The sequence below is a fragment of the Bradyrhizobium frederickii genome, assembly GCF_004570865.1.
In the GTDB taxonomy this organism is placed as follows: Bacteria; Pseudomonadota; Alphaproteobacteria; order Rhizobiales; family Xanthobacteraceae; genus Bradyrhizobium; species Bradyrhizobium frederickii.
This window is the reverse complement of record NZ_SPQS01000022.1, coordinates 1-57,671: the sequence shown is the minus strand read 5'-3', so window position 1 is coordinate 57,671 and position 57,671 is coordinate 1. Positions and strand designations below refer to the sequence as shown.

Annotated in this window: 47 protein-coding genes (1 of these 47 running past the window's edge); 30 read left to right on the top strand and 17 right to left on the bottom strand. The window is 58.1% G+C overall.

All coding sequences use genetic code 11. From position 1 onward, the window contains the following. On the top strand, positions 1 to 2,495 hold the 3' portion of the coding sequence (locus E4K64_RS30595; protein WP_126261727.1) for a TrlF family AAA-like ATPase. Its footprint begins 571 nt before the window's first position; 2,495 of the gene's 3,066 nt are visible here — the last part of the coding sequence; its start codon lies off the left edge, out of view; the stop codon is at positions 2,493 to 2,495. Positions 2,496 to 2,965: 470 nt separating this feature from the next. Further along, positions 2,966 to 3,535: a hypothetical protein gene (locus tag E4K64_RS30590; protein WP_126261786.1), complete on the top strand. Its 570-nt coding sequence runs from the start codon at positions 2,966 to 2,968 to the stop codon at positions 3,533 to 3,535. Between the two features lie 485 nt (positions 3,536 to 4,020). Here the strand turns inward: E4K64_RS30590 and E4K64_RS30585 are convergent, their stop codons facing one another. Next, positions 4,021 to 4,608 (bottom strand): hypothetical protein, encoded by a 588-nt coding sequence (locus E4K64_RS30585; RefSeq protein WP_164719094.1) that lies wholly within the window; start codon positions 4,606 to 4,608, stop codon positions 4,021 to 4,023. Positions 4,609 to 4,648: 40 nt separating this feature from the next. On the opposite strand from E4K64_RS30585, the gene E4K64_RS30580 reads away from it, so the two are divergent. After that, positions 4,649 to 4,930, top strand: coding sequence for a hypothetical protein (locus tag E4K64_RS30580; protein WP_126261784.1), 282 nt, complete (start codon positions 4,649 to 4,651; stop codon positions 4,928 to 4,930). 131 nt (positions 4,931 to 5,061) lie between these two features. On the opposite strand, the gene E4K64_RS30575 is transcribed toward E4K64_RS30580, so the two are convergent. Both E4K64_RS30575 and E4K64_RS41945 read right to left on the bottom strand, forming a co-directional pair. Then, the gene (locus E4K64_RS30575; protein ID WP_347338638.1) at positions 5,062 to 5,763 is read right to left on the bottom strand and encodes an acyltransferase domain-containing protein; all 702 of its coding nucleotides are present in this window, start codon (positions 5,761 to 5,763) and stop codon (positions 5,062 to 5,064) included. Positions 5,764 to 6,069: 306 nt separating this feature from the next. Beyond that, on the bottom strand, positions 6,070 to 6,273 hold the full coding sequence (locus E4K64_RS41945) for a DUF6894 family protein (protein ID WP_430642541.1): 204 nt from the start codon (positions 6,271 to 6,273) through the stop codon (positions 6,070 to 6,072). Positions 6,274 to 6,630: 357 nt separating this feature from the next. On the opposite strand from E4K64_RS41945, the gene E4K64_RS30570 reads away from it, so the two are divergent. Then, positions 6,631 to 6,828: a hypothetical protein gene (locus tag E4K64_RS30570; protein ID WP_126261783.1), complete on the top strand. Its 198-nt coding sequence runs from the start codon at positions 6,631 to 6,633 to the stop codon at positions 6,826 to 6,828. A gap of 494 nt (positions 6,829 to 7,322) precedes the next feature. On the opposite strand, the gene E4K64_RS30565 is transcribed toward E4K64_RS30570, so the two are convergent. Further along, entirely contained in the window at positions 7,323 to 7,733 is a 411-nt protein-coding gene (locus E4K64_RS30565) for a hypothetical protein (protein ID WP_126261782.1), read from the bottom strand. Between the two features lie 51 nt (positions 7,734 to 7,784). Here E4K64_RS30565 and E4K64_RS30560 point away from each other — a divergent pair, with 51 nt between their 5' ends. The 10 genes from E4K64_RS30560 (at position 7,785) to E4K64_RS30515 (ending at position 19,810) form a co-directional block, all read left to right on the top strand. Further along, positions 7,785 to 9,035: a Tm-1-like ATP-binding domain-containing protein gene (locus E4K64_RS30560; protein ID WP_235884828.1), complete on the top strand. Its 1,251-nt coding sequence runs from the start codon at positions 7,785 to 7,787 to the stop codon at positions 9,033 to 9,035. Then, positions 9,028 to 9,891, top strand: coding sequence for a phosphoenolpyruvate hydrolase family protein (locus E4K64_RS30555; protein WP_126261781.1), 864 nt, complete (start codon positions 9,028 to 9,030; stop codon positions 9,889 to 9,891). Before E4K64_RS30560 ends, E4K64_RS30555 begins: the two co-directional genes overlap by 8 nt. Continuing rightward, the gene (locus E4K64_RS30550; protein WP_126261780.1) at positions 9,884 to 11,659 is read left to right on the top strand and encodes an FAD-dependent oxidoreductase; all 1,776 of its coding nucleotides are present in this window, start codon (positions 9,884 to 9,886) and stop codon (positions 11,657 to 11,659) included. Before E4K64_RS30555 ends, E4K64_RS30550 begins: the two co-directional genes overlap by 8 nt. An 892-nt stretch (positions 11,660 to 12,551) precedes the next feature. Further along, positions 12,552 to 13,415: a branched-chain amino acid ABC transporter permease gene (locus tag E4K64_RS30545; protein ID WP_126261779.1), complete on the top strand. Its 864-nt coding sequence runs from the start codon at positions 12,552 to 12,554 to the stop codon at positions 13,413 to 13,415. After that, a complete protein-coding gene (locus E4K64_RS30540; RefSeq protein ID WP_126261778.1) occupies positions 13,412 to 14,632 on the top strand; it encodes a substrate-binding protein in 1,221 nt (406 codons plus the stop codon). The genes E4K64_RS30545 and E4K64_RS30540 overlap by 4 nt, the downstream gene beginning before the upstream one ends. Positions 14,633 to 14,697: 65 nt before the next feature. Continuing rightward, complete coding sequence (locus tag E4K64_RS30535) at positions 14,698 to 15,708, top strand: branched-chain amino acid ABC transporter permease (RefSeq protein WP_126261792.1); 1,011 nt, start codon at positions 14,698 to 14,700, stop codon at positions 15,706 to 15,708. Then, positions 15,695 to 16,429, top strand: a complete 735-nt coding sequence (locus E4K64_RS30530; protein ID WP_126261777.1) for an ABC transporter ATP-binding protein — start codon at positions 15,695 to 15,697, stop codon at positions 16,427 to 16,429. The genes E4K64_RS30535 and E4K64_RS30530 overlap by 14 nt, the downstream gene beginning before the upstream one ends. Continuing rightward, complete coding sequence (locus tag E4K64_RS30525) at positions 16,422 to 17,117, top strand: ABC transporter ATP-binding protein (protein WP_135166771.1); 696 nt, start codon at positions 16,422 to 16,424, stop codon at positions 17,115 to 17,117. Before E4K64_RS30530 ends, E4K64_RS30525 begins: the two co-directional genes overlap by 8 nt. 77 nt (positions 17,118 to 17,194) lie before the next feature. Then, positions 17,195 to 18,451: an amidohydrolase family protein gene (locus E4K64_RS30520; RefSeq protein WP_164719093.1), complete on the top strand. Its 1,257-nt coding sequence runs from the start codon at positions 17,195 to 17,197 to the stop codon at positions 18,449 to 18,451. Between the two features lie 141 nt (positions 18,452 to 18,592). Continuing rightward, a complete protein-coding gene (locus tag E4K64_RS30515; protein WP_126261791.1) occupies positions 18,593 to 19,810 on the top strand; it encodes a substrate-binding protein in 1,218 nt (405 codons plus the stop codon). A 58-nt stretch (positions 19,811 to 19,868) separates the two neighbouring features. Here E4K64_RS30515 and E4K64_RS30510 read toward each other — a convergent pair whose 3' ends face one another. Then, positions 19,869 to 20,651 (bottom strand): enoyl-CoA hydratase-related protein, encoded by a 783-nt coding sequence (locus E4K64_RS30510; RefSeq protein WP_126261774.1) that lies wholly within the window; start codon positions 20,649 to 20,651, stop codon positions 19,869 to 19,871. A gap of 710 nt (positions 20,652 to 21,361) precedes the next feature. On the opposite strand from E4K64_RS30510, the gene E4K64_RS30505 reads away from it, so the two are divergent. Together E4K64_RS30505 and E4K64_RS30500 are read left to right on the top strand one after the other, a co-directional pair. Next, positions 21,362 to 22,687 (top strand): MFS transporter, encoded by a 1,326-nt coding sequence (locus E4K64_RS30505; RefSeq protein ID WP_126261773.1) that lies wholly within the window; start codon positions 21,362 to 21,364, stop codon positions 22,685 to 22,687. Positions 22,688 to 22,885: 198 nt separating this feature from the next. Then, on the top strand, positions 22,886 to 25,522 hold the full coding sequence (locus tag E4K64_RS30500; protein WP_126261772.1) for a CehA/McbA family metallohydrolase: 2,637 nt from the start codon (positions 22,886 to 22,888) through the stop codon (positions 25,520 to 25,522). 162 nt (positions 25,523 to 25,684) lie between these two features. Here E4K64_RS30500 and E4K64_RS30495 read toward each other — a convergent pair whose 3' ends face one another. Further along, a complete protein-coding gene (locus E4K64_RS30495) occupies positions 25,685 to 26,776 on the bottom strand; it encodes a LacI family DNA-binding transcriptional regulator (RefSeq protein ID WP_126261771.1) in 1,092 nt (363 codons plus the stop codon). Positions 26,777 to 27,040: 264 nt separating this feature from the next. Here E4K64_RS30495 and E4K64_RS30490 point away from each other — a divergent pair, with 264 nt between their 5' ends. The 4 genes from E4K64_RS30490 (at position 27,041) to E4K64_RS30475 (ending at position 32,219) form a co-directional block, all read left to right on the top strand. Further along, positions 27,041 to 28,243: a CaiB/BaiF CoA transferase family protein gene (locus E4K64_RS30490; RefSeq protein WP_126261770.1), complete on the top strand. Its 1,203-nt coding sequence runs from the start codon at positions 27,041 to 27,043 to the stop codon at positions 28,241 to 28,243. Between the two features lie 249 nt (positions 28,244 to 28,492). Next, positions 28,493 to 29,644 carry a glycoside hydrolase family 88 protein gene (locus tag E4K64_RS30485; RefSeq protein ID WP_126261769.1) on the top strand — a complete coding sequence of 384 codons (1,152 nt, stop codon included), beginning with the start codon at positions 28,493 to 28,495 and terminating at the stop codon, positions 29,642 to 29,644. A 175-nt stretch (positions 29,645 to 29,819) separates the two neighbouring features. After that, positions 29,820 to 30,749 (top strand): dihydrodipicolinate synthase family protein, encoded by a 930-nt coding sequence (locus E4K64_RS30480; RefSeq protein WP_126261768.1) that lies wholly within the window; start codon positions 29,820 to 29,822, stop codon positions 30,747 to 30,749. A 3-nt stretch (positions 30,750 to 30,752) separates the two neighbouring features. Then, positions 30,753 to 32,219, top strand: coding sequence for an NAD-dependent succinate-semialdehyde dehydrogenase (locus E4K64_RS30475; protein ID WP_126261767.1), 1,467 nt, complete (start codon positions 30,753 to 30,755; stop codon positions 32,217 to 32,219). Between the two features lie 186 nt (positions 32,220 to 32,405). On the opposite strand, the gene E4K64_RS30470 is transcribed toward E4K64_RS30475, so the two are convergent. From E4K64_RS30470 to E4K64_RS30455, 4 genes are all read right to left on the bottom strand, one after another. Next, entirely contained in the window at positions 32,406 to 32,732 is a 327-nt protein-coding gene (locus E4K64_RS30470) for a nucleotidyl transferase AbiEii/AbiGii toxin family protein (RefSeq protein WP_126261766.1), read from the bottom strand. A gap of 192 nt (positions 32,733 to 32,924) precedes the next feature. Continuing rightward, the gene (locus E4K64_RS30465) at positions 32,925 to 33,827 is read right to left on the bottom strand and encodes an NAD(P)-dependent oxidoreductase (RefSeq protein ID WP_126261765.1); all 903 of its coding nucleotides are present in this window, start codon (positions 33,825 to 33,827) and stop codon (positions 32,925 to 32,927) included. A gap of 3 nt (positions 33,828 to 33,830) precedes the next feature. Further along, positions 33,831 to 34,511 (bottom strand): HAD family hydrolase, encoded by a 681-nt coding sequence (locus tag E4K64_RS30460; protein WP_126261764.1) that lies wholly within the window; start codon positions 34,509 to 34,511, stop codon positions 33,831 to 33,833. Further along, positions 34,508 to 36,085, bottom strand: coding sequence for an amidophosphoribosyltransferase (locus E4K64_RS30455; RefSeq protein ID WP_235884827.1), 1,578 nt, complete (start codon positions 36,083 to 36,085; stop codon positions 34,508 to 34,510). The genes E4K64_RS30460 and E4K64_RS30455 overlap by 4 nt, the downstream gene beginning before the upstream one ends. Positions 36,086 to 37,431: 1,346 nt before the next feature. Here E4K64_RS30455 and nodU point away from each other — a divergent pair. The 5 genes from nodU (at position 37,432) to E4K64_RS30435 (ending at position 41,195) form a co-directional block, all read left to right on the top strand. After that, positions 37,432 to 39,093, top strand: a complete 1,662-nt coding sequence (gene nodU / locus E4K64_RS30450) for a nodulation protein NodU (protein ID WP_126261763.1) — start codon at positions 37,432 to 37,434, stop codon at positions 39,091 to 39,093. A gap of 294 nt (positions 39,094 to 39,387) precedes the next feature. After that, complete coding sequence (locus tag E4K64_RS30445; protein WP_126261762.1) at positions 39,388 to 39,675, top strand: helix-turn-helix domain-containing protein; 288 nt, start codon at positions 39,388 to 39,390, stop codon at positions 39,673 to 39,675. Continuing rightward, a complete protein-coding gene (locus E4K64_RS41290; protein WP_235884826.1) occupies positions 39,675 to 40,004 on the top strand; it encodes a HipA N-terminal domain-containing protein in 330 nt (109 codons plus the stop codon). The genes E4K64_RS30445 and E4K64_RS41290 overlap by 1 nt, the downstream gene beginning before the upstream one ends. After that, complete coding sequence (locus E4K64_RS30440) at positions 39,890 to 40,948, top strand: HipA domain-containing protein (protein WP_347338637.1); 1,059 nt, start codon at positions 39,890 to 39,892, stop codon at positions 40,946 to 40,948. The genes E4K64_RS41290 and E4K64_RS30440 overlap by 115 nt, the downstream gene beginning before the upstream one ends. 46 nt (positions 40,949 to 40,994) lie before the next feature. Continuing rightward, positions 40,995 to 41,195, top strand: a complete 201-nt coding sequence (locus tag E4K64_RS30435; protein WP_126261761.1) for a hypothetical protein — start codon at positions 40,995 to 40,997, stop codon at positions 41,193 to 41,195. A gap of 869 nt (positions 41,196 to 42,064) precedes the next feature. Here E4K64_RS30435 and E4K64_RS30430 read toward each other — a convergent pair. From E4K64_RS30430 to E4K64_RS30410, 5 genes are all read right to left on the bottom strand, one after another. Continuing rightward, positions 42,065 to 43,015 (bottom strand): nucleotidyl transferase AbiEii/AbiGii toxin family protein, encoded by a 951-nt coding sequence (locus E4K64_RS30430; RefSeq protein ID WP_126261760.1) that lies wholly within the window; start codon positions 43,013 to 43,015, stop codon positions 42,065 to 42,067. Continuing rightward, entirely contained in the window at positions 43,005 to 43,643 is a 639-nt protein-coding gene (locus tag E4K64_RS30425; RefSeq protein WP_235884824.1) for a hypothetical protein, read from the bottom strand. The genes E4K64_RS30430 and E4K64_RS30425 overlap by 11 nt, the downstream gene beginning before the upstream one ends. 933 nt (positions 43,644 to 44,576) lie before the next feature. Then, positions 44,577 to 46,859, bottom strand: coding sequence for a di-heme-cytochrome C peroxidase (locus E4K64_RS40645; protein ID WP_283810189.1), 2,283 nt, complete (start codon positions 46,857 to 46,859; stop codon positions 44,577 to 44,579). 46 nt (positions 46,860 to 46,905) lie between these two features. Next, a complete protein-coding gene (locus tag E4K64_RS30415; RefSeq protein ID WP_235884823.1) occupies positions 46,906 to 48,279 on the bottom strand; it encodes a hypothetical protein in 1,374 nt (457 codons plus the stop codon). Positions 48,280 to 48,386: 107 nt separating this feature from the next. Further along, positions 48,387 to 51,608: a hypothetical protein gene (locus E4K64_RS30410; RefSeq protein WP_235884822.1), complete on the bottom strand. Its 3,222-nt coding sequence runs from the start codon at positions 51,606 to 51,608 to the stop codon at positions 48,387 to 48,389. A gap of 772 nt (positions 51,609 to 52,380) precedes the next feature. Between E4K64_RS30410 and E4K64_RS30405 the strand changes: the two genes are divergently transcribed. The 3 genes from E4K64_RS30405 (at position 52,381) to E4K64_RS30395 (ending at position 55,008) form a co-directional block, all read left to right on the top strand. Beyond that, entirely contained in the window at positions 52,381 to 53,016 is a 636-nt protein-coding gene (locus tag E4K64_RS30405; RefSeq protein ID WP_135166770.1) for a hypothetical protein, read from the top strand. Between the two features lie 638 nt (positions 53,017 to 53,654). After that, a complete protein-coding gene (locus E4K64_RS30400; protein ID WP_135166769.1) occupies positions 53,655 to 54,158 on the top strand; it encodes an SLOG cluster 4 domain-containing protein in 504 nt (167 codons plus the stop codon). Positions 54,159 to 54,291: 133 nt separating this feature from the next. Next, complete coding sequence (locus E4K64_RS30395) at positions 54,292 to 55,008, top strand: T6SS effector amidase Tae4 family protein (RefSeq protein WP_135166768.1); 717 nt, start codon at positions 54,292 to 54,294, stop codon at positions 55,006 to 55,008. A 167-nt stretch (positions 55,009 to 55,175) separates the two neighbouring features. Here the strand turns inward: E4K64_RS30395 and E4K64_RS30390 are convergent, their stop codons facing one another. Then, entirely contained in the window at positions 55,176 to 55,352 is a 177-nt protein-coding gene (locus E4K64_RS30390; RefSeq protein WP_235884821.1) for a DUF2158 domain-containing protein, read from the bottom strand. 280 nt (positions 55,353 to 55,632) lie between these two features. On the opposite strand from E4K64_RS30390, the gene E4K64_RS30385 reads away from it, so the two are divergent. Further along, positions 55,633 to 56,487: a type IV toxin-antitoxin system AbiEi family antitoxin domain-containing protein gene (locus tag E4K64_RS30385; protein WP_135166767.1), complete on the top strand. Its 855-nt coding sequence runs from the start codon at positions 55,633 to 55,635 to the stop codon at positions 56,485 to 56,487. Further along, positions 56,474 to 57,466 (top strand): nucleotidyl transferase AbiEii/AbiGii toxin family protein, encoded by a 993-nt coding sequence (locus E4K64_RS30380; protein WP_135166766.1) that lies wholly within the window; start codon positions 56,474 to 56,476, stop codon positions 57,464 to 57,466. Before E4K64_RS30385 ends, E4K64_RS30380 begins: the two co-directional genes overlap by 14 nt. On the opposite strand, the gene E4K64_RS30375 is transcribed toward E4K64_RS30380, so the two are convergent. Then, on the bottom strand, positions 57,451 to 57,671 hold a 221-nt coding region (locus tag E4K64_RS30375), incomplete at its 5' end, for a transposase domain-containing protein (RefSeq protein ID WP_135166765.1). The two genes, E4K64_RS30380 and E4K64_RS30375, sit on opposite strands and share 16 nt — an antisense overlap.

The following is a 57,671-nucleotide window of genomic DNA, read 5'->3' as shown; positions in this document are numbered from 1 at the left end:
GCGCAGTTGGCTTCATGCCGTTCTCGACCTACGACGGACTTGATTCAATAAATTGGACGGATCACTACGCGTATGCGCTGGGTCTGTTCGAATCTTCTCCCATTTTTGAAACGAGAAGCACGGATTATTGGGCCGCCTTTTGCGGTGTTGAAACAGAAGGAAACAAAAAATGGCTCGATAATTTCCAGGCGGCATTGAAGGGCGTTGCTCGACTCGCGGTCTCCGGCAGCGATGCCCACAGCTTCCGAGGTAGCGGGACCAACGACAAGCGCGGATACGGTCAATTTCCCTCCGGCAAGCGTACGTGGATCAAGGCCGATCCCACCTGGAAGGGGCTGTTACAGGTGCTGAAAGAACCTGCGAAACGCTCGTTCTTAGGCGAGCTGCCGCCGAAGCTAGAGCGGATCAATGGCCACAAAACATTCTACATAGACCGGATTAGCGTCTACAAAAAACCTGACAGTGCGCTTCCCGACACTTGGTTGCACGGAACCGAAATCCTTCTGAACCCAGAACTCATCGCGATCATTGGTAACAAAGGAAGCGGCAAGAGCGCCCTTGCGGACATCGTGGCGTTGCTAGGAAACTCGCAGCAGAATGCTCACTTCTCGTTTCTCAAACGCGACCGATTTCGCGGGAAGGCGGGTGAACCGGCGCGTCAGTTCATCGGCAAGCTATACTGGCTAGCTGGCGATCCATGTGTGATGAGCCTTGCCGATGATCCATCGCCCGAACGGGTTGAACTTGTTCGGTACATACCTCAGGGACGATTCGAAGCCCTTTGCAATGATCACGTGTCAGGCAAGACAAACGAGTTCGAGAAGGAACTGCGCGAGGTGATTTTTTCACACGTTCCGAACAGCGTCCGTCTGGAGGCTCTCAGTTTCGATCAGCTTATTGAGAAACAGGAGAATGTCTTCCGAGCTCAAACGAGCGAGCTTCGCAAAACGTTGAGGGCGCTCAACGAGCAGATCGTTGAAACTGAGGATCAACTCCATCCCAACGTCCAGAAAAATATCGAGGAGCAGGTCAGGCTCAAGGCGAAGCAGATCGAGGAACACGTGACAGTTAGACCTGCACAGGTCGAACAACCTACGGCGGCTCTTACTGCCGATCAGCAAGCGGCAAGTGCAAGGCTCGCGGAGATCGGCGCGGCGCTGGAGCAGCTCAAGACTGAGGCCAAGAAGGTTGCCGATGCTAAGCGACTGATCGGCAAAAAGCAGAGATCGCTCCGCAACATCGGCGAGCGTATTAGTCTGTTTGAGAAGCAATTCGCGTCCTTCGTATCAGAGATCGCGGATGACCTCGCCGCAGTCGACCTGACAGCGGAGAAGATGATTAGCTTGACAGTCAACCGCCACGTACTGATTCAGCTTGAGCAAACGATCCTTGCGAGCGACGCAGAGATGGCAGAAAGGATCGACAGCGCCGCTAAGAGGGAAGCGGCTCTGGTCGCTGAGCAGAAGCAGCTCTCGCAGACATTGAACGACCCGCAGCAAAAGTACCAAGCGTACACGGAAGCCTTGAAGAGTTGGCAGGTCGCCCTGGAGGCAATTGAAGGATCCGAAACGGAGCCGGAAAGCCTTAAGGGATTGCAACGACGGCTCGCTCAGTTAAATGAACTTCCGACGGTACTGGCACAAAGGCGGGCGGCGCGCCGGGAGATTACCAGCCAGATTTTTGCAGTACTCGAAGAACAGCGCGCAGCGCGGGAGGCATTGTTCGCCCCATTGCAGCAGTTGATTCAGAATAATTCGCTGATCCGAGACGACTACAAGCTTCAGTTTCAAGCCAAGCTGCTCGGCTCGCCTGACGCCATAGCGACGAATCTTTTTGGAGCCATCAAGCAAAACATTGGAGAGCTGCGGGGCGAAGACGAGAGCTTCGTCGCGATCCGTAGCAGATTTGAGAAGTATGCCTTTGAAGATGCGGCCGATGCGGTTGGCTTTGCCGAAGAGGTCACTTCCCTGCTGACCGAGAGCGCCGATAAGGCGGCGCCCAATGTCCCGGGGATCAGGGCACTGATGAGGAAGGACAAGGCCCCGTCGGAGGTCTACAACTATGTATTCGGACTTCAGTATTTGGAACCGAAGTATACGCTGCTGTTCCAAGACACACACATCGAACGGCTGTCGCCCGGGCAGCGCGGTGCTCTTCTATTGATCTTTTATCTCTTGGTCGACAAGGGACGAAATCCGATCGTCCTCGATCAGCCGGAGGAGAATCTGGACAACGAGACGGTTGTGAGCTTGCTCGTTCCGGTTCTCAACGAAGCAAAGAAATCGCGACAGATTATCATGGTAACGCATAATCCAAACTTGGCCGTCGTGTGCGATGCCGAGCAGATCATACACGCAACATTCGACAGAAAGAATGGCGCCCGCATCTCGTATCAATCAGGTTCTATCGAGGATGGAATAATCAACAGGGCTGTCGTTGATGTGCTGGAAGGCACGAAGATCGCCTTTGACAATAGAGGTCAGAAGTACCACTGAGCTCTAGCGTGAGGTCGCCGATAGCGACTTATGATGACGCTGCCTAGCAGCAGTGCATACGGCTATCACACATTCCTCCGTATCGTCATTTCCGCTTAATCCGAAGTCCTAACCGCGTGTCGCCTTCAAGGGCGATCGGTCGCCTGGGCCGTTGCGTTTGGCTGTTTGGTTTGATGGAGATTCAGGCGTCCTCGCATGCTCTTCGCGATGCGCGGTTTTGGGGCGCTGCTTGGAACGGTGTTCCTGCCGGGACTCTGGCGACAGGTAAGGCCATTCGTCTTGCCTGTAGAACTCCGACCAGACTTGAACGGCGCGGAAGCATTCAACGCCATTGCGCGAAACAGCAGGCACGCAAAACGGTTACTACGAAGCGGGCGCTAACGACCCCTCTTAGGTATGCATCTCATCTGACTCCGTCCGGCATTATCGAGGGTAGGCTGTGAAAGCGGATCGAAGATGAACTACATGATTTGCTGCGGCTGGGAGAAATAACCGCCTTCGGCACGCCGGATGGAAAAAAGCCATACGAGAAAATTGCACCGGAAAGCTGGTCACTTTTGGAGTTAGATCTTTCGGACATAGACAGGAAGCCAAGCCCGGCCCTGCACGCTGTCAAAATAGGTCGGCAGACAACGGGCACCGCATACGGATATGTCTGGATCAAGTTCTGTCGGAGAGAGCTGTATCGGGAGTACCCATTGTCGTGGCGCTCCCGCAAGATGAGCAAGGAGCCGCTTCACAAGTCGGATGAACCGCCTCCCAAAGAAGAGGTGGCCGATGAGTCAGTCGGTGAAATCGCTCCAAGTGGAATTGCTCGTTCAATTCGAACCAGGGGGAGATTCACTCTAGTTGAGTCAGCCTGTTTGCTGGCGGAGACTGAGATTAGGCAAGACAACCTCACCGGCGCTGCCGCGATTCACCTTCATGATTTGAAGAGGAAGCTGCTAGAGGGGGAAATTCAGCCGCTGAAAGATAAAGGGGCAGCGCTCGCACTTGCTCGGTTGTCGAGCCAGATGGGGATATCTCTAAGGGCACCTTGAAACAACTCGCAGAAAGTATCTCTGTAAATATCCCTGGGCTTGATTGAGGGCGTACTATGGTCCAATGACGCGAAATCCAAAAAGCGCTCCGACCCGCTTCCGCAAGCGATGGTTAATCGATCGCCCTAAAGTGAGGACGCCCCAGTTGGCGGCGTCTTTCATTTGGATTTGTCGGCGAGCCTTTGGTCTGCATGAGTATTGCCCTATGGCTTCAAGAATGGTTCGCCTTGACCCGTGATATTGTTCCAACCGGTGAGCAGCTCACGCGTCGACGAAAGCATTTCGAGCACAGTCGTCACTTCGCGCGGTTTGCCGTCGGGGGCATTCGGACAATCGTCGCGGAAATGGTAGTAGGCTCGCTCAAGGATCGCTAGGAAGCGCTCTTCGAACTGAGGATCTGATTGCTCTTGCGCTCTCACCAAACATCGCTATGAGCGCCGCTGAAGCCGTTTTGACCTGCCATATCTCTTCGTCGCGCGTTGCCATCAGACGGATCCTTTCGTGAATGGAAACTCAACGAGCGACAACCATTTGCCGTCCCTCACAAGACCTGCGCTCCAGCGGGCATAATGGAAAATCGGACCCAGAGACGGAGGATCATCTAGAAGGCCGCTAGCGAGGTTGATTGAGACCGTCTCCATCTTCCGCAGAGCTGCTCTCATATAGAAATTACCGGCAGCGCTCGTGATTTCGCCAATTTGAGATGCCGCACTTATCGCGGCGCTTGTCCAATCAGCCCTGATCTGCACCTTGTCGACGACAAGCACGTTTTGCGGCAGTCCTCCGGTGATGACCCAAGGTGCACGGCCATCATCCGATTTTGCAAATACGAGAAAGCCTTTCTGATTGCCGTCCTTGGTGAGCATTCCGAATCGCATTCCGTTGCTGGAATCGAAAAAGATACATTCACCCGGCTGCACGTTACTCAGTTGCTCGGGTCTTCCAATTGTGTCCACTTGCATTGGTGAAATCTCGGCTGATTCGTCCTCAGCAACATCATGACACGCAAAGCGAGCGGCGCCTTCAAAGTTCGTGCCTGTCGCGCGCCATGGAAAACTGCCCCTCAGCGTCACGAGGAATTGCCCCCTCCTCGGATAGCTGGGGAGAGAGTGAATGAAGCAGGAACGAATCACTGAAGGCTCGTCATGGATTGATCCATGGGGGCAGGTGATGAAGACGCCGGATGACGTGGCGGAGATGTTGCGCCTGAGGGCGTGTGGGTGCCCGACGATTCCAACACGACTTATTGGATGTATCCCTATTAAGACATGGCTACATGCGTGGCTGGCGGAAGGTGTGTCCCTGTACGACCTGTTCGGGTTCGAATGGACGGGATCTCCTAGCTCATTCCGCGGCAGCGCCGATGTGCGCGTTGCCGATTACCTGGCAGGCTAGATCGGATCGAGGACGTCTGGACGATCGAGCCTGAGTTGCGAGTAGTGGAAGTTTTGTACTCGAGACGTACGAAGCCCTTTCTGTTTGCGGGTCTGGACCCCCAATAACCGTTCGAAGCTCGGGACGTCGCGTTATTGGAGGGCGATCCAGTTGCGCAAGCCGTCGATGCTGCGGAACCCGTCGGCGGCATAGCAGCGGATCGATGGAAAGACGCCTTTCATCATTTCGGCCAGTGCGTGTCCTGGGCCGAGGTCCAGCACACGATCGGCTCCTTGCTCGGCAAGAGCCTCCAGCGTTGCGGCGAGGTCGATAGGGCGCGCGACCTGGCTGGCGAGCTTTGCCATGGCATTCGATGCGGAGAACAGGCGCGGGCCCCCATCACCGGCAAGGAGGATCTTTCGCTCGGCGATGGGCGCGCGCGTGCTTGCCGCGAGCGCCTGTTGTAGGGGATCGCAGGCCGCCTCAAGTCGCGAAGTGTGCGAGCCGATCCTGACGGCGATCAGGCCGGCGCGCGTGGCGCCCAGCGATGGCGCCTCCTCGCAGAGCTTGAAAACGTCCTGCTCAGCGCCGCCGACGGCGTAGAGAAGGTCGGGATTTCTGATTGCAATCTCGCAGCGATGCTTCGCAAGTAAGGACTCGAGCGTGGTCTGAGCGAGCCCGCGGACATAGCCGAGCCGTCCGCCAGGTCCTGCCGCGCCATCCATCAATCGTGCACGGATGTCTGTCAGCCGCAAAGCCTCGTTCGCCGTCCAAACTCCTGCTACGCCCCAGGCCGCCTTCTCGCCGACGCTATAGCCGGCGATGGCGGTCGGCTCGGTTGGCAAATCGGCAATGCAGGCGTGGATCGCGAGCGCCGATGTGACGGTCAGGATTTGGCTGACTTGGTTGGCCGACAGCGCATCGGCGCTGCGCGTCCTGGTGAACTCCCGCGAGTCTTCGCCGAGACAAGCGGTTGCTGCGGCGAAAACCGGCTCTGCGGCAGGCTGGTCCGCGACAAGATGGCCAGCTGATTAGTCTCGATCCGAATTCGTTGAGGAGAGTCGCCAAGGACGCGGTGTCCTCCATCTACTGGCTTGGAATGCCAGGAAAGCGCAGCAATCGAAGCGCAGTATGGCCGAAAGCTTTGATTGGCAAGCTCGTCAAACGCTCACGTAATAGGACTCACCCCGATCGTTACGTGTAACAACCACGCAAGTTGTACCCCGTAGTGGAGGCTGAGCACTCGCTAGGTCATTTGCTAGACGCTGTGCCGCACGAAAGGCTTGGAGCTCGCTCTCGAATGCCAGCCCGCCGGGATCAGCGACATTGTGCTTGCATTCCAGGTTGAAGTAAAAACGAGCCATTTGTTCGCTCGGTTCGTTGCTTCGGACGCAATGACATTACTATGCAAGTAAAGCGGAATTCCCTGATCTCGGACCTTATGCTGCCGAAATCCGGCGCCTTATTGGAAAGATACGAAGCGGTTCACGTGCGAGCTTCCGAACTGCCAGCTCCCGCCGAACTCAACCGGCGCCGATAACACCTCATTTAAGCGTTCAGCCGCGTCCGGCGGGCACTCGCCATACAGCCTCGCTTGAGGTGGATTTCACCGCGAAATGCTCGGGCGATGCAGGAAAGTATCCAAGTGCAGGGGGAGTACGCCGCAAATAGGTTTGCAACAAGGATATGCTGAAGTTTCAACGCGCGCAGGAGCCAAATCTATGGCGGCCACCGTGCTTTCAGACCCGCTGGAAATACTTGCTGAGGACTTCAAGGAAGCCCTCCTGAGACACTACTCGTTCGGGCAGCGCAAGGCTGCGGTTTCCATCGGCAAGACCAATGGCGACTGCCCCGTGTTATCTGTTCTCCTGGAGAACGGGCAGAGGCTTCACCTCACCGTGACGAGGGCGCAGTCGTGATCATGTCGTCTCCAGTCCCGCGATCATGCGCTGAGGAAGTCAGATCGTTGTTGGGCGTCTGAACTGCGGCGTTTCAGGGACCGGAGCTTTGCCTCGCGGTTGAGGCCTGTGTGCACGCGGCGCAATGGATGCTTCTGTAAGCGCGCTGCACCTGCAGTTCCGCCAACGGCAAAAAGGCGCAGCGGCTTGATCGCCGACGTCGGGCGCGAGATTGCGGCTGCGCGCGTGAATGGTAGAGGGGAAGCCTCACAGAGCGGCGTGCCAAGATGCTGGCGACCACCGGGATCGGGACCTCGGGCTCAGGTCCTGCGGCCCGGAGGAGATTTCTCCGTGGGGCGCAATGGCTCTCGTCGCGGCACTTGGATCGGCTTTGCCGATGCAGCGGCGGTGTGCGTATCCCCCGAGGACGACAACGTGAGGTCCAACCTGGCCACAGTGAATGCAACGCCTCGACTTGTGGCCCCTAGAGGATCTCGGTGCCATTGGCCTGGCTCCTAGCGGTTTTGGGGCGGGCTGCGGCGAACGATCTCGCTGCTGGCCGGAAGCCTGATTGTCTGGACGGTCAGCCGGTCGAGATCTTCCGATTGCTCCAGAACTATCTTGCTTGCGCCCCTCGCTTCAAGGTCTAGCCCGTCCTCGGCCAATGTCCGCGATTCTCGCCCAGCTTCAGCGTCCGGGCCCTCAATGGTCCCTTGCTCGATCGCTTGCTGAGCCGGGCGGGAGAGGGTCTTCCCTCGGTGATTTTCAGCCGGCTCCGGGACCGGAGCTATTTCTGCGAGGATCACGGGGCTCGCTGAGTTGATCGCGAGCAGCTCCCGCAGGCGCTCCATGCGGGCAATCTGGAAAGGATAGGCGTGCTTACCCAACTTTACCCAGTTGCGCTCGTATCCGGGCTTATGGGCCATTTTACTTCGATCTAGACCTCCAAATGTCCAGAAACGTCTAGGAGGAAGATCGTGTCTCACCATTGCGCGGGCGACCTGAGGTCGGTCCGGGATGGTCACGCCTCCGATCATGCGGGCAAGGTCGCGATTATTGCAACCTTGGACACAAAGGGCCGCGAAAGCGCTTATCTTGCGCGCGTCATCGAACAGTGGGGCCGCAAGACTCTTACGATTGATGTAGGCACATCAAACAGGAGGTGCAGAAGCGAGGCGGATAGCAGCGATGAACGGATGGCTGCACCCGCTGAGCTCTTACGGGAAATAGCCGCAAGCGCGCGTGAAGAAGTCAAGGAGCTCCTGCGATCAGGTGCGATCGACGCCGCCGTCGGAGTGGCGGGCGGCAAAGGTAGCGCAGTCTTCGGTGAAGTTGTATCGGATTTGCCGTATGGATTCCCAAAGCTGCTGGTGAGCAGCGCGAGGCCAGCCCTCCTGGCCGAACTCGCCCTCCACCATGACATCATCCTCTATCCGACCCTGGTCGATCTGTTCGGAATCAACGCGTTCACCGAACGCGTTCTGGGCAATGCAGGGCGCGCCATTGCGGCGATGCGCTATGTGCCTGCTCGAGAGCGGCGGAAGAGAAAGACTGTTGCGATCACGGCCTTTGGGGTCACGACGCCGGCGGCAAATCGCTGTGTAGCGCGGCTGGCAGAGGCCGGCTTCGACGCGATTGTCTTTCCGGCCAATGGCGCTGGGGGCCGCAAGATGGAGCAGCTCGTGTCCGCCGGTGAGTTCGATGCGGTGATCGATTTGACCACAACCGAGCTCGCTGACGAGCTGGTCGGCGGTACGGCCAGTGCAGGTCCGGATCGGCTCAAAGCAGCTTCTCACCGCATGATTCCTCAGCTTATCGCGCCGGGAGCTGTCGACATGGTGAACTTTGGCCCTCCCTCGAGCGTGCCTGCCGAGTTCAAGGGGCGCCAATTCTATTCGCATACTCCCTTCACGACGCTCATGCGCACGACCGCCTCGGAGAACGAGCGCATAGGCACGCTCACAGCAGAGCGCCTCTCGCAAGCAAAGGCGCCCGCCCTCGTGTTGTGGCCGGCCAAGGGGGTGTCTGACTATGACCGGGACGGTGGAATCTTTCGAAATCCTGAAGCCGATAGAGCCTGGTTCGACGCTGTCAGGCAAAACCTACCGCCCTCGATCATCGCCCGCGAGCTGGATTGTCACATCAACGATCCGGAATTTGCGGACGCGGCCGCATCGTGGATCGTTGAACGACTGACGCCAGGAGGGTCGTCCCGTGCGGATGTTTGATCGGTCCGAAATACTCGCAAAGATCATAGCTCAAGTTGCGGCGGGAAAGGCAGTGCTTGCCGCGGCGAGCAGTTGCGGGCTCGTCGCAAAATGCGCAGCTCTGGGCGGGGCTGACATGCTCGTGGTCTACAGTACTGGGTTATCGCGGTTGATGGGGCTGCCGACGAGCCGGATCGGCGATTCCAATGCGCGGACGCTTGAGCTGGCGGCGGAGATCCGCAATGTCGTGTCCTCCGTTCCTGTTATAGGCGGTGTCGAGGCCTGGGATCCCCTCCGGCTCGACCTCGATGATCTTCTGGACAAGTTCTGGGCTGCCGGCTTCTCCGGCGTGATCAACTATCCGACCATTTCAACGATGGGTGAGAAATGGCGTGAGCGTCGAGGCCGCGTGGGGCTCGGCTTTGAGCGTGAAGTTGAGATGATCGCGGCGGCCCGTAAGAAGAACATCTTCTCGCTCGCGTATGTGGCAAGCCCGCACGACGCCAAAGCGATGGCAAGCGCTGGAGCCGATTGCATCGTCCCACATGTTGGCGCAACGCGCGGCGGGCTTGTGGGACATGAGGAGGGAAAGTCGATTGAAGAGGCCATCAGGCGCATCAACGATATCAATGATGCAGCTCAAGCCGTCCGCCCGGACGTCACGCTTCTTTGCCATGGCGGGGAAATCGCTGAGCCCCAGGATACCTCGGAAGTCTACCGCTCGACCGGTTGTGTTGGCTTCGTTGGCGCCTCCTCCATCGAACGGATCCCGATCGAGCGGGCGGTGAAGGCTGCAGCCGAAGAATTCAAGGCCGTTCCCCTCCCGCGAGAGCGCCAGCATTCACTGCAGAATCTGCACCGAGGCACGAATGAATAGCCCAATCACCGAATTGAAACCCAATGCAGCTTCCTTCTCCAAAGCGAGCAAGCCAACGCACGATTTGGAGACGGACGTGCTCGTGATCGGCAGCGGCGCCGCTGGACTGTCCGCAGCGCTCTATGCGGCAAAGGCCGGACTTCGCGTCACGGTGTGCGAGAAGTCTGACCGGCTCGGTGGCACGACCGCCCTGTCGAACGGCATGATCTGGGTTCCATGCTCAATGCAGGCCCGAGCCGCGAAAATCGATGATTCGATTGCGAATGCGAAGATCTATCTGCAACAAGAACTTGGCAACTACTATCGCCCCGAGTTCGTGGACGCCTATCTTGAAGACGGCCCAACGGCGCTCGCCAGCTTGGAGAATGGGAGTGAAGTGAAGTTCACACTGGCCTCCGCTCCGGATTATCATTCCAGCCAAATCGGCGGGGTCGACAAGGGGCGGGCGCTGAGCCCAGCACCTTACGACGGACGGCTTCTCGGCAAGGATTTCGACCTGATAGGTGATCCGATTCGCGTCGTGCTCGGCGGCATGATGATTTCGTCTGGCGAGGTCAGAAGCTTCCTCAACCCCTTCCAGTCGGTTGCCTCGCTCAAGCACGTCCTGCGCCGGGTCAGCCGCTACGCAGGCGACCGGCTGCGCTACAGGAGGGGCACTGAACTCAGTGGCGGCAATGCGCTGATCGCGCAATTATTGGTAAGCCTGCGCAGATATGGCGTTGAAATCTGGCCACGCTGCCCGGCGGTAGATCTGACGAGGGAGGGAGGGAGAGTTACTGGCGCACTCCTCAAGCGGGATAGCGCCGATCTCCGCATGCGCGCCGCGCACGCAGTGATCCTGGCAACTGGTGGCTTTGCGCGGAACGGAAAATTGCGAGCCCAGCTCAGCGGAGCCCACCAGCACAATGATACGCTGGCCCACAGCGATGTCACTGGTGATGGTATTGCGCTCGCAGGCAAGCTCGGAGCGGCAATTGATAATGACGTGGCATCGAGCGGCTTCTGGACGCCCGTCTCGATCCTCAGGAGCGGGCGCTCCTCGCAAGTGGTCCCCTACGGCTGGCTCGATCGTGGCCGTCCAGGCGTCATCGCGGTGGGGCCAAACGCCAAGCGATTCGTCAACGAATCCAATTCGTATCATGATATCTGCCTTGCCATGTTCAACAACGGTTATCCGGCGGACAAGCGGTTCTATTTCATCTGCGACAAGGAATTCGTCCGCCTCAGGGGCATGGGACATCTGCTCCCCTGGCCATGGACATTGAGTATCAACAAGTATGCCCGGTTGGGCTACATCGAGATCGGCCGGACTATTGCGGAGCTTGCAGCGGAATTGGGCCTCGACCCCGACGAGCTCCAAAAGACCGTTGAAGAACACAATGCCCACGCAGCTGAAGGACGCGATCCGCTCTTCAACCGGGGTGAATCGGCTTTCAACCGTACGCTGGGAGATCCGGCGGTCGCAAAGAAAAACCCGAACCTTGGGGCTATCAAAAGCGGCCCATTCATCGCACTCCCAATTGTCCCGGCAACCCTTGGGACGGCGACCGGCCTCTCAACAGATGCAGAGGGACAGGTCCTGAATGGACATGGGGCGCCGATCGCAGGTCTTTATGCCTGCGGCAATGACATGACCTCGCCAATGCGTGGATTCTATCCTGGCGCAGGCATTACGATCGGGCCGGCGATTGTGTTCGCCTATCGCGCGATCGACCGCATCGTGCGGTCGGCGCGACAGGGGCAGCCCGCGGCGGCATCCAGAGTATAAGCCGAGTGTTCTCTCCTGTTCGCCCCGCGACGACGGACCAGCGGTGCGCATGGCCTACCAGCACCGCTATAAACACCTTATGAGCCCTGCCGGGTTTTCATGCAGCTATGATCTCATGATTTGGAGGGCACGATGCGCCGCTCACGCAACACCAAGATCGTCGCAACCGTCGGCCCGCATCAAAGCTCACCGGGACGCAGTTGCGAGCCCCCGGTGATGCTGAACTGGTCGGTGAAGGAATTCGCTGACCGAAGCGGGTTGTCATGCGCCGTCATCAGGCGGCTCGAAGAGTATAATGACACGCCTCCGGCGTCCGACGAGTTGCTCCAAACCTCGTAAAACACGTGTGCGGGGGAACTGAATCTACCTTTCCGCTGGTTGGCAAGGCAGGTGTTCGGCCGCAATGAGCTTTTCAGTACTGAACAAACAGCCTGCGGCATAGTCAAGTAGTGCGTCATTTCACCTGATTTCTTCCAATGCTTCGACATCGTTCGCCGCGGAACGCGTTTGCGCCCCCTGCGACTCGGTTAGGACATGCGGGTAGCTCTCCTATCGTTTTGGCTGAATTGAAATTGGCCTGGCGAGAACGTTTGCGGCCCGCAGGCGGCTCTCTTTACGCGGGCGCAATGTCGGTTGCCCGGCGAACATTACCCAAAATTACTCAGATCTCCCTACCTTTCTCTAGGCAATCTCGCGCAGCATGTCGTGAATGAAGCGCCGACAGGCGGGCCGCCCAAGAAGCCCACCATCGCCTGCAACTCCCATTGCCGGGATGACCTTCTAGGAGCGCTCTCGTGCCAGCAGCCCTTCGTTTCCAACGAGTAGCTCACCCCTTCAAACGATCGGGGTGAAGAAGATGTGCTCGCAATCTCAAGGAATGTGAGGCAGCGGCATGAATACGCTACTTATCGCCATGTTCGAAATCTTGAGCTTCGGCGCGATCGTTGTCCTGGTCGTGCTCGGCCTCGGTATCATTGCCAGCATGATGGGTATCTTCAACTTCGCCCAGGGCGAGTTCGTCCTGCTCGGCGCCTACGTCACTTATCTCGTGCACAGCCTCGGTTTGCCGGTCCCGCTCGGCATGCTTGTCGCGCCCGTCGCGGTCGGCGCGCTTGGTTTCGTGCTGGAAAAAGTCGTGGTGCGACGGTTCTACGCCGCTCCAATCGTCGCCATGCTTGGCACCTATGCGCTCGGGCTGATCATTCGTGAAGCCGTGCGCGGCCTGACCGGCGGACTCTATCTCTCCGTGCCGGAGCCAATCAGTGGCTCTATCACGATCGGTAGTCTGCATTTCGCTGCCTGGCGCGGCGTCATCGTCATCATCACTTTGCTGGTGATGGCCGCGAGCCATGCACTGCTCGCCTACACCTCGTTTGGGCTGCGGGTCCGCGCCTCGCTGGAGAACCCACAGCTAGCGCGTGCCTCGGGCATCTCCACGGGCATGATCTACAGCGTCACCTTTGCGTTTGGCGCGGCGCTCGCGGGCCTCGCCGGCGCGCTGATCGTGCCGGTCTTTTCGCTGTTCGCCGATCTCGGCATCCGATTTCTTATCCAGGGTTTTGTTGCCGTGATGGTCGGCGGTGTCGGGTCCTTCGCGGGCCCGGTCGCTGGCGCCAGCGTCATCGGCACGTTCAGTGCCTGGTTGCCTTGGCTGATGTCGCCGGTGATCGCCGACGTTCTGGTGTTCGTGCTCGCCATCATTTTCATCAAGTTCCGGCCGCAAGGCCTAATTTCGGGAAGAGGGGTCAACCGATGATCAACGCCAGCCGTGAACTGAGCCGCCGCCGCTTTCTCGGCAATTTTGCCTTCGCTTCGGCTGCCATCGCGGCGGGCCCAGGCAGCTGGGTGATCCGCCCGGACTGGGCAAATGCTGCGGAAGGCCCGATCAGGCTCGGCATTGCTACCGATCTTACGGGGTCACTCGGCTTTGCCGGCAACACCGACGCCAATGTCGCTCGCATGCTGGTCAAGGAGATCAACGATTCCGGCGGCCTATTGGGACGCCCGATCGAGCTCCTGATTGAGGATACTGCCTCCGACGAATCCGTCGCCGTGGGAAATGTGCGCAAGCTGATTCAGCGAGATAAGGTCGACTTGGTGATCGGGGGTATCTCGAGTTCGATGCGCAATGCGATCAAGGACGTCATTATCTCTCGCGGCAAGACGCTCTATATCTATCCGGAAGGTTACGAAGGCAAAGAGTGCACGCCCTCTCTGTTCTGCACCGGGCCGGTACCGGCTCAGAATTGCGACCAGTTCATTCCCTGGTTGATCAAAAATGGTGGCAAACGCTTTGCCCTGCCTGGCTCCAATTATGTTTGGCCGCAAACAATTAATGCCTATGCGCGCAAGGTGATTGAGAGCAGCGGTGGCGAAGTCGTCTTTGAAGAATACTACCCGCTCGACCAGATTGACTTTTCCTCTACGGTTAGCCGCATCATATCCAACAAAGTAGACGTGGTTTTCAACGCTATTGTTCCGCCCGGCGTTAGCCCGTTCTTCAAACAGCTCTACCAGGCCGGCTTCTCCAAAAACGGCGGGCGGCTGGGCTGCGTCTATTACGACGAAAACTTCCTGGAAATGAACCAGGCTCACGAGATTGAAGGGCTCGCGAGCAGCCTCGACTACTACAAGGTGCTGGCGGCGGAGGATGCAGTGAGCGCCAGGATCCAATCGGCGTACGACAAACAATTCCCTGCCAAGTTCCGGTTCTCGGCAGGCAGCGCCGCTACCGGCACCTATCGCGGACTGAAGCTATGGGAGGCGGCGGTGAAGGAGGCTGGTACAATTGACCGCGACTCGGTAGCTGCCGCCCTCGACCACGCCAAGATCGCAGAAGGGCCGGGCGGGCCTGCCGAGATGGCGCCCGGCAAGCGCCACTGCAAGATGAATATGTACATCGGAGTGGCGAAGGGCGGCCAGTACGAGATTGTCGCGCGTAGCGCCGGCCTTGTCGATCCGAAGGAGTGCTGATGTCATCGACCGGCACTGGCATACAGCCTCCGCCACGCGTCATTGAAGCTGCTCGTTCGCTCCCCTTGGCATCTGCCTTCGCAGGGCGAACGAAGGTGCTTCCGATTCTCGAACTAGCATTGCTGATTGCGGCTTCGATCGCACCTCTCGTCCTGCGGGATTACATCACTGTTTATGCGACGCGAGTGCTAATACTGTGCCTCTTCGCGTTGTCGTTCGACCTGGTGTGGGGCTATGCCGGGATATTGAGCTTGGGCCAGTCGTTGTTCTTCGGCATGGCCGGCTACGGTGTGGCGCTGCTTTCACGCGACTTCGGGGTCGGATCGATTTTTGCCGTTCTTCCGGCCGGAGCCCTGATAGGCTTTGTGGCGGCATTGCTGCTGGCAGGCTTCCTGCTGCTCGGCCGTCATCCCTCCAGTGTAGTCTTCGTTTCCCTTGGTACTATGACCGGAGCTTACGCAGCTGACCGCCTGGCGAGAGGGTCACATTATCTTGGCGGCCAGAACGGTATCCCTTCGATCCAACCGATGACCATCGGCTCGCACGAATTGAGCGAGGGACCAGGTTTCTACTACCTGGTGCTCGCCATTCTAGTTCTGATCTATCTTCTGTCGCGCTTTTTGCTGCGATCCCAGTTCGGCCTGGCGCTCGCGGGATTGCGAGAGAACGAACAGCGGATCGCCTTCTTCGGGTACAAAGTGCAACATTTGAAGGCGATCATATTCGCAATCAGCGGCGCGATTGCAGGTACTTCCGGAAGCCTTTATGCGTTTCACGAGGGGTTCGTCTGGCCAAACATGCTGGGCGTGGTCATGTCGACCCAGGTCGTTCTCTACGTCTTGTTCGGCGGCTCCGGGACATTGATCGGTGCGGTCGTCGGCACCGCGATTGTCGAGGGGCTCAGCTTCTGGCTTTCCGACAACTATCGCGATATCTGGCCGATCATTCTCGGCGTTCTGCTGTTGCTCGTCATTCTGTTCCGGCCCCTCGGCTTGATCAGCCTCGTGCTAGGTGAGCGAGAACGTGTCGGTCGTTTCGGCCCGAGCCTGAAGGAGAAGCGCAATGCCGCTCCTTGAAGCCGCCGGCGTCTCCAAGGTTTTTGGCAAGCTCACGGCGCTAGACGGAGCGGCGCTCACGGTCGGCGACAGAGAGTTTCATGGCCTGATCGGACCGAACGGCTCGGGCAAGAGCACGCTGATGAAGTGTCTTGCAGGTGCGCTCGTGCCAACCCGAGGCAAGGTGACGTTCATCAACACTGACGTCACCTCGCTTACGCCGCCAGAGCGTGCGCGAGCTGGCATGAGCTTGAAATTCCAGATCACCGCCGTCCTACCGACCCTCACGCTTTACGACAACATCCTGCTCGCGCTGCAGGCCAGGTCCTCACTGCTGGACCTGGCGTTCTCGCGCACTCGAGGACGACTGCACGAGGAGGTCATGACGATGCTGCTCCAGTTCCGGCTCGCCGATCGCGCCTTTGATGCTGCGGCGACCTTATCTCACGGGCAGCAGCAATGGTTGGAGATCGCGATGGCGCTCGCATGCCGACCCCGCCTGCTGCTGTTGGACGAGCCCACCGGCGGCATGAGCCTGGAAGAGCGCCGCGTCACCGGCGAATTGCTGCAGCCGATCAAACAGCATTGCTCGCTCGTCATCGTGGAGCACGACCTGGATTTCATCCGCGACATCTGCGACCGCTTGACGGTGCTTGATCAGGGCAAGGTGCTGGCGTCAGGAACGGTTGCCGAGATCCAAGCCAACAGAAGCGTCCAGGAGATTTATCTGCGCCGTGCCTGAATTCCTCAATATCAAGCATCTCGATGCCGGCTATGGACGTAGCCAAGTCTTGTTCGGCGTCAATATGGCCATCCCGCCGCATGGCGGGGTCGCCGTCCTCGGCCGCAACGGCGCCGGAAAGAGCACGCTCATGAAAGCGATTGTCGGCGAACTGCCGGCATGGAAGGGCGGCGTGCAGTTCAACGGCCAAGACATCGATCGCCGGCGGACCGAAGTGCGGGTGCGGGCCGGCATTGGATATGTGCCGCAAGAGCATTCAGTGTTCGCGCGCCTCTCCGTGCGTGACAATCTCGCCGTCGGATCGCTTTTGCACCCCGATGGATCGGCAGTGGAGCGGGTGATGAAGATGTTTCCGAAACTCGGCCAGCGCCTCGATCAGCCGGCCGGAACGCTCTCCGGTGGCGAGCGCAAGATGCTCGCAATAGGGCGCGCGATCCTCGGAAACCCGAAACTCCTCCTGCTGGACGAGCCGACCGAGGGTGTCTGGATCGGTGTCATCGAGGAGATCACCGAGCGGTTGGTCGAGCTAGCCAGAGAGATCGCCATCATCATCGTCGAGCAACACCTCGACCTCGCAATGCGCGTAGCGGAGCAGGCCTATGTGCTCGATCGCGGCCGTGTCGCGCTTTCGGGCGCGTCGCAGCAGCTGCGCAACGACCCGCGGCTGTTGTCGTATCTAGCGCCGTAGAGGCGTTCGCCGGAGGCTATCTCCATGTCGAAGGTGGCGCATTTGAGTTTCTTGCGATGGCTGAACGGAGAGGGGCAATGTCCGAAACCATGAGCGATTTTGTCAATTCGTGCCAAGTCGTCGATGTCCATGAACATCACATGGCCGAGGTCGCACATAGCGCGGACGTAAATCTGTTGAAACTGTTCCAACAGAGCTATGCGGCTTGGACGAGTCACGTGCTGCCATCCGAGCCTAAGGCAACCATCGAAATGGTATCTATCCCTCCCGAGCCGACCACCTGGGAGGCCCTTGCGCCGTTCCTCGAGAGGAGCGGATCGAACGCATTCGTCCGTAACCTCGTCCGCGGAGTCGCCGAGCTTTACGGCGTCGCCGACACTGGAATCACTCGCGACAACTGGGAGGCGGTAGATGCGTCAGTGCGCTTGCGTCACAAGGAGGCGACATGGCCAAGTGAGGTGATCGGGCGGGCCGCCATCGGAAGGATCGTAACAGACCCTTTTCTCGATCCGTTGATGGATCCGCGGCCGGTCCTTGGGCAAAGTTACGATGCGGTCCTGCGGATTAACGCATTCGCCCTCGGCTGGCACCCCGAATCTCGCGATCATAATGGAAATTGCGGGCATACGTTGCTGCGGCGCCTCGGCCTCGAGGTGAAAACCTTCGATGATTATTGCGACGCAATCCGTGAGCTCGTTGCCGGCTGCTCACGGCGCAATCACATCGCGCTCAAGAACGCACTCGCCTATGACCGGGATCTAAGCTTTGACGAACCGGACGAGGAACTGGCTCGGCAGGCTTGGGGACAAAGGTCTCCATCCCCTGCGGCGCGCAAGGCGTTCTGCGACTTTGTCGTCGACTTGTTTTGCCAACTCGCAGGCGAGGCCGACCTGCCAGTCCAAACTCATCTTGGAACGGCAATCATAAGCGGCTCCCACCCCCTACGCATGACCGGGTTGATTGAGCGTCATCCTCGGACCCGCTTTCTGTTGATGCATTTGGCCTATCCATGGAGCCGGGACCTGTTGGGAATGGCCTTTGTGTACCGAAATGTCTGGCTTGATTTGTGCTGGTCTTTTCTATTGAGCCCGTCACATTTCAAGCTTGCCCTCCACGAATCCATTGAAGTCCTGCCAGATGAATCGCGAATGATGATCGGAGGAGATTGTCTTCACGTTGAGGAGACGTTTGCCGCGATACAGGGCGCACGCCGGTTGATCGGTGAGGTTCTGAACGAAAAAGTCGCGAACGGTTACTTTCAGTCGCGAGACGCAGAGCGTTTGGCGATCAGAATCCTTGGCGGGAACGCGAAGGAGTTTTTCAGACTGTCCTGAAGGCTGCCCTTTGTTACGCGATTTTACCCAAACGCGAGCGGAAGAGGCTGCTTGAAACCTAAAATGACAGATAGCTTTCAGGCTGCCGGTCCCGGGGAAAGAGCAAGGCACGTGGATTTAAGGCTATGGGTCAGTTCGATGTTGAATGATCGCCGACAACTCAGCCGCCGCCGCTTTCTCTACAATTTCGCCTTTGCGTCGGCGGCCATTGCGGCCGGCCCGGCCAGCTGGGTGATCCGTCCTGACTGGGCCAACGCCGCCGAAGGCCCGATCAGGATAGGCATTGCCACCGACCTTACGGGGGCACTCGGGTTTGCCGGGAATACCGACGCCAATGTCGCTCGCATGGTGGTCAACGAGATCAACGAGACCGGTGGTCTACTGGGGCGCCCCATCGAGCTCCTGATCGAGGACACCGCGTCCAACGAGTCCGTCGCTGTCGGCAATGTCCGCAAGCTGATTCAGCGAGACAAGGTCGACCTGGTGCTCGGTGGCATTGCGAGCTCGATGCGTAACGCCATCAAGGACATCATCATCTCTCGTGGCAAGACGCTCTACATCTATCCGCAGGCCTACGAAGGCAAGGAGTGCACGCCCAATCTGTTCTGCACCGGCCCGGTTCCGGCGCAGAATTGCGACCGGTTCATCCCCTGGCTGATCAAGAACGGGGGCAGACGCTTCGCGCTGCCTGGCTCCAACTACGTCTGGCCGCAAACAATCAACGCCTATGCGCGCAAGGTGATCGAGAGCAGCGGCGGGGAGGTGGTGTTCGAGGAGTACTATCCCCTTGACCAGATCGATTTTTCATCGACCGTGAGCCGCATCACGTCCAACAAAGTAGACGTGGTCTTCAACAGCGTCATCCCCCCGGGCGTCGGCTCCTTCTTCAAACAGCTTTATGAAGCGGGCTTTTCCAGGAATGGGGGACGGCTTGGCTGCGTCTACTATGACGAGAACACGCTCGAAATGAATCAGGCTCACGAGATCGAAGGCCTCGCCAGCAGCCTGGACTACTACAGGGCGTTCGCGGTGGAAGATCCGGTGAGCGCCAAAATTCAGTCGGCCTACGAAAAGCAGTTTCCTGGCAAGTTCCGGTTCTCAGCAGGCAGCGCCGCGACCGGCACTTATCGAGGATTGAAGCTGTGGGAAGCCGCAGTCAAGGAAGCTGGTACGCTTGACCGCGAGGCGGTCGCCGCCGCTCTCGACCACGCAAAGCTTGCGGAAGGGCCTGGCGGGCCGGCGGAGATGGTGCCGGGCAAGCGCCACTGTAGGATGAACATGTACGTTGGTGTGGCAAGGGCCGGCCAATACGAAATCGTCGCCCGTAGCGCCGGCCTGGTCGACCCAAAGGAGTGTTGAAAGGCCCATGTTACGCGGTCCAGCTTTGCTGGCGCCGCATGCGAGCAGATCGCGGTAGCTAGTTTCCGCGATAGTTTGGCGGCCTCTTCTCAAAGAAGGCGTTCATGCCTTCCTGCTGGTCAGCTGTGCTGAAGGCAAACCGGATCGCTTGCCGTTCAAACTCGAGCCCGGCGTCCAGCGTGGTCTGAAACGCGGCGAGAACTGCAGCTTTGGCAAGTTCAGCCGAACGGGGAGGCTTTTGCGCAATCAGATCGGCTAGTTCGACCGCACGAATCTGCGCCCTGCCGCTTTCGACAACTTCCGCCACAAGGCCGGCCTGCATCGCGATCCGCGCCGTGATGGATTGGCCGCTCAGGATCATCAGCATGGCCAGCGATTTGCCAGCAACGCGTGTCAGCCTTTGCGTCGCGCCGTCGCCCGGCAATATCCCGATGTTAATCTCAGGCTGTCCAAATACCGCCCCTTCGCCTGCTATCACGATGTCCGCGAGCAGTGCCAATTCGTGGCCGCCGCCGAAGCAAATGCCCTCGACTGCGGCAATGAGAGGCTTGGGGAAATTGGCGACATCCCGCCAGGCAGAACGTCGCGCGGGATTGTCGATTGCCTCAAAGCCGCGCTCTCGCATCTCCTTGATATCGGCGCCGGCAGAGAAGAACGCATCGCTGCCACAAATCACGACACAGCGGACATCTTCGTCAATTGCGGCATCCCGCAAGGTCGCGCCTAGATCCACAATCAGTTCGTTGCTCAAGGCGTTTCGTTTCGATGTCCTATTCAGCGTCAAAAGGCGCACGTGGGGCGCGACAGATGTCGACTGGATGAGATCGGACGTCTTGGTCATGGAGCGGTTCTCCTGAAGGAATATGAGAACCAGCGCATAAACTGAAATCGATTTCTTGGCAACGACGGTTCTTAGGGCCTGTTTTTGGGCTGAATCAGTCCCCGCGCCGCTGGCACCGGTCGCTCAAGCGGGCTGACGGCGCCCCATGAGGCGCGCCTTAGCCTTGAAAAGCGGCTTGACTCCACAGTTCTGAATTCTTATTGATCTTGAAATCGATTTCAGGAATGGTGTAGAAAAAGGCTGACAAATGCGGGAAACCGGAAGCGTGCGGCCAGCGAGAGCGGGCGCATCTGAAGGATCTCATTGACGCTGCGGCGCTCTTTGACGCCGCGCCGTCCAACAAGAACATCAGCTTCTTCAGAAGCGCGCTAAGAGCAACAGGAGGAGGGTTAGCCATGGGAATGGCACGGAATGTCGCGCGCGCTTTATGCGAGCCGCCGCGCAAGTCGGAGGCAACGATGGAGGCGTCCTGCGCCGTTAGGATCGTGCAATGGCCGCTCCTGAGGCGAGGCCCGCAAATACGCGAAGGGAGGCGGGCTTTCCACCGGCATCCCGGGCACCCTTTGCGCCTGCGCTTCCGCGGTCCGGCCTCCTCAAGGCCGCCGCTCTCATAGACCCCGCCGCTGCGGGCGCAGTTGGGCCGACGAGCGGCTGCTCGTTCTCGCGCGACCCTTAAAATTATTAACGACATCAATAGAGCCCGAGGACCCATGAACATCATTGCTCAGCCCAGCGCAGTACCCATCCAGCTTGACAAGCAAACTGCCAACAAGCGGATGACCGCCGGCCTTGGAGGAGGGGTGGCGCTGGAGTGGTACGACTGGAATGTCTACGGCGTAATGGCAGCGTTTCTCTCGCCGCACTTCTTCCCTTCCGATGATCCCACCACCTCGCTGCTAGCGGGACTGGCCGTGTACGGGGCGGGTTTTTGCGCTCGGCCGCTGGGCGCGGCTTTGCTGGGGCCGGTCGCAGATCGCATCAGCCACAAGCGCGTGATGTTGATCTCGGTTACGGCCATGGCGGTTTGCTCGCTTTTGATATCCTTGCTGCCCACCTACAAGGATCTCGGCGTCACGGCGGCGATAGCGCTGCTGATCATGCGGCTCATTCAGGGGCTTGCTACTGGCGCTGAGGCTGGTGTCGCCAACGCCATTGCAATTGAATTGGCGCCACCTGGCAAAGAGGGGCACTACCTCGGTCTGATTGGTGGCACATTTATCCAGTTGGGAAACCTTGGATCGAGCCTGGTTGCCTTCCTGGTGAGCGCCTCGGTCGCACCTGAAGCCATGCGCGAGTGGGCCTGGCGCATACCCTTTGCGGTCGGTGGCCTGCTGGGCCTTTTGATCATCTATTTGCGCACCACGGTGCCGGAAACCTTGATCAATCGAGCCATGCATCGGCAAGACGAGTCTTCGCGTATTCAGGAAACGACTGGCGGTGTGTGGAAAACGCTATGGAGCGTCCGCCTTTCGCTGCTCGCCGTCATCCTGGTGATCGGCTCGGTGCAGATCGCCAACTATGCGTGGAACACCGGCCTGCCCAACATGGCCAACACGGTCTTCAAGGAGAACAGCACGTATGTGTACGGGATCATGACGCTGATGGTCCTGATCTGGATGTCAACGGCGCCCCTTATCGGCGCTTTCGCGGACAAGGTGCGACCCTCGCGCGCGTTCACGCTGCTGCGCCTGTTGCTCATTCCATGCTTCTTCCTGACACTGCTCTATTCGGAAAAAGGCATCGTCACGTTCTTCTTTGTCACGGTGTTCGGCGGCGCGATCGTGGGCTTCAACATGGCCCTCTATAATTTCATCGCCACCACGCTGATGCCGCGCGCCGTGCGGACCACCGGAGTGGCTCTCGGCTATGCGCTCGGCGTCTCTCTGTTTGGCGGGACGTCACCCTATCTGCTGGTCTGGTTGCAACGCGAGCACATCGCCTGGATGTTTCCCGTTTACGGATCGTTGATCGCGCTCCTAAGCGTGCTGGTCTACCACATCGCCAAGAAGCGGGGTCGCCTCTACATCGGTGAATGAACACTCTGCCCCTGCGCTTCGCCGCGACAGACGCAAAGTGTTCGCATCAAGTGCAAAACATAACGGTTCGCGCGTATCCCTTCATGCTGGGCATGGGCATAGGCATGGGATTGGCGCAAGCCTCCTTGCGCGAGCAGTCATTCACAAGACAAAGACTGCTTGCGCGGCACCAGAGTTGCTGAAACTGGAGTCCTCAGCATGAAAACACCTTCATCGCCACACTTCACGCCTGTCGACTTGACGCGATATTTCAACGCTAGGCGCGCAAATACCGGTGAGGGTTTCGCCAACCGCCCGGGTGACACCGGGTGGATCGATTCGCTTCGCGGGCTCCAGACTCATCGCGGCATGCCCTTTCTCTTCGGCAGCGAAACAGGGCCGGATGTGCTGGAGCTGCGCCCCGGGGCCCCTCCTGCCGTAATTGCGTTGCCGCGGGCAATGACGAGCTATGTGCTGTTCGTGCAAGTGGTCGCAGACCGCCCCAGTATAAGCCCCGATGGTTTCGGAGAGATCGGCCCGGCTACGCTACCTGTAGAAGGCAATCCACTCGGCGAGCGGGTGGCGACATACGGGCTCCGCTATGCCGACGGCAGCGAGACCGACGTGCCGGTGCTGCGCCGCTTCGCGATCCAGCAGAACCACATCTCCTGGAGTGCGAGTGCGTTCGCCGCCCTGCCGCTACGCGGCCCCATCGTGCATGCAAGCACGGGCGAGGACTTTATACTCGGCAGAGCGCCGGGGGCGAGCTTCTTCCAGGGCGAGGCCCGCACCCAATCGGGACGCATGGATCGACAAGGTGAGAACCTGTGGCTTTACGCGCTCCCGAACCCCTATCCGGACAAGGAGCTTTCGGCGCTAAGCTTGCGCGCGGAACAGGAAATCTCGCTTGTCTTTGCGGTGACGACGACAACGCTCACCCAGCACCCGCTGCGCCTCCAGGGCCGTCGCAAGCTGAAGGTGAGGCTGCCGCCCGGGGTTCATCTCAATAAGCTTGGCGAGCTCGATGTCGACGATCGAGGCGAGCAGATCGGCATGGACCTCGGAACGGTTATCTCGGCCCGCGCAGTGCTCGAGTACTCCAGAGCGGATTGGCTGGGCGCCAAAGTTGATGTGCAACCCGTGCGCTCCGCCAACGATGTCATCGTCGAGTACTCCGCGCATCCCGACGCAAGGCTCTATCTGTGCTCCGACGATGGCCGCTCGCACATATTCGATCTTCGATCGTTGGAAGGTTGCGCTAACGCAGGCGGCGCCTCGCTCACCGTGGCAAGAGTCGAACCGGCCACAAGACCGGTCAAGATCCGCATCGTTGAGAAGGGCAGCGGGGTGCGTGTTGCCGCGCGGCTGCATCTCCATGGTGAGCACGGGGAGTATCTGCCACCCAAGGGACATCACCGCAAGGTCAATACCGGCAGGTTCGAGGACTTCTCGGGCGAATTTGCCAATGGGCTGAACCAGTACGCCTACGTGGACGGCAGCTGCGAGGCGGACCTGCCGCTCGGGCCCGTGTTCGTTGAGATCTGCAGGGGTTTTGAGGTGCGTCCGTTGCGCGCCATCGTCGAAATCACTGCAACGACGGACAATCTCACCTTTGCGCTCGACCGTGTGCTGCGCTGGCGCGAACAGGGATGGGTCAGCTCTGATACGCACGTCCATTTCCTGAGCCCGCAGACAGCGCTGCTTGAGGGCAAGGCGGAGGGTGTCAACGTCGTCAACCTGCTCGCCGCACAGTGGGGCGAGCTATTCACCAACGTCGCCGATTTCGACGGACGCACGACGATCGGGGCAAAGGATTTCGGCGGGGACGGGGAATTCCTGGTTCGGGTCGGCACGGAGAACCGGATGCAGGTTCTGGGGCACATATCGCTACTCGGCTACGAAGGTGAGATGATCAATCCGCTCTCTTGCGGCGGGTCCAACGAAGCTGCGATCGGCCATGTTCTGGAAGCGACCATGGCCGACTGGGCGGAGCGCTGCCGTCAGCAAGGGGGCCTGGTCGTAATGCCGCATGCGCCGAACCCGCAGGCGGAACGTGCGGCCGACATCGTGCTCGGCCTTGTCGACGCCATCGAAATGATGTCGTTCAACCCGCGGACCGCGCAGATCAGCGCATTTGGTCTTGCCGACTGGTATCGCTACCTCAATATCGGGTACCATCTGCCGCTGGTAGCCGGCTCCGACAAGATGGACGCTGCCGCACTCCTCGGGGGCTCGCGGACCTATGTGCGGCTTGGCGAAAACGACTTCACGTATCGCAACTGGATGGATGCCGTACGTAGGGGGGACACGTTCATCACTGTCGGGCCTCTGGTTGAGATGATCGTTGAAGGACGGCGCCCTGGAGGAACGGTCGCGCTTCCCCATTCAGGCGGCACCCTCACGATCGACTGGCGGATCGAATCGGTCAGCGTTCCGTCAGCGCGGGTGGAGCTGATCCGCAACGGCCGCGTCGTCGAGGAGATTCGATGTGGGGGCTTGTCGTGCAAGGGACAGCTTTCGCTGCCGATCAGCGAGTCATGCTGGATCGCGCTGCGCGTTCGGGGCAGTGTCGCCGGACGCGAGGCCGACATTGCGGCGCACACCAGTGCGGTATATGTCAAAGTAGGCGAGATGCCCATCTTTGCCACCGCAGATGCAGTCTCGGTCCTTGCACAAATCGAGGGATCGATCGCCTATATGGACACGCTCGCTCCCAAGTCCGACGAAGCGCGACACTCGCGGCTGCGAGCTGCCCTGGAACTTGCGCATCATCGCCTGCATCATAGACTGCACGAATTGGGCGCCAGCCACCACCATGCGCCCGTTCACTCCGTTCACGTTGAACGCGAGCATTGAGAAGATCTTGTGCCATTGACGATCGCGCAGGCGGCGCATCGCATCTCAGCCGCCTCTACTTACGGCCGAATAATGTTATGGGGCGAGCAGCTTCCGTCACCGGGTCTTGGGACGCGAAGGCCAGGCTACGGTTCTGAATAGTTTTCAGGAACCGTGGCCCGATCAATGATCTCGATTGCGCCCGCGACGGGCGGGACGGGCGCTGGAGCGCGGCGGCGCGCTCGATGAGCGCATGACCAGCCGATAAGGCAACACGACACTTCTCGGGACAGGACTTCCAGCAATGGCATTGATGAGATAATCGGCGGCTCCCCGGCCGATTTCTGCTGCCGGAACACTGACCGTTGTGAGCGGCGGGTCCATTTGCGCCGCCAGCTCCACATCGTCAAATCCTGTGATGGAAAGCGTGGCCGGTACGGCCAGACCCATCTTGCGAGCCTCTGCCATTGCACCGATGGCAAGCGTGTCGGTGGTGCAGATGACTGCTGTCGTGTCCGGGTGATCGGTGAGGAGTTGACGAAGGGCACTACGGCCTTGGGCAAGTGAATAATCGGCCTTGACGATCTGGGTTGGCTTGAGCGGGAGGCCGGCGTCCGAGAGCGCGCGCTGAATTCCCTCAAGCCTGGCACGGGATCTGTCGTTTGACGCAGCAACAACGTTGGCAATTGCGCCGAAACGGACGTGTCCAAGCCTTAGCAGATACTCCGTCATCTCGCGGGTGGCGCTTTCGTTGTCGATTCCGATCGCGGGGATGCCGCCGCCGGCCTTGGCAACATAGGTGGTGATGACGGGTACGCTTGCCTGTTCGATCAGACTCCTCAGCTCCCGTCCGTGGGAAGCTCCGACCAGCACAATTCCATCGATGCCACGTTCAATGAGACTTTGCAGTTCCTGAAGTTCACGCCGCTGGTCATATTGCGAATTCGCAATGAACAGCGTGTAGCCGCTTTCGCTGAGGCGGTTCTGGAGCGCTTCGACCCCTTCTGCAAAGATACCGAGCGCCAGCGTCGGAACGATGACGCCGACGGTCCGCATGCGTCCCGATTTTAATGCTCTGGCTGCGCTATCGCGTGTGTAGGCGAGGTCATTGATATGCCGCATGACCCTGTCGCGAAGCTCCGGCCGTACGATATCGGGGTGATTGAGCACTCGCGATACCGTCGCCGGCGACACATTCGCCTTCCGGGCAACGTCCTCGATCTTCACGCGCGGCTGCAGGCGGCCTTTTGGCGCGATTACAGGTTTCTTGTCCATTTGCGTTGGTCAACCAGAAGAAGGAGAGGGGCACCCTCTCAAAAGGGTTAAACCATCATGAGCGCCACCTTCTCAAGCCCTGTATACGGGCTGTCGGCGCTATTTCTGGCCCTCTCATGCGCACATCGAGCGGGGGAAGCGAATCTCATTCGAAAGTTGGTTGATTTGCTTGACTCCGGTTCTTGCGCGGCCTAAGTCTGAAATCGATTTCAGAAATCGAGAGCCAAGCAGCTCGATTTCAGGCAAAACCGAAAGCAAGGACGTATGGTCGATCTCTTGAAGGGCATTCGTGTCCTCAGCCTCAATCACTTTCTGATGGGTCCGGTCGGCGTGCAGTTTCTCGCCGACCTCGGTGCGGACGTGATCGCCGTGGAACCGCCCGGAGGGGCCTTTCAGAGGAAATGGGGCGGGGCGGACAAGCGGGTTGATGGCCAGTCAATGTTGCTTCTCACGGGCAACCGCAACAAGCGCAGCCTCACGCTCGATCTGAAAAAACCCGAAGCCGTCGTCATCGCCAGGCAACTGATCGCGAAATCGGATGTAATCGCAGAGAACTTCCGTCCGGGTGTGCTCGACAAGCTTGGTCTCGGCTACGAGGATGCAAAGAAGATCAATCCGCAGATCATCTATGCGGCTGCCTCCGGCTACGGTCCTGACGGGCCCTACGTCAACCGCCCCGGCCAGGATCTCTTGATCCAGGCCCTATCAGGACTTGCGATGATCACCGGAAGTCGCGAGCAGGGGCCGCGGGCTGTGGGCGTTTCCGCCATCGATCATCACGGCGCCGCCTTGTTTGCCGCGGGCATTCTAGCTGCCCTGGTGAGGAAAGCGCGCACGGGGCAGGGCTGCCGCGTCGATGTTAGCCTACTGTCGGCTGCGCTCGACCTGCAGATGGAATCCTTTACCTGCTACCTGAACGGCCAAAGGCCTGACGACGTCCGTCAGCCGGGTCCGGTGGCGGGCTGGTACTACGGCGCGCCCTACGGCATCTATGCGACACGCGATGGACACATTGCGATCTCTTTGGGATCGCTGGAGGCGCTCTCAGACGCGCTTGGCCTTCCGCTCGACCAGCGAATTCCTGACGGGGAGGCGTATCGCCGGCGGGACGAAGCCTCAGCCATGATTGCGCCCAGTGTCGCCAAACGCACAACCACCGAATGCATCGCCTTGTTCGAGGCGCGTGGAATTTGGCACGCTGCGGTGAACGATTATGCTGACGTCGTTGAGGATCCGCAGATTGTGCACAACAGAAATTTTCAGGTCGTGACCGGCGCGACCGGAACTCCCATCACCCTCGTCAGCCATCCCGTGCGCTACGACGGCGAGCAGCCGGACGTGCGTTTGCCCCCGCAAAAGCTCGGTGCGCAAACGGAAGAGATTCTGAAAGAGCTGGGCTATGACGCCAGGACATTGAAGCATCTTTACGATACGGGCGCCATCGGCGCTGCGGACTCGCATCACTAAACGACCAAAGTGACTTCTCGAAAGTAGCGCGCTTACGTCAGGAGGGCATGGTGATCGGCATAAACTTGCGCGCGGCTTTCCCTGCGGTGTTGCTGACGAGGCGTGCTCCTCGGCAGCGATGCAACCAAGCGCACGCTTGGAAGTCTGGTGAACATTAACCGTTCACCCCAGTCCAGGACCTGTTGGTAAAGAGCTTTAAGTTGCCGCCAGGCCAAAGCCGCGCGGCAAGTTTTATGTTGGATCAGAGCCATGTCGGAAAGCCAATATCTGCCCGCGCGCGAGCGTATGTTGAAGCGCATTGCCGAGACCAGGGACACTGCACGCACGGGCTTGCCACACTGGGCGAGTGCCGCCGACGGAACATGGACGTTTACGCCCGATGGTGATTGGACCGGCGGGGCCTTTGTCGGCGAGCTTTGGCTCGCGCATCTCGCTAATCCCAGGCAGTTCCCAATCGAAGACGCGCGTGCTGCGCTAAGCCGAATGTTGCCGCGTGCCGAGCGGCTTACGGCCTTCAAGGGTTTCGGCTTCTATCATGCTGGCGCCCTCGGCAGCATCCTGTTCGAGGACGAAAACGCGCGCGAGGTGGCTCTGACAGCTGCAAGGTCGCTTCGTGATATGTTCGATCCACACCTCGGACTGATACCGTTGGGCAGGGATGCCGAGGAGGCGAGCGCAGTCGGAGCCTCCGAGAGCAGCATCGACTCGCTCCAGGCGACAGGCCTGCTCTTTTGGGCCGCGGACGAGCTTTCCGATGCCCGGATGGAGGAGGTCGCCAATGCACATATGCGGCGTGTCCTCGAGATCCACGTACGGCAGGACAATTCAGTTATCCAGTCTTCCACCCTTGATCCACAGACCGGCGAGGTGCTCAGAACGCACACGCACAAGGGCTATAGCGATATCAGCACTTGGGGCCGGGCGCAGGGATGGGCGATGCTCTACACCGCTCACGCCGCCATGGTCCGCCCGGACGAACCACTATGGCGCGACTACGCCGTGCGCCTTCTTGACTGGTGGATCGACCATGTCCCTGCGGATCTCATTGCCTTCTGGGATTTCGACGATCCGGCGATCCCCAATACCAGCAGGGATACTGCGGCCACTGCTATCGCTGCTGCCGCGGCGCTGCGCCTCGCATCCGCACTTGGTCCTGAGCGGGGCGCCAGATATCGATCATTTGCGGAGCGCACAGTTACTCAGCTGAGCTCGAAATACCTGACGCCGACTGCTCCCGATGACCCGCGCCCGCCTGGAATGCTCACCGGCGGCTGCTTCACCCGAAAGGCGATTGTGCGCGATATCGATGCGGCTCAGAACGTCGAGCTGATCTTCGGAAGCTACTTCCTGTTTGAATGTCTTGCCGTCCTCACGGACCTGGTGCCGCCTGGCTGGATTTAATGGGGAGGCACGAAAGGCGTCCAACGCGAGCAAAGCCTCAAACCAATCTCGTTTGTGACGCCATGCTAGTCAATCTGTCAAAAAAGTGCGCCGGTATCGGCGCCATTCCTTAGATGTTTGCGATGGCTGACCCCGTTCGACAGCAACTGACCGCCTCCTGTCTGGAATCCTCTACATGAGAAGTGCGAAGACTCCCATCTATCGCGGCTTGTTCCCGGTGGCTCCGACGCCGTTCACGGAGGCTGGAGATCTCGATCTTGAAGGGCAGCGGCGCGTTATCGATTGCATGATTGATCAAGGCGTGGACGGGATCTGCATTCTGGCCAACTATTCCGAGCAGTTCCTGCTGTCTGATCAAGAACGCGACATTCTGGTCGAGCTCTGTCTTTCGCATGTCGCGGGCCGCAAGCCAGTCATGGTGACCTGCAGCCATTTCAGCACCCAGATTGCGGTGCAACGCGCCCGCTATGCGGCCGAACGTGGCGCAAGCCTCCTCATGCTGATGCCGCCTTATCATGGTGCAAGCCTCAAGGCGGATGACGGGGCCATGATTGGCCATTTCGGCCGGGTCGCAGACGCGGCAGGGATCCCAATCATGGTCCAGGACGCGCCGCTCTCCGGCGTTACATTGACGGTCCCGTTTCTCGTCCGCCTCGCTTGCGAGGTGCCGCTCGCCAGATATTTCAAGATCGAGGTCCCGTTTGCTGCTGCCAAGTTGCGCAGTCTGATCGAGCTCGGCGGTGAGGCCATCATTGGTCCTTTTGACGGGGAGGAGGCCATCACCATGATGGCAGACCTCGACGCCGGTGCGACCGGAACGATGTCGAGTGCGCTGCTGCCCGATCTGCTTCGCCCGGTGCTCGATCACCACAAAGCGGGACGCAGGCAAGAAGCCGCTCTTGCCTATGCAAAGGTGCTGCCGCTCATCAATTTCGAGAACCGCCAGTGCGGCCTGCGCGCTGCCAAGAGCGTGATGGCTGAAGGTGGTGTGATCAAATACGAAGCGGTGCGGCATCCGCTCGATGGGCTCCATCCGGCGACGAGAGCTGGATTGATCGAGCTTGCGCACGAGCTCAACCCGCTGGCTCTTCGCTGGGGACATTGAGGCATGAACAATCCGGAACAAGCGGTGCAGGCACAACCTGTGTACCCCCAGATCAAGATGTTCATTGCCGGGGAATGGACGGAAGGGGAGGCAGAGCGCTCGGAAGAGATCCTCAACCCCGCGACCGGACAGCCCATTGGCGAAACGCCTTACGCATCCCGCGGTGATCTTGATCGTGCCCTCGCGGCGGCGGCGGACGGCTTCGAGATCTGGCGAAAGGTTTCTGCCTTCGACCGGTACAGGACCATGCGCAAGGCCGCCGAGCTCATGCGCTCGCGCGCAGCCGACATCGCTGCAATCATGACCCTCGAACAGGGTAAGCCGCTGAGCGAGTCGAGTGCTGAAACGCTCCTCGCTGCCGATATCATCGACTGGCTCGCCGAAGAAGGGCGGCGCGCTTATGGGCGGATCGTGCCGGCGCGCTTTGGCAATATTGCCCAGCTCGTGACCAAGGAGCCTGTCGGGCCGGTTGCGGCATTTACGCCCTGGAATTTTCCGATCAACCAGGCCGTGCGGAAGATCTCGGCGAGCCTTGCAGCCGGCTGCTCCATCATCGTCAAGGGACCTGAAGAGACGCCAGCGAGCTGCATGGAGCTGGTGCGTAGTTTCGCGGATGCGGGCTCGCCGGCGGGCGTGATCAATCTCGTCTTCGGCGTGCCATCCGAAGTTTCAGACCATCTCATACGCCATCCTATCGTCCGTAAAGTCTCCTTCACCGGTTCGACCGTAGTCGGAAAGCATCTCGCAGCCCTTGCCGGCGCCCACATGAAGCGCACCACCATGGAACTCGGCGGGCACGCGCCTGCCATCGTTTTCCCAGATGCCGACGTCGAGAAAGCCGCAAGAATTTTGTCGGCGAACAAGTTCCGCAATGCCGGCCAAGTCTGCGTCTCGCCGACGCGGTTTCTGGTGCATGAGAGTGTCTATGAAGATTTCGTCAAGAGGTTTGTTGCCGAGGCCAGCGCGATCAAGGTTGGCAATGGCCTTGAGAGAGACAGCCGCATGGGACCGCTCGCCAATTCGCGGCGGATCGACGCAATGGAGAGCTTTGTCGCGGACGCTCTCGATTGCGGCGCCCAGTTGCGCACCGGCGGCAAGCGTATCGGCAATGCGGGGTACTTCTTCGAGCCGACGGTCCTGACCGATCTTCCACCTCAAGCGCGCATCATGAATGAAGAGCCGTTCGGCCCTGTCGCCCCGATTGCGCGGTTTAAGACCTATGACGACGTTGTCACGGAGGCCAATCGACTGCCTTACGGGCTCGCCGCCTATGCCTACACGCGATCCGCCGCAACCATGGCCGCGATCGGGGCCGATCTCCAATGCGGGATGGTATCGATCAATCATCATGGGCTTGGGCTTCCCGAAGTGCCCTTCGGAGGAACGAAGGAGTCCGGCTTCGGCTCGGAAGGTGGCCTCGAGGCAATCGAGGGCTATCTCGACACCAAATTTGTGAGCCAGGCGAGCTAGAACCGGAATCCCAGGTGCCAAACCGGAGCAGAACGATTGTTCGACGGTGCCGCCGGATAGCTTCAAGCGCTCTCCCCTTCTCCGCTGGCAGACCGGTACGTCTGCCTTCTCCCCGGACTTGAGCCGCTGTCGGAGAAATCCGGCAGCGGTTCTTTTTCCTTGCGGGACTGACACCTTATTGTTCATTCAGGCGGAAGCAGAAGTAAGATACTTTGTCCGGCAAATCGGCGCGGACGGATAACAGCTGCGTGTGCCAAAGCCCCCAAACTTCCGCGCCAATGATAGCCCGCGAGCACCACGAATATTGGCGCGGCCCAGCATGACCATCGCCTGGAATTTCTCGGCGATGACCATCTCACGCGCATAAGCGCGCAGATGCGGAGCAGGAAGATCGTGGAGAACCGACAAGTCCATTTCCAGTAGACCCGGTTCGACCGCATCATCAACGGCCATATCGATAACGATACGGGCCTTGGCGGAACAATGCGTCGGCGGTGATGCGCAGTCCGCCATACTCGGTTTCCTCGCGAATGCGATTGACCTTGAGGCTGTTTGGATCGAACTCCGCCCATCGTTGTATGAAACGCCGCTGACTTCTTTGAAGATGCGGACCGTCTCGTCCTAATCATCGTTCTCGATGACGAGGGAGTCGAGGGGCGCCACGGACTCGTGGAAAAATGGCCCGCTTGGAGCCATACCAAGCATTTACGATAGGGCCAAATGTGGTAGGGTCAGTTCACCTTTGCCTGCGACAACTGAGAGGTTGAGTTCCTGCGCGGCAGCATCCAGGACCGGCACGGAAACGGCACTCTCGCGCGCTAGGCGCACAGCACACTCGATGTCCTTTGCAGCATTTGCAATCGAGATTGCCAGTGCATCCGGTTTCTCTCCCAACAAAAAGGCGGCGAAGGCTTGGAATATTCCACTGTTCGTAGAGCCCCGACTGACCAAAGACCGTAGTGTTACAAGATCTATCTGAAGACTATCCGCGAATTGGCAGACCTCAGCGGCGACCGCAGCTATGCCCATAGTCATGCTGTTGTAAACAAGCTTGAGCTTGTGGCCGTGTCCGACATCTCCAACATGCATCACGGTCTCGCAAAACGCAGCAAGAATGCGTTCAGCGACGGGAAAGAGTGTTGTATCCGACCCAACCATCGCATTGAGGAGGCCGAGCTCTGCTTGCTCGGGGCTTCGTGTTACTGGAGCATCAATAAAGCTTAGACCTCGTCCTTGCGCCGTTTTCGCCAATGCAATAGTCGAGGCAGGATACGAGGTTGTGCAATCAATTATCAAGCCTCCTCGGCACATGTGGACAAATAGTCCATCGTCATCAAGGCACACCATCTCAACTTCGCGGCTGGACGGTAAGGACAACACCACCACACTTACATGCTGCGCCAACTCAGCGATCGACGTATGTTCGCGGGCCCCTGCACTTATCAGGCGATCGGCACCGAACCGCTCCTTGTTGACTTTGATGTGGAGTTCGCGTTGCTGACGCAGCAGGCTGATGCCTATACCTGTTCCCATGCGCCCCGCTCCGATAAGCCCTACGCTCTGCTTGATCAGTCTGGGAGCCGCGCTCGCTGATGATCCCTTACTCATGGCTTAGCATTCCGAAAAGTAGCCACGGCTTTGCAGGATGGGCAGCAGCTCGTGATGGTTGTTGATCGTGTAATCTGGACGCGCGGCTTGCAGGCGCGAGGTCGAAACAAATCCTCCGGTAATGGATATGCTCGTCAGACCGAGATTACGTGCAATATCAGTCTCCACGGGCATATCGCCGATGATGAAGGTTGATGCGGGCTTCAGGTCGTACCTTTGCATGTAAAGCCGAAGCCGCTCTCCTTTGCTCATTGATTTGTATTGCGTGGCGCGGCTTTCAAAAGCGAGCACATCGGTAATGTAGTGATCTACTCCAAGCCTCCTCAGCTGGGACTGTAGAGGCGCCACTATGTGGTTGCTGAGGATGATGAGTAGAGCGGATTGTCGTCGCGCTATCTCGAGCACTCTGCGCGCGCCCTCACGTAGATCGGCCTTGGCCGCAAGAGGCTCGTATAAGTCGTGAAATAGTGCGCCATCATCACGCTCCATTGCCTCAATCTCTTCGCGCGACATTCCAAGGCTAAGGTAGAGAAGAGAGAGGGGAACATCACAACGATCCCGAAAGGTCTTTATATCGATGCTCGGACGACCAAAGCGGTCCAAAATGACATTGGTCGTTTCGAGCAGCGCATAGGTGTCATCGAGCAGTGTTCCGTTCCAGTCAAATACGAGAGCGGGTTTCATGATTCTGACCTCAGAGGGGTATTGACAGGAAAAGCGGCCAGCAACGCTTCCAAGTGTCTACGCGCGCGCTGCCGTCCAGCGGGGGTCGGCATGTCGAACGTGAACGGTGATAGATCGATGCCCTCTAGCCTGTCGGCCAAAACGGATACAAGGGCGCGGAAAGGCAGATAAGTTATCGATGCTGCTTGGATCGCCGTCGCAATGTTGCTCTCAACGATTCTGAGTGCTGGCGGCTCCATCCTATGGAAGCGAAGGCATTGGGCGCGCAGCTCGGACGGCAGCCGCTTCAATGCCTGCCAGAATGCGAGCTCATCTAGCGTATCAATACCCATGCCGTAGTAGTTTGGCGCAACTATAGGGGGAGAACCTATCGCCCAATGTACGTCTTTGGCTCCAGCGGCAAGGAGCATCATTGTGACGGCTTGGCTGGTATCGCCTCGAATGAGGGCTTCGTCGACAACTATTAAGGTCCGTTCGGCTATGGCCGGTTCCGAAACTCGATACTTCTGGGCAATGCGAGATTGCCGGGCGCTGGTTCTGCCGAGGAGCGTTCGCTCTTGAAATTGCGTTGCAACTACGTCACTACGCTCGGCAAGCACGCCCTGTTCGGCGAAAGAGTCAAATAGACCATCGGCGTACGGGCCCCCAGTATTTGGCATTGAGGACACGATTGGCGGCATCAAGAGTGGCTCTGCTTGAAGTCGCTCCGCAACAATTCTTCCCAAAGAGAGCCCGATGTTGTAACGGGTTTGGCGATGTGAATGGCCCTCGACCGACGTGTTTGGACTTCCCAAATAGAGGGCTTCGTACGCGCAGAGCTTGGCCTTATGTCCTCGGCAGTTCAGGGCATGGTCAACGCTGGCGCCGGTCTTGGCGTCCACGCGCTGTATGCTCCCAGGCAAGAGCTGGCTGATCTCACCTTCCAAGCCTGCGAAGGCACAATTTTCAGAAGCAAAGAGCAACAAGCCATTACTTGCTCGCATAGTCTCCAATGGTCGCAAACCGCTTCGACTGCGGTATGCAACAAGATCTCCGTCCTTATCTAGCAAAAGCGCACTTAGGGCACCATCGATACGATCATCAAGCTCGCGAAAGATAGCTTCGTAGTTTACGGGCCGGCCGTGACGCCAATATTCTCGTTCGCAAGAGTGTTCAATCCACCTCAGCAGGAGCTTGGCGTCTGTGTTCGTATCTATCAGTTGGCCTCGAGCGAGTAATTCGCTCTTGAGTTCATGAGCGTTCACCAAGGCGCCGTCCAGAGCAATGGCAAAATGGCGGTTAGGCATTGACTGCACGTCGTCGCCATCTCCAGTTCCACAGGATCCGCCACGGATCTGCGCGATTGCAACATGAGGCCGAAAGCACGGGTCCCGTTCGATGCAGTCAATGAGCACAGAGCTATCGTTCGATCGAAAGGTTCCATGTCGGAGTCCACGCTCTTGCATAAAAGCAGAGACGACGACACCCGCTTGCCCACGGAGTGCAAGTGTCGGAATCATTTTGTTTAGCTGATCAAGGACACGCGGCGATGGTTCGCTTGAAGCGCAGAAAAATGCACCGGCGACACCGGACATATAGTCACCCACTTGTTAAGGAGTCGCTCTGGCGGGGCGCCTCGATGGCACTTCGATTCATCCTTAAGCAAGCGTCGTACCAGCCCTTTGCATGTGCTGGCTGGCATTTCCGGAGCGAGTAGGGTTGGAAGACAGGCCATTCTAGCCATCGAGTGGGTATTGTGCGTCGTTTCAGCACCCACGCGATGTTCAGGATGCTACGACCATGTGCGAAACGCTCCACACCGGAGCGAGCAGGAAGTGGGGGCTTAAGGTCGACGAAAGCCTTCTGCACTTTCACTCATGTCTTTCATTTTTGCGTCCAGCCACCAAACCGGTTCTTTAAAGACAACCAGCCTACGAAAAGGAGCTCTAAGCAGGCCAGAGAGTGGCGTTCGACGCTCGCCTGATCAACTACTAACAGTGGTGATTGATCAGGACCATGAACCTTGGCCAGAACGAATCGTGTCGCTTGCGCGGACCAACCCATGACGATCCACCTTCAAACGGTGTGGTCAGGAACTGCAATATGTCACCTTCAACGACTCTGGCGCTGCGCGCGCGGCCAAATTATCTTGTATCCGACATTCTTCGAGCCCGAGGGGGCTCAGGTGTCCACGTCCTTGGCGGCAAAACGCGGCTCGATCGACGGCGCTGAGATAACAGGTGGGTAGGCGGATATACCAAGCCGCCATGATCCCGGATCCTGTACTGCCGAGTCCTAGCTGTGGAGGGCATCCTCGTCCCTGTGTCTTCACGCAATACAGACGACGGTGCAACGATCAGGGGCTGTTCGCGACCTTGAGCGAGACACCACTTAAAAAAGGAGCATCTGTTTGTTTTCTCAAAGTGCCGTCACTCCCAAGCCGGTACAGACTAGCGCATCGGTGTTGCCGACACTCCCGGAATCTCGGCACATGGCACCTGTGAGATGCGCAGTCGCCACGATTCATAATGTCGTCCTAGCGCGAATGCCTAGGCGCTAACTGAATTACGAAGCGCGTTCGTCTCACGGTGAGCCATTTCGTGGCAGCGCGGCCATGATCTCGTTTAGCCGGCAGAAAAAGTTCGCTGCACCCGTTCGCTCGACCTCGCAGAAGGCATAACGGGGGCCCCGGGTCGCGCGCATGGAAATTGTTGCTGTAGGCCCGAGTGCTTGGTCCGAAACCGAACGCGTTCGGTGTCACGAATCGGTCAAGCAGCCTCCAATCTCGACTTTAATCAGACAATTGCCGGCGATTCCTCTGATTGGAACTGGCCCAGAGCGTGCATCGTGAAAGATGGGAGCCCATCTGAGTCTCGCAACGTGAGCAGCAGTTGGGGGAGCGTTCAAATCGAGTGTATCTGACATTAGGTTCGGAGACTGTATGCGAATCTGCGGTATCAAACTGACTCATGACGGAGCAGTCGCCCTTGTCGAGGACGGAAGGCTGGTCTTTTGTGTGGAGCAGGAGAAGCGGGACAATAATCCGCGATATCAAAAACTCCACAATCTCGATGCGGTTGTTGTCGCCTTGGCAGAACACGGTTTGGATCCGCGGGACGTTGACCGGTTCGTCATCGATGGATGGTGGGGCGAGAGTGAGTCACAATTTCAGGTTCTCAGCGGGACTGCACCCATTACCCTTAAAGGGGCGCCGTATGTTGAGGGCGATGCCGACGGCCTCCTCATAGCGCGCGACGGCGCTGGGCTGATGCTCAAGGGGAGCGCCTTCCCTTATAAAAGCTATCCGCATGTCACAGGTCACGTGGCTTCCGCTTTTTGTACCAGTCCTTTCGCCAAGGCCGGGCAACCCGCGTTCTGTCTGGTTTGGGACGGCGCCTCCTTTCCACGGCTCTACCATGTAGAGCGCCACGCAGCCAGGTTCGTCGAGTGCCTCTTTCCGCTGATCGGGCATGCTTATGCTGCCGCAGGCTATCACTTCGGACCATACAAGCAGGCTAACCGCATCAAGTGGGACCTCGGTGTTGCGGGCAAGTTGATGGCCTACATCGCGCTCGGTTCGGCCGATGAAAGCATCGTCGAGGTGTTTCAGGAGCTCTATGAAAAGCACTTTAGCATGTTCACGGAGCCAGTCGGTCGTTGCAGCGAGGACGCCGCGCTTGAGCCTGTCCATGCGTTCTTCGATGCCTGCGTGCTACGGTTAAAGGCCAAAGCCCCCGCAGATGTGCTTGCATCCTTTCATTGCTTCCAAGAGCGTCTGCTCGTTAGCAAACTGGCGAGTGCTATACAGAGGCATTCGAGGTTTTCCGCGCGCAATCTGTGCATAGTCGGTGGCTGCGGTCTCAACATAAAATGGAATAGTGCACTACGAGCTGCCGGCTTGTTCGATGCTATCTGGGTGCCACCCTTTCCGAATGACAGTGGCTCGGCAATAGGTGCTGCTTGCTCCGCATTGGCGGCGGACCAAGGTTTTGTACCATTGGAATGGTCCGTCTATAGTGGTCCAGCCGTGGAACGAGGCGACATGCCGCCCGGATGGGGCGGCTCACCATGCAGCATGCGTGAACTTGCAACCATTCTCGCCAGCAACAAACCCGTCATTTTTCTTGCCGGCCGCGCGGAGCTTGGACCTCGGGCTCTCGGTAGCAGAAGCATACTGGCCGCGGCGACATCGCCGCAAATGAAGGACCGTCTCAACGACATCAAACTTCGCGAGCACTTCCGGCCTGTAGCGCCAATATGCCTGGAGGATCGGGCGCCGGATATTTTTAGTCCCGGAACGCCAGACCCTTACATGCTTTTCGAGCACCTAACACGAGCAGAATGGCGGGATAAGATCCCCGCTGTTGTGCATCTGGACGGATCTGCGCGATTGCAGACCATTTGCAGGACCTCTCGGCACAAGATCGCCGAACTTCTCGTCGAATACGAAGGCCTCACAGGCATTCCGCTACTATGTAACACCAGCGCCAATCACAATGGACGCGGCTTTTTCCCGAATGCGGCATCTGCCTGCCAGTGGAACCGCGTTGACCACGTGTGGTGCGATGGCATGCTGTGGACGAGACGCGAGGGCGGCGACTGAGCGCTGGTCAAAGGCATCTTTCTGTGGACGTGAGATTTGAGAACGGAACGCCGACCGTTCAGAGCCATTTGGGCGGCGGATAGTTCTCATCCAGCCCACGCAGACGTCCGCTAGAATACCCTCTCTTTCCGAGGACCCGATGACCGTGAACGGACCGCGGCGGATGTCGGACGTCTGAGTCAGTAGATGTCGTCGATTGGCGACATTCGACGATGTCGGCGAACGGCAACATCTTGATTGTCAGCGAATGGCGACATATGATAATGTAAGCGAACGCTGACATTCGGATTTGCCATGCTCACACGTACCGCAGCCGATCTTGGCGCCGTCATCCGCGACCGGCGCAAACGCCTCAAGCTCGATCAGTCGACGCTGGCCAAAAAGGTTGGTGTCAGTCGCCAATGGCTCATTGAAGTCGAGCATGGACATCCGCGCGCAGAACTCGGGCTAATCCGCCGCGTCCTCGATGCTCTTGGCATTAAGCTCGATGCAGACAGCAATCCCTCCGCGGGCCGCGGCGTCCCGAAAACCGCCGTCGATCTGGACGCCATCGTGGCGAAAGCCAAAAAAGGCAAGCCTTAATGGCCGAGCTCATTGCGGACGGCAACGAAGTCGGTCGTGTCCGAAGTGATGCACGCGGCCGGCTGACCTTTGTCTATGACAATGCATGGCGCAACGCTGAGGGAGCCTATCCTCTCTCGCTTTCGATGCCGCTTGCCGCTGAGGAGCATGGTCCAGCCGCCATTCAGGCCTTCCTGTGGGGGCTGCTTCCCGACAATGAGCAGGTGCTCGAGCGTTGGGCCAAGAAATTTCAGGTATCAGCGCGCAACGTGTTTGCTTTCATCTCGAACGTCGGTCAGGATTGCGCAGGCGCCGTTCAGTTTGTCACCCCCGATCGACTGGAGGCCTGAAAACGGGCCGAGATGACAAGATCGAATGGCTTGACGAGCCGGAAATAGCAAACCGGCTTCAAGCCTTACGCGAGGATCATGCTGCCTGGCGTCTGCCCGGCGATACGGGTCAATTCAGCCTTGCGGGCGCCCAGCCTAAAACTGCTCTTGTCCTCAAAGACGGCAAATGGGGCATTCCGTCCGGCCGCATACCGACCACCCACATTTTGAAACCGCCGACAGGCCACTTCGATGGTCACGCCGAGAACGAGCATATCTGCCTGCAGCTCGCGCGAGAAGTCGGGCTGCCGGCCGCTGAAACCAAGGTGATGCGCTTCGAAAAGGAAATCGCAATCGTCGTTGAACGCTACGACCAGCAAGTTAGTGGGAACGACATCATTCGGATTCACCAGGAAGATATTTGCCAGGCCATGGGCATCCTGCCGACCAAGAAATACCAGAACGAGGGAGGACCAACGTCTGCTGACGTGATCGAGCCCTTACGGACATACTCGACGGACCGCGACGCTGACCTTGAGACGTTCGTCAGCGCTTTGGGCTTCAACTGGCTCATTGGGGGGGCCGACGCTCACGCCAAGAACTATTCCTTGCTTTTGGCTAGCGGCCCGCACGTACGGCTTGCGCCGCTCTACGACATAGCTAGCATTCTTCCTTACGATCACGTCGACCCGCGGAAGGTCAAGCTCGCCATGAAAGTCGGGGGCGCGTACAAGCTCGACCAAATTGGCTTGCGTCAATGGCAGAAGTTCTCGCGCGAAACGCGGGCTGATGCGGATTTGGTCACTGCTACTCTTATCTCCATGGCTGGGCAGATCCCCGACCTCGTTAACGAAATCCGCGCGCGCGCGCAAAAGGAGGGATTGGAGAACGCCGTTATCGAGCGATTGGCAGCGGCTTTGACCAAACGAGCTCGGGACTGCGAACGCGTTCTGAAGGGAACCTAGTTTTGGGGCCAGCAGATCAATCCGCACCGGCAGCACCAGCAGCAGCATGTTGATCGCCGGCATCGATGTCGACAGCGCGATCATCGCGGCCATGATGGCCGTCGGCGGCACCGGCGCCGGAATTGCCGGACCGCGATCATCGGCGCCGATGATCAGCAGCAGCGGCAGCAACACCAAGCCGGCGCCAGCCATGACGTGCCTCCGTATTGGCCTGATAGCTCTGGGGGGTGATACGGCCCGCACTTGAAACTCGAGAAACGGGCTGAGTCTCGCTATTAGGGACCCGCTTCCCGAACTCCAAATAGGCCGAACCCAGGACAAAAGGGAAGGTTTCGGCAGGCTTGGGAATCTCTGGGAGCGATCTCAACGCGACATGAGGGCGCTTTCGGAAGATCATTGCGATTCGGGCGCGCAGCGACTATACGCAACCTCCTAAAAGCACTGAACTTGTCGCTCGCATCGTTGCTTATCCGGGTACATCCAAGGGCAGATGCAAACGTTGCAGTCTGCTCATAGAGATCAATCGCCTTACGCCGCTCATTCAGAGACGAGGCATCGTCCGCCAGCGGAATTGAGGCAGAGTCAAACGGCAGTTGCCAAAATGGCTTTCCGCAGCTCCTGTGGTGTAGCTTGGACGAGGTGTGCACCTGCTGACAGATAGGCGAGTACGGGCGTCTTTTCGTAATCGCTGGGCTTAAATGTCGGAACGAGGTTGAGAGCGTCGAGTGACCACGCCAGAGGGTGGGGGCGGAGTCGTACTCGATGCTCCAAATGCCGAGTTCGGCGATATCTTTCGAGAGCCGCAGTGGCCAAAACTCTTGAGGCGCCCCTGACGACATCCAGGGAGCGTGACCAATTCCCTTGAGTCCGTGGATGAACACCACATGATGGCTGATTGTTGCGGTCGTTGATTTTAGAAGAATGTCCGTCAGGGGCCCGGGCCGCTCCGTGTATGGCGGCGCGATCTATGCTGAAATCGAGTGGGGATCGGCCGATTCTTCAACCCACAATAGCGAGTCACATCTTAGTAGAGTAGACGCTCGCTATGCGGCATTTGAGGGCGGGGTGAAGCCATTGCGTTGGCCAAATCCGAATAGAACTCTCCCAGCGCCAGAACTATAGCTTCTCAACCCACTCGCTAATCTCGTCGAGTATCTGCTCAAAGCCAGGCGGGGCCGCGTAATACAGCGCGCGGCTGCGGTCATAAGCATCGGTGTATAGCGCTCGAACCTTCTTATCGTTTAGGAGGAAAGCTTCATTCTGGGCGATAATCGGGTTGTCGCCCTGCCGGAAGCGCTTTTGTTTGTGTTCTGCGTATTCCTTCGTGCCGATGAAATTCTGAACCTCCTTATTCTGGAGCAGTTCGTAGACGTCGTAGTAGTGCCGCATGAACCCGACAGGGTCGCTGTTGTCGGTTTGTTGTTTGCGGAATTTCGTTGAGATGGTTTGTAGCTTCTCCACGAACGTGTATCCAGGATCGTAGCAAGGCACCGCCTTAGCGCGGTTGTCGATAATATCGACGTTGCTTGCACTGGCCCGATCGTAAAGCCAGGAGCTGATGTCTTTCGGTGCGTTCGGGGCTATAGTGTCGAAACCCACCTCGAGCAATACGCCTTCGCGAAGGCCTTCCATCGCCTCGCTCACACTAGCGTAGTTAAGTCTGATGCCGGCACCTCGGTAGTTGGGAACATCGTCAAACGTGGTATCGCGTTCCACTTTCGTGACGCCATCAATCTTGATGGTCTTGGCAAGCCAATCGAAGAAGTCTTTGCGCGACTGGATGTGCGCCGGCTTGTCGTGGTTCTTGTGAGTCTTCACGTTTTGGCCGGCCGGAGGTTCGATCAGAATATCGATATCTTCCGAAAAACGACGGACGATGTCGTTCCCTTTGGAAAGGGATGTGCCACCTTTTAGTTGGAAGGTGAATTTCTGCTGCTGTAGGCCATATAGGCAATGCATGATCCAGTAATCTTTCTCCACCAATGCTGGATCAATGCCTTTTTCTTCCGCCACAATCCGGATCAGATCTGCGAACTGCTCATGATTGTGGATAAAGTCAGCCGACATGCAATTCGTTGGCTCTCAGCGCGCGTTCGAAGAACTTCTTGGCGCGCTCGCTCCCATACGCGCGCACCGCATGACGCAAGCGCTTCGGATCGGACTCAGCAGCACGCTCCGCCACGCGTTTGAGAACCTGATCCTTGGCTTCGGCAAGGTGATTGACATTGTTGACCAGATCGACGAGCAGGAATTCCTTTGTCAGCGCCTTGGGAAAGCGCGGCTTCACGCGAAACGCAAAGGTGCGGTTGCCGAGCCGAAACTCTCCATGCCGTTTGTGATTGTAGACCACGGTCTTGTCATAGAGCTGCGTCGTGCCCACACCCAGGCTGTTGTAGGCGTTTGGCGAAGCCAGCAGGAACGTGTCGTCCTTCAGGAAGGCGCGCACGACCTCCTTGTCGGATGCCGGTGCCGGGCCGAACGCCGTTTCCTTCGGATACACGTACAATCCGCCCGAAACTTTCTTAAGAGTGCCGTTCTCGACCAACTCTCTGGCATGCCGGTCGACAGACCTGGACCAGCGGGCCAGATCGGCGAGCCGATAGGCCTGGCCCGGCTTCAAATGCCGCTTGAGTTCATCGAGCTTCGTCACGCTGAGCATATAAGTCAGAACTGACTTATATGCAAGTTTTTTCATTGAAAAATCATGCAAATTTAGGTGTATCTATTTGATAGAGAATGTATAAATTGTTGTCGTTATTGGTCAGCTGTAGATCGCAGTGAACTAGCCCTGTTCATGTGGGGACGGCGTCAATCTAAAGACGTAAGATGGCGTACCCTCCACGCGAGGCGAGTCCTTTTCGCGTTCTGATTTCCGGTATTGATGAAATTCATTGAGGCCAGCCCCGATATTCCGAATAGATCCGCGAGGTCAATGACGGAGAGGCCGTATTTCTCTGCGGCGCGGGTGTTTCGCGGGGCGCCAATCTGTCTTTGTTTCAGGAACTGACTGACAGGGTCTAGGAGAAGATCGGCGAGACTTTCGATAATGAGCCTGCGGAGCGCATAGCGTACGGTCGCCGTCAATCAGGCGATCGTTTTCCGGGTCGAGACCTTCGAGCCGACCGCGGACTTCAATCCTGCGAAGCTCTACAAGACCCGGCTCAAATGGCGCCACCTGGCTGGACGGGAACAGAGCAAGCTGCTGCTGACTGACCCGCAAGCCGTGATCCAGGGCCTTCTGAAGACTAAGGTCGCGACGCGCCCGGTTGGGACAATCAAGCCTCGACGCCCAGCGCGCGATCGCCACGGATCCCGCCGCATGGAAGGATTCCAGAGCTGAAGTATCGGAGAGTTGGACAGGAAGCCCTGCCGGCATTCAACCGGCAGAGTTTTTCTATGCCGGATCAAAGATGAAATCCGCGCCGCAGCATCGTGCGCCAGATGTTGCCGAGGCTCATAAGAAGATTCAGCCGGCGACCGTACCAGCCTCGAAGAGACCAAGCTCCCCTTCGAAGCCCTCAGTTAGGCAAAGCTCCCGAATGGCACGCGCGTTGACGAGGCACGCGTGACGTCGGCGGAAGGTCGAAGGTGGCGGCGCCGACACACAGGTCGACGGGTAACCCATCGCTCATAAAGTCTTGAGATACTCAACAAGCGCTCGGCGCTCGGCTTCGGTCAATTCTGGTCCGATGACGCCAGGCGGCAGCTTCGTTAAGTCGGTTTCCTTGCCCTCGAACGAATGTCCACGATTGCTGTTGCCAAGCAGCGACACATTAAAGTTCGTCAGGCCGGCCGCACAGCTCTCGGTCGCCTTTACTTTCGTAACAAGCCCGACCTTGACCGGGTCGAACGCACGACTGCCGACGCAAAACGACCTCGGCCGTTCGGCTTGCGGCACCAACATGTCTCTGAGTGTCGGAACGGACCCATTGTGAAGATAAGGAGCTGTTGCCCAAACGCCGTCCAACGGGCGGGCCCGGTACTGAGGCTCAAGGGCGAGTACTGTTTCGTCCTTGCCGTTGCGGCTCGCACGCGCCCCGACATAGACTCGCTGATTTTGGCAGTTCTTCCGGGGCCCCCACATTTGCCGCTTGGTCTCTTCAGAAGTGCCGTTCGCAATGACCCATTCTTCGATCGTTTTGCCGACCACGTCCATGAGCGCGAGTACAAACAGAGGATCTACGCCTTTATCAGCCAGAAGGCCACAACCTCCGGCTTTGTTGAGGTCATCTGCGGGATTTAATCCGAGTGACTCGGGTAGGTGAACGCGCCGCGTCGTGAGGACGTTAGATTGTTGGCGGTCGGTGCCGATCGCCGAGACCGGCATCTGGACGACGTTAAAATAATGCCGTCCCCCGACCTCTACCCAATTCTTCTCGTTCTTGGCTGAGCGATCGGGGTTCTCTGCGCGCCAGAATGAGTCTTCCGGCCACTTTTTGTCGAAGGCAGCATCGTTCACCGGGCCTCGGTGGCATTCAAAGCAGTGAGCACGATAAAGATCGCGACCCTGTTCAACGAGCTTTTCATCGATCGCCCAGGCCGGGTCACCGCGGAATTTCTGCTGCGCGTCCTTCCATCGGGGGGCTACGAGCCCGGTGAACTTTCTGCCTCCTGCATCTTCGGACGAAAAGGGATCGGTGCCGCGCAGAAGCTCTTCGAACCGCGCGATGTCGGAGAGATGTATGGATGAGGCAAAAAGCGGCCTTCCGGGCGCGGCAGCGATCATATTAATTTTTGCGCTGACACCGAGCGCTTCGCCTGCATTGCGAACGAGTTCGTTGAGAACAGATGCGTCATACTGTGCCCAAAGGAAATACGGCGTGTCCCAGATCGGTGGAAAGCTCACGGGGGCATCGTGGCGCGTGAAGTTGCCCTTGAGGAGTGGCTCGGACAGTTCGCCGGTCAAGGGATCGAGCAGATTGCTATAGAAAACCTGGTTCCCGATCCGATTCAGCGCGTCAAGTCGACCGAACCCTTCATCGAGATCCGCCACTCCCTGACCCGTCAAAAGTCTGTCGGTCTCTGCCTTTTGGTTCTTGATCTTTTGGAGTGCTAGCTCAAGATCGCGTCGAAGCTGATTTCGATCGACACTCTGCCCTTTGATCTGCTCCAGCTTGCTAGCAAAACGCTCGAAACGCCATGGCAAGATCAGCGTGTAGCCGATAGACAGCCCGACGGCTCTTTCAACCTCGCCAAGATTGACCATCGCCGGCCCGCCGTCGAACCGTATGCTAACATTCTTGTATTCGAGATGGCCCGTATGACAGGCGGCGCAGGTTAGCCCGATCTGATCTTCATACGGGACGCCAGTCGCCGGATCGACACCGCCCTTGAGGATGGCAAAGCCGACCGGCAAAGCATTCGGGTTCGCGGGCGCGCTTGGAGTCCAACCGGGGTCGGCTATGTCCCCATTCGGCGCATCGTCGTGATAACCGTATGCGGGCGCAATACCGGCGAAGTCCTTTGAGCTAGGACTGGGAATGAAGCCGAGGCGGCGCAGGTAGTTCTCGTCCGTTAAGCTCGTGTAAGAGAAGGACAGCTCCGGGCGTTCCAGGGCCAAAAACCACTGATAAGGGACAGGGATGGTCGCTGTCCCCTGCGATGTGTGGTGAAACCAGTAACGCTGGCGAGCGCTCCAATTTTGCGGGAGCCAATAAGCGCTTTGTACTCTTGATGGCTCGGGCAGGGTCGCAGGCAGTAATTGAGCGACGAGATTGGCATCGTTCTTGATCTTAAGGGCTGCGTCGCGAACCTTCTCCGGGGCGAAATACACCAGGCCGGCCGCCACGATCACGACAACGACGGTCGCTAATAACAGGCTGGTGATATGAGGCCAGCGCATCAACCAGGAATAAAGACGAGAGCCAAAAGAAGGTCTGCCCATAGCAAGGACTCCATCCATCTTTTTCATGCGTCCAGCCGACCCGGCAGGCTACCGGAAACGGCTACGGCGTCTGTTACTTGTTCAGCAATTGGCTATTGATGAAGGCGACAACGTCGGACGTCTCGGCTGCCGCGCGCCTGGTTATCGTCGCGGCTGCCGGGCCGCCGCGCAAAAAGGATGGGAACCAACCGAAGTTGCGAACATTCCAGTTTTCTTTCGGCCACACCGCGCGGTTGACGCCCAGCACTGCGAAATTTGGAATTTTCCTGGCGAGTGGCTGTGCCGTCTCGGTGTGACAGCTCACGCAATCGGTATTGAAGAAGTGGCTCTTCTTCGTATCGGCAATGGTATTGACGATCTCGATGATGCGGCTGTTGGGCACGTTACCATCGATGAACTCGGAGGTCGAAACACCCTTACGATCGCCTTGAGGCAAGGGCGGATTTTGCAATGCCGCGTGTCGACAGGTGACCGGGTTTTGATTGTTCGTGCCCGGCTCCGGGACCACGTGCTTTCCGCCGACGGCGCTGAACATTTGTGCCACGTGCATACCATCAAGCGTCGGGGCGGGGACTGGGATTAGGCCTGCTTGCGGGACCCTTAACATCGATACGAAAATCCAGGGTTCTGGCGGGGCGATGCCCATCACGGCCATGGTATTGAGGCGCTGCGGCGAGAGGTGCTTCTCAATCAAAGCCTTGAGGGCATCGCGGAACGCCTTTGCCGATGCTCCTACAAGACCCGGATGCACATTCAGATCACCCGCAGTCGAGACTTTGACATTGCCAAACTGTCCGGCCCCAAGCTGATCGCGCAAGGTCGCGACGTCACGAAGGATCGCCTTGAATGCTTCGTCGTCCGGTTTGAATCGCGGGAACGGCCCGCAACCATCCAGAGGCGGGTCCGGGGCGAGAGTGAAGCTGAAGATAAGGTGGCCTGCAGTGTCATGAACCTTGAAGCCGTCCGGCCCGTTGGTCACCGGCTGAATGATGAGCCGGATCTGTGGTTGTCGGCCAAACTGCGCGATGATCTCCGGCGACAATCCCGGCGCGCCCGGATCGATGCGGATGCCGGCCACAAACCAGGCGCCGACCTTTTTCACGGCATCGGGAAACTGAATGTGCCGTGCACCCGAATCCGGCACGCCCGGATGCTCCGGATTTTCGGCGTTGGCGATAAAATGCGCGAAATCCGCGTCGGAAAACAGCCGCTGCGGCGATCCCGAAGGGCCCGCAAGATCGGACACGGCGATCAGATTGGCGAGGTCGGCCGCCGACTTCGGCGGAGGAAAGAGAATGGATACATCATTGGGCGCAAGCGGCCTCGACGCGGCTTGCGCGGAAGCCGTTCCTACCTCCCAAGCTGCGACGAACATCAACCCCGCCGCTAACAAGCTTGCGAGCCGTCGCGGAAACAGAGATCCGTTGATTTGACCCCTCGCGATCATTGGAAAATCCCCCTGTAAGAGCAAAAATTTAAACATCAGCTGTCGAACAACTACATCTCGCCGCTACGCGCCTCGCCAAGGCAATGCGGGCGACCGGTTCAAACCCTTCATTCCTCACCGTAGAATTGGCTTTGCAACGTCTTGAGCTTCGTCGGATGCAACGCCTCCTCTATACAGCCGAGGAACATCTCACTGCGTGCATTGACCCGCGCGTGATCGGCTGGATGCGTCATATCCGTTTGCAACGCGCGAACCGTTGTCCAGTCGTTCGCACGATCCTTGAGCAATTCGAACAGCGTTCGGCGGTTGTCCGGCGGAGATAACTGGCCGTCCTTATACCGGTGCAGTCGGAAGTGAGCGAAGGTAACCTTAGCCGAGATCTTCGCATCAAATAGCGCGTCGGGTAGCGTTAGCAGATCAAGTCCTTGCAGCTCGCGTAGCTGCACCATCTGATCCTGCGCTTCCTGATACTGCTCACGGCCGACCAATTGATACATTCCTCGCGGGCGAAACAGCCAGCCGTCGTCCGTTCCGGGCCGGTTGCCAAAGTCGTTGTCATCGTAAGCGAGCACGAAATTGGCCAGTTCCTTGGGACGATTAAGCAAAGAGTTCACGTCGACCGCGGGCTTGTTTGCGGCCAGGAGCCTTGAGTTGTTCTTGTCAATGCGATCGCGCCATTTCTGCGGGAGTTGAGAAAACGCGCTGTAAGAAAAGTTCTCGCTGCTGCGAGTAAAATCGGCGCTGTCGTAAGAGACGGATCCTAGAATATAGGCAAGGATACGGGGATCCGTTTCCTCGACGCGATCCCATTCCTGCAACAAGGCTTTGACCTGCTCGGCCTGATAGTAGGCCATATAGCTCTTGCGATATGGCGGAACGGGTTGAGGGGCCGGGGAATGATCTTTGCGCGATTCACTCAGCTGTTGCTCGTAGGCGGCGACTTTTTCCTGATATTCCTCATAACCGCGCTGTTGCAACCAATTGCTCTCATAACAAGCAAGTAATGGCTGCGGCTTGATCTTTGGAGTTGGTTGATATTCCTTCGCTAGCTCGTCGGCGTAGGCAGCCCGTGCAAGTTTGGCATCCTTCAGCGTTTCAAATGCGGTCGCGACCGATCCATTCAGAAGATGGAACAACTTCACCTGCAGGCAATCTGCATTGCTCTGCCTTTCGCGGGACTGATCGAAGTCGTCCTTCGGCACGCAGTCCCAAAAGCGGCCGCTGCTCAATGAGATGATATCCTCGGTCTTCTGGGACAGTGTCCAGCCGAGTGGAAGGCTATAAAACAATCCTGTTATGTCCGTCCGGCCGAACGTTGGAAAGCGCTGAACACTGGACGTCATTTCGGCGTCCGGCCGACGGTCGATGCTGGTTGCATGATTGAGGGCCACATAGGTACGGGAGGTCCGCGTGCTTAGAAGCGCGCGTACCGGCTCCATGAGCTCTCCGAACATGAATGAACCATGATCGCCGAACTGCCCGCTGACGAGGGACAGCAGGTAAATCCTGAATTTCGGCGCATCGGAGGTGCCCTTGATGGCGTTAAGCTTCTCAATCAGGTCGAGCGCGGTCTCAATCCCAGAGTTCTCCACATATCCGCCGTCCACCAAGCGCGCCTGCGGATGAGAGGTTATGCAGTCATTTTTGACTGAGATGGTCGCCGCTGGCGTCACCCACGGAAAACGTGCGCTCGTGAAAGCGGCCGTGCTGAGCGGAATACGCAGCGAGTGGCTCTTGACCGTTTGGTCCGTCCCAGTGCCCGCACGTTCAAGCGCTGCAAGAACACACAGGTCCGTGTCTCTGGGGTGCAGCGAATCGAAATCAAAGGGAGAGATGACGGCCCGTTTGCCGCTGCCGGCATCCGTCGTGTTGAACAACAGGGCGGGCATGTTGTTGTCGGGCGCCCAATGGGACTGGAAGTCAGCCCTTAGCAGATTGGATTGATTGCCGCTGCCCTCCCTGCTGCCGAGGACTCTGTCACCGGCGTTCTCCAACGTGTATTCGAGGAAGCGCGCGCGATCGAAGCCCGGGATCGCGAACGGTGAAAACATCTGAGTGAAGTCAGTAAACAGAAAGCCGGCAACCAAAGGCGACAGAAAATCTGTTGTCAGGACGTTTGCTACGCGCTGCTCGACCGGCCCAGGAGCATCAATATCTTGGACCCGTCCAACCCCTGCCAGAAAATCCGCGATTTTGGGGCATGTTTTTGCGTCGACGGCATTCGGATCAAGGGACGCATTTTCGGCGTGGAGCGCAGCGGCGAAGATTGCCGAACCGACGCTGCCCCCGGACACACCGCTTATCGCAAACAGATGTTGGCGAAATGCCGGACAGAGATCCTGCATCCGCGCAAGAAACCGCGCCGCATTATTGGCGGCATAGATTCCTCCCCCTTGAGCCGCCACAATGAAGACGGGATACTCGCCGAGCCTCTTGGCGTCCTCTACCCGCGGTTTTTGTAAAAGCCACTCGCGGAATGCGGCGGCTGCGGACATGCGCGCCTTTTCCGGGGAGCTGTTTGCTTCAGAGACGTTACGCAGTTCGTGGTCGTCACCTCCCAACAAGGAGGCAAGCAAAAACAACCCACCGAACACAACCGGAATAAACGGAAACGCAAATCTGATGGTCAGGAGAGAAAAATGGACCGTAAGACCAAGGACGCAAACCGCAAAGAGGGCGATCACGCCGAACGATCCGACAAATTGTGCGAGCCTATCAGGCACCATAAGGAATGCTGTTGTCAGCAGCACGATGCCGCCGATCGAGAGCGCGAGAAACCTGTAACGGATGAAGTAAGCATTATTAGCGCGGCTCGCGAGATCAATCGAACGATCTCTTGATCCCATTCGCCAAGTAAATGCTACGAAACAGACGAGCATGATTAGCATGGCGATCGCGAGGATGAACAGCACGTTCCTCTCAAACGCGAGCGCCTGGTCTTGAATGCGGAAGATACTTCCGACTTCCTCGACCTCGCCAACCTTGCGCGTCGGCCGCGAGGCAAATTGACCTGCTGTGGCGGCGATGATCGGCAGTGCTCCAAGCAGCACAGGAGCGAGTCTTATATAGAAAGCCAGGCGTGCGGAAGGCTGGGGGATTTGCGGCAGGGATGCAGTCGTGAGCTGAAACGCGCTTGCCCAAATCGCTATCGCAATCACGCCCAAGGCAGCGAACTCCTTGAACGTTACCCAACCAAGGTCATCGGCGGCTATCCGGTAGAGCTCCTGGATCTGATCTGGCAGGTAGAGCAACACCGAGATAGCTACCGACAGAACAATTATCCATCGAAGGTTGCGCAACAAAGTAAACAATTGCTCGCGCACAGTCATTGCGTCATCTCCTCACATATTTATGGAGGTCGCTGGCAAGCCACAGAAAGGGGCTCGGGTACCAGGCATTCGCGCCAGCTCACATTGAAAGCAGCGAGCCCAAGCATACGGGCGACTTGAAACAGATTGAATTATCGTCGCGCTCTTAAGTAGCACTGCTGATATTGTACACTTCCCTACAGGAGTGTTCCGCGTTTGTCGATATCTTCTACGGGGCGATCGCAGAGTTTTCCTCCGGATGACTTCTTACCACTTTGCATCGCTCTGAAAATAGCTCGCCGACGTATGTCCCGTGCGGACGGCTGACAAAGCCTGATGCGAACGCTCAGCACGAACTGCACCGTTGCGTGTAGGAGAATGCGCTTGCAGGGCACAGCTGCGAGATTGTCCGCGACGAAGGTACGATCGAGTGGCGTTCGAGAGCGACGTCTTGCGGCTTGAAACCAAGACCCTGCGCTCTTGTTCATCGTGACTCCCTGTGAAAACGCAAAAAGCCGGCGCCGCCGCTGCTCTAGTCTTGGGGGGGCGCGAAGTTTGGTCATTGCGCTGTGTTGTGACAAGGCTCGGCAACAGGAGATTTCCGCAACCGGTCGTTGGGAATGGCCGAATCAGATGTCTTGCGATTGATCTATTAAAAGGAGGGACGGCCTATGGCGGAGGACGTAAGGCACATTGGTGTTTCGCCGCCGCCGCGTCCAAGCAGTCCTAATCCGGGCACGCACGTTCCGGTTCGTCCCGCACCAGCCCCGTCACCAGCGCGGCCACCGAAAAAGTGAGCGAAGGGACGGACGTATCGCTGGAAGTTACGACGGCTGGCCACGACGCTGATGCCGTAGGTTACGTTTTTGCTCCGAAGTTCGATGCGCTTCGCTGCGCGATCTATCATGTCGCGCGAAGAAACTTTTTTGACCTTTCCAACAGGCTTCTAAATTTTTTAGTCATAGTTCTCGGCGCAGGTGTTGCCGGAAAAGCCGCAAACTTGATTCATTTCGAGGAGGGATGGCTCGAATTTGCGGTACTTATATTTGCTACCGCTCAGCTCACATTCGACTTCGGCTACCGCGCACGAACACACGAGTTTCTGCAGAAAAAATACAACGATATGCTGGCCGAAATCGAACTCGATCCCGAGCCAAGCGAAAAGCGGTACAATGCAAAGCTCTTCACCATTGCGGGGGACGAGCCGATGCCGCTCCGCGCCCTGGATGCGCTTGCTTACAATGCAGCTCTAGATGCGACCACAAGCGATCCCGAGATGAAGCGCCGAAATCGAGTATGGATTCCTCCGGTTCAGCGGTTGCTCAGACACTTCATTGCGTTTCATGCCTATGAGTACAAATTAGAATCTGAGCACGTTCCTATGTGGAAAAAGCTGCTCCGAAGAAGCAGCCGTGAGAACGCTGCATGAGCCGTCCAAGCGCAAAACAGGGCAGCAGAGTAAAAGCTCATACCAGCGTTCGTCCGCCGCCGAAGCGCTTCAAAAAAGCTACCAAGAAGGCTGCTAAAAAGAAGAAGTGATGCCTTCACAGCATTACAATTCTCAATCCGTGTAGCGTGTCTGTTTTTTTCTTGAGGGCCGAGAGACTGGACCCTGGTAAGGCCAAGCGCCGATTTCAAAAGAAATTGCATCTTCGTGATCAAGGCTGATCGCAACGGACAGACTTATCTGCCGGAAAGCGAGAGCGAATTCCTGAAACCTGAAGAAGATAAATCTCTAGCGCCGAGCTGATCGAGGTGCCTGATAGTTCCCTTGTGAACGATGGAGGTCTCGTGACCTTCTGCTGGAGTTCAGGTTCAAGAATTGTTCGTGCGACCAGGAATTTGGAAGTGCATGACCGGGCCTCGCAACGATCGTCGTCGCCGGTGCGGAATATTGGCGATAGATTGCCTATACGGCGGGCCCGCGTGGCCGCGGCTGGGTCGTCGTGATCGGTGATCCAGTCCTCGTCCGGTCAATCCGCCGGTGAAGAAGATTCGCTACAATCAGAATTAGTTCACTTACAGCGTGAATGAGCAAGGGGAGATCGAGAAATGGTCAAAATCGTCGTGGCGGCCTCCGGCGACGCGGTTTCCGTCGGAACCGAGCTTGATCGACGCGCCAGCATTGCCGGTCGGATCGTCGCGGAGCATGGATGCGACCTGCTGACCGGCGGTGGGGGCGGCGCGATGGAGATTGTCGCAAAATCGTTCTGCGGGACGCCGCTCCGGGTCGGACGCTCGATCGGAATCATTCCGGGAAGCGCGCAAGGCTTTGCAGGAGCAAAACTCGGAAACGTGTCGCCATACGCGCTCACTCCGAAATCCGGCTATCCGAACCGGTGGATCGAGCTCCCAATCTTCACGCATCTTCCCGGCACGGCGCCAAAGAGTGCCGATTCGCGCAACATCATGAACATGGCCTCGGCCGATGTGGTCATCGTTCTGAAGGGCGGTGAAGGTACCCAGGCCGAGCTCGAAATTGCTTTGGGTCTCGGAAAGCGGGTGATCGCCTTTGTCGCTCCCGAGGAGCGTATCGGAAATTATCAGGCGGGCTCGCTTCCGAAGGACTGATCGTCGTACCCGATGAGCTCTCGTTGCAGGACGCCCTGCGCGACATGCTCTCGCCGTTTGCTTTGGCGAGGCCTGCATTTTCGGCCATCCGGGCGTCTACAAGACGGATCCGACACAGATTCATAACTGTACCATGCACTTTCCCAACACCTGTGCGATTCGCATGAGTGAGGCTCTGGACAAGACGGTCACTGGAATCAAGGAGAAATTTGCCAACAGCGGAGTCAACCTTTGCCCCCACAATTTCGTCCGTGGCGCCGGCGATCTGGCTGGCATTCTGCGCAAGGCGGAGGTGTTCGGTGTTCACGACATTGGGGTGAGTGCGCCGGGCACCGCCCCCGCGAGCGTTCAGGGAAAGAAGGGGCTGGTTGCCTACCTCAACATTCCTGATTTCCCGGGGCAGGGCCATATTGACCTGTGGGACGGCAGCAATCCCGTCGGAGCCGACTATTGGAACGCCGATCCCATCGTTCTGGAAATTGCCGTAGCGTCTTATGACCTATTGATCGGCTCGACCTGGCGACGGGCTCAGACACCTCTCGCCCTTGTTCCCAAGCTGCATACGAGGGCAGGAAACGTCCAACAAAACGTCCAACATTTCGTTCAACACGTTCCGAGAATGCCCGACTTTCTCACCCGCCGTCATGGCGCCTGGCAGTTCGTTCGTCGCGTATCGGTTGAGTTCGCGAAGCTCGATCGCCGTGTCATCAAGCATTCAACGCGCATCAAGATCGCCGATGATCGCGCGGGGCGGCGGGCCGTGCGAGTCGCGCAGCAGCTCAACGAGCAGCTTGAAATCTTCTGGAAGGGACTCGCGAAGGGGCATCGGACAGAGCAGCTCCACAATTGAGTCGGCGCGACAGCGCACGCGCTCGCTGGGGTTCACCTCCGAGAGTGTCCGAGAATAGCGCTTCCAACGCCATCGCGTCGCGTCGGGCGCAGGTGAGTTCATCTATGTCTTGGGAGGCGTAACGGTCGATGCCGATGAAGAGACCGCGAAACGCCATGATGCACCCTTTAGGACCTGACGATCCCGACCGAGAATGCCGTGTTCGGCTTCTCGGCCTTCTCAAGCACGACATGGGAGAAGCTCTTTTGCTGAGCGATCTGCTTGTTCCCAACCTTCTCGAACCAGACGCACCAAACCGCCACTTCTCTGGAGCATTGCCGTGATGCCCACTTTTCGACCGTCATCACGGGCCCCCTGATTTCACTCGAACCAGGTCGCCCGGTTTGAATTCACTGCCTTCCATCTTCATCTCTTTCGAGTTGCATTGAGCTGCCGGGTCTTGGCATTTTTAACATCAATTTGTTCTTTATTTGTTCCTTTCGCAACTGGTCCTGAATCGTCGTCCACAGGATGCGTCTTTGTAGAAGGGATTGGTTTGGATAACCTCAAAAAAATCAATTTGGTTGATTAACGGAGACAATTTCAAACTAACCCAAGGTTTGAAAATATGCTAATATATCAATCATGGATAGACAAAAAGGCCAACTCCTAAACCAGCTCGACAAGCTCCTGCCTGAGGGGCTTGTCGTGGATTCCGCCTGGCTCAAGCGGCACGGCTACTCCACCCAGCTCCAACATCTGTATGTGACGCGTGGCTGGCTCGAACAGCCAACCCGCGGGGTTTTCCGGCGACCGCGCTACGAATTGAGCTGGCAGCAGGTCGTCATATCCCTGCAGGGCATCCTGAACTATTCACCGCTCGTCGTGGGCGGGCGAACGGCGCTCGAACTACAAGGATACGCTCACTACCTGCCGCAAGCGACGACTCGCGTTCACCTCTACGGCCCCAAGTCTCCGCCATCCTGGGTGAACAAGCTGCCGCTGTCCGTGAAGTTCGTCTACCACAACGACCGGCGGCTCTTCAAAAACGAACCCGTCGCGAAGGGCATAAGCAGTGTCCGCTGGAATGTCGAAACCGGGAAGATGCTCGATGATACGGCTTTTCGGGGAGGTGACGTAACTCAACTGAACTGGGGCCAATGGGACTGGCCTCTAACCCTGTCGACGCCCGAGCGCGCCGTTTTCGAACTGCTCGACGAATTGCCCACCAACGAAAGCTTCGAACAGGTCGATGCCCTACTCGCTGGCCTTGCCAATCTTCGCCCCGATCGCTTGCAAAAACTCCTGAAGGATTGCGCAAGCGTTAAGGTGAAGCGTCTCTTCTTTTACTTCGCCGACCGTCACAACCATGCCTGGCTCAAACGGCTTAACAAGCAAACCGTCGATCTTGGGCATGGTAAACGCATGCTCGTCAAAGGTGGTGTTCTCGATCCAACCTATCAGATAACGGTGCCGGGAGATCTCCATGGCGTTCGCTGATGCTTACAAAAAGCAGGTCGCGCTGTTGCTGCGCGTTCTCCCACTTGTCGCCGAAGAGAAATGCTTCGCCCTGAAAGGCGGCACCGCGATCAATCTTTTCGTCCGCGACCTGCCGCGCCTCTCGGTCGATATCGATCTAACCTATATTCCTGTCGCGCCGCGAGCTGAATCCCTTTCCGACATCGATGCAGCCATGAAGCGCATCGTTGCAGAGATTAAAGGGAAAATCCCCGGGGCGCAGGTCCATGAGACCCGTAAAGAGGGCACGATCGTCAAACTGGTGGTTCGCTCACAGAACGTCCAGATCAAGATTGAAGTCACGCCTGTGCTGCGTGGCTGCGTCTTCGAGCCGGTCGTGACTTCGGTGCGTCCCGCCGTCGAAGAGGCGTTTGGTTTCGCTGAGGCTCGCACGGTCTCTTTTGCTGACCTCTATGGCGGAAAAATTGTCGCCGCTTTGGATCGCCAGCATCCGCGTGATTTGTTTGATACTCGCGACCTGCTGGCCAATGAGGGAATTACCGATGAACTCCGCAAGGCCTTCATCGTCTATCTCTTGAGTCACGATAGGCCGATGTTCGAGGTTCTTGGCTCGCCACAAAAAGATATCAGCGATGAATTTCTCCACGGCTTCGAAGGAATGACGGACAAGCCCGTTTCAAAGGACGAGCTGGTTGCCGCGCGCAAGACCCTGGTCGAAGAAATTGTCGGTAAGATGCCAGAGGCTCACCGAAAATTTCTAGTATCGTTCGAGCGCGGCGAGCCTGATTGGGATCTCCTCGGCATCCCCGCCGCCGCCGATCTGCCTGCCGTCAAATGGCGTCAGCAGAATCTCGACAAGCTATCGAAGGAAAAGCGCGCAGAGCTCGTTGCGGCCCTGGAAAAAGTCCGTACGCATACGATGAAGACCGCCAGATTGACGCATGCGCGCGGGCAGAGCGAGCTCTATGATCGGTTGGGTGAAGGTCAAGCGGCCTGCTGACTGGCGGGCTTGTCGGTTTGGCGCAGGAGCTTCCATTCCCAAGGCAGCAGTTCGTGCAGGCGCGAGCTAGGGAGATCGGCGATACGGGCGAGGACATCGGCGAGCCAGGCCTTAGGATCAACGTCGTTGAGGCGGCAGGTTGTGATCATCGTCAGCATGATGGCGGCACGGTCCGCGCCACGCTGGCTGCCAGCGAAGGTCCAGT

Bases quoted from the DNA above. Each gene is read 5' to 3' on its own strand.
- E4K64_RS30415 (WP_235884823.1), bottom strand. From the start codon at position 48,279: ATGATCGCGAGGGGTCAAATCAACGGATCTCTGTTTCCGCGACGGCTC.
- E4K64_RS30570 (WP_126261783.1), top strand. From the start codon at position 6,631: ATGGCGGCCACCGTGCTTTCAGACCCGCTGGAAATACTTGCTGAGGAC.
- E4K64_RS30520 (WP_164719093.1), top strand. From the start codon at position 17,195: ATGTCCGAAACCATGAGCGATTTTGTCAATTCGTGCCAAGTCGTCGAT.
- E4K64_RS30545 (WP_126261779.1), top strand. From the start codon at position 12,552: ATGAATACGCTACTTATCGCCATGTTCGAAATCTTGAGCTTCGGCGCG.
- E4K64_RS30425 (WP_235884824.1), bottom strand. From the start codon at position 43,643: ATGAAAAAACTTGCATATAAGTCAGTTCTGACTTATATGCTCAGCGTG.
- E4K64_RS30505 (WP_126261773.1), top strand. From the start codon at position 21,362: ATGAACATCATTGCTCAGCCCAGCGCAGTACCCATCCAGCTTGACAAG.
- E4K64_RS30460 (WP_126261764.1), bottom strand. From the start codon at position 34,511: ATGAAACCCGCTCTCGTATTTGACTGGAACGGAACACTGCTCGATGAC.
- E4K64_RS30495 (WP_126261771.1), bottom strand. From the start codon at position 26,776: ATGGACAAGAAACCTGTAATCGCGCCAAAAGGCCGCCTGCAGCCGCGC.
- E4K64_RS30530 (WP_126261777.1), top strand. From the start codon at position 15,695: ATGCCGCTCCTTGAAGCCGCCGGCGTCTCCAAGGTTTTTGGCAAGCTC.
- E4K64_RS41945 (WP_430642541.1), bottom strand. From the start codon at position 6,273: ATGGCTCGTTTTTACTTCAACCTGGAATGCAAGCACAATGTCGCTGAT.
- E4K64_RS30480 (WP_126261768.1), top strand. From the start codon at position 29,820: ATGAGAAGTGCGAAGACTCCCATCTATCGCGGCTTGTTCCCGGTGGCT.
- E4K64_RS30395 (WP_135166768.1), top strand. From the start codon at position 54,292: ATGCACTTTCCCAACACCTGTGCGATTCGCATGAGTGAGGCTCTGGAC.
- E4K64_RS30540 (WP_126261778.1), top strand. From the start codon at position 13,412: ATGATCAACGCCAGCCGTGAACTGAGCCGCCGCCGCTTTCTCGGCAAT.
- E4K64_RS30390 (WP_235884821.1), bottom strand. From the start codon at position 55,352: ATGACGGTCGAAAAGTGGGCATCACGGCAATGCTCCAGAGAAGTGGCG.
- E4K64_RS40645 (WP_283810189.1), bottom strand. From the start codon at position 46,859: ATGAAAAAGATGGATGGAGTCCTTGCTATGGGCAGACCTTCTTTTGGC.
- E4K64_RS30565 (WP_126261782.1), bottom strand. From the start codon at position 7,733: ATGGCCCATAAGCCCGGATACGAGCGCAACTGGGTAAAGTTGGGTAAG.
- E4K64_RS30385 (WP_135166767.1), top strand. From the start codon at position 55,633: ATGGATAGACAAAAAGGCCAACTCCTAAACCAGCTCGACAAGCTCCTG.
- E4K64_RS30580 (WP_126261784.1), top strand. From the start codon at position 4,649: ATGAAGCAGGAACGAATCACTGAAGGCTCGTCATGGATTGATCCATGG.
- E4K64_RS30435 (WP_126261761.1), top strand. From the start codon at position 40,995: ATGTTGATCGCCGGCATCGATGTCGACAGCGCGATCATCGCGGCCATG.
- E4K64_RS30465 (WP_126261765.1), bottom strand. From the start codon at position 33,827: ATGAGTAAGGGATCATCAGCGAGCGCGGCTCCCAGACTGATCAAGCAG.
- E4K64_RS30430 (WP_126261760.1), bottom strand. From the start codon at position 43,015: ATGTCGGCTGACTTTATCCACAATCATGAGCAGTTCGCAGATCTGATC.
- E4K64_RS30445 (WP_126261762.1), top strand. From the start codon at position 39,388: ATGCTCACACGTACCGCAGCCGATCTTGGCGCCGTCATCCGCGACCGG.
- E4K64_RS30470 (WP_126261766.1), bottom strand. From the start codon at position 32,732: ATGGCGGACTGCGCATCACCGCCGACGCATTGTTCCGCCAAGGCCCGT.
- E4K64_RS30455 (WP_235884827.1), bottom strand. From the start codon at position 36,085: ATGTCCGGTGTCGCCGGTGCATTTTTCTGCGCTTCAAGCGAACCATCG.
- E4K64_RS30555 (WP_126261781.1), top strand. From the start codon at position 9,028: ATGTTTGATCGGTCCGAAATACTCGCAAAGATCATAGCTCAAGTTGCG.
- E4K64_RS30410 (WP_235884822.1), bottom strand. From the start codon at position 51,608: ATGACTGTGCGCGAGCAATTGTTTACTTTGTTGCGCAACCTTCGATGG.
- E4K64_RS41290 (WP_235884826.1), top strand. From the start codon at position 39,675: ATGGCCGAGCTCATTGCGGACGGCAACGAAGTCGGTCGTGTCCGAAGT.
- E4K64_RS30510 (WP_126261774.1), bottom strand. From the start codon at position 20,651: ATGACCAAGACGTCCGATCTCATCCAGTCGACATCTGTCGCGCCCCAC.
- E4K64_RS30485 (WP_126261769.1), top strand. From the start codon at position 28,493: ATGTCGGAAAGCCAATATCTGCCCGCGCGCGAGCGTATGTTGAAGCGC.
- E4K64_RS30490 (WP_126261770.1), top strand. From the start codon at position 27,041: ATGGTCGATCTCTTGAAGGGCATTCGTGTCCTCAGCCTCAATCACTTT.
- nodU (WP_126261763.1), top strand. From the start codon at position 37,432: ATGCGAATCTGCGGTATCAAACTGACTCATGACGGAGCAGTCGCCCTT.
- E4K64_RS30550 (WP_126261780.1), top strand. From the start codon at position 9,884: ATGAATAGCCCAATCACCGAATTGAAACCCAATGCAGCTTCCTTCTCC.
- E4K64_RS30475 (WP_126261767.1), top strand. From the start codon at position 30,753: ATGAACAATCCGGAACAAGCGGTGCAGGCACAACCTGTGTACCCCCAG.
- E4K64_RS30500 (WP_126261772.1), top strand. From the start codon at position 22,886: ATGAAAACACCTTCATCGCCACACTTCACGCCTGTCGACTTGACGCGA.
- E4K64_RS30380 (WP_135166766.1), top strand. From the start codon at position 56,474: ATGGCGTTCGCTGATGCTTACAAAAAGCAGGTCGCGCTGTTGCTGCGC.